This window comes from Amycolatopsis bullii (assembly GCF_014654205.1).
Taxonomy (GTDB): domain Bacteria; phylum Actinomycetota; class Actinomycetes; order Mycobacteriales; family Pseudonocardiaceae; genus Amycolatopsis; species Amycolatopsis plumensis.
Window position 1 is genome coordinate 1 of sequence record NZ_BNAW01000018.1, and the last position, 57671, is coordinate 57671.

Sequence of the window (57671 nt, forward strand, 5' to 3'; positions counted from 1 at the left end):
GCCACCCCGCCGTGGACCCCGTTCGGACCGCCGATCCCGGCGTGCTGCGCGCCGAACGCGGCGCCGTGGCCGCCGAAGCCCGCGGCGCCGGAGGCGAAGATCGCGTCGCCCGCGCCGGGCAGCGCGTCGACCGAGCCCGTGCTGCCGACGCTGTTCACCGCGTTGAACGACACGGAGTTGTGTGACGCGGTCGGCTTCATGCCGAGCGACTCCGGGCCGAAGCTCGGGGTCGAGTTGTCGACCTCCTTCATCGCCTGGGTGTAGGCGTTGAAGAAGGCGACCTGCTGCGCCTTGACGTCGTCGGCCGCGTCGGACTGCGCCTTCTGGTCGGCGACCAGGGCCGCCGGGCCGCCCGCCAGTGCGGCCGCCATCGCCTGCTGCGGGTCGTACTTCTTGGGCGGCGGCATCTTCTTGACCTGCTCGGCCGCCGCGCACTGCTTGGCGAGGCGGTCGGACATCGTGTGCGCGGCGTCGGAAGCCTGCGAACCGGAGTTGGCGATGGCCACCAGCGCACCCTGCGCGCCGGCGGCACCCTTGCCGACCCACGCGTTGCCCAGCTCGGCGATCGCGTTGTACAGGTGCTCGGACGCCTGCTTCAGCTCGGCGCCGTGGTGCGCCCAGGTCTGCCCGGCCGCGGTCGCCGTCTCCGGGAAGTTGTTTTCGGTTGCGCCTTTGTACAGCTGGTCGCTTTCCTGCGCGTTCCAGTTCGGCGGGTTGGCGATCGCCCGGTCGCTGCCCATGTCGAAGCCGCCGGCGCTGCCGCGGGCGTTGTCGACGATGTTCTGCGAAGCCGAGTTGTCGCCGAGCGGGACCAGCGAGCCCGGGTCGGTCGCCGCCGGCTGGTCACTGTGGTTCGGAGCCATGACTACGAGTTCCCCTCTGGACTCAGGCGTTACGGAACGGGTCGGCCGCGGCCTGGTCGATCTCGTGGTAGCGGGCCATCGCCGTGACGATGCCCTCTTCGGCGGCGGAGTACTGCTCGAGCAGGTTCTGCAGCGCGGCGGCGTAGGAGTCGCCCCCGCCGTCCGCGCGCTGCACGAACTTCTCGGCGATCGCGTGGCCGACCGGGTTGTCGCCCAGCTTCGGCGGCTGGGCGAGCGCGCCCGCGCCGGCGAGCAGGGTCTCGACCGCGTCCTTGCCGGTGCGGATCTTGTTCAGCACGGCCTGCGCGGCGTCCGGGTCGATCCCGACCTGACCCGCCGCGGCCGCGGCCTTGAAGGCGTTCGCATCGGCAGCGCTGCTGTTCGCCATCTGCACTCTCTCCCGTTCCCCCGACCCGGTCACCGCGGGCACGATTGGTCTTCGCATAGGTTAACGCACGTGATCAGAGCCTATGACGCATTCCGCGAAGCCGGGGTTCCGCGAATCCGGTAGTTGCGGTGAACGGTCGGTGAACCCCGGCCGGTGCGCTACGCGGTGTAGACCTTCGGGTCCAGGGTGCCGATGTAGGGCAGGTCCCGGTACCGCTCGGCGTAGTCGAGGCCGTAGCCGACGACGAACTCGTTGGGGATGTCGAAGCCGATGTACTTCACCGGCACGTCCACCTTCACCGCTTCCGGCTTGCGCAGCAGCGAAACGACCTCGAGCGACGCGGGGTTGCGGCTGGCGAGGTTCTTCAGCAGCCACGACAGCGTCAGGCCGGAGTCGACGATGTCCTCGACGATCAGGACGTCCCGGCCCGCGATGTCGCGGTCGAGGTCCTTGAGGATCCGGACGACGCCGGACGACGAGGTCGCCGACCCGTAGGAGGACACGGCCATGAATTCCAGCTGCGTCGGCAGCGGCAGCGCACGGGCGAAGTCGGTCATGAACATGACCGCGCCCTTCAGGACGCCCACCAGCAGGAGTTCGCCCTGCCCGTTGGCCGGATAGTCGGCGGCGATCTGCTCCGACAGCTCCGTGATCTTGTCCTTGATCTGCTGCTCGGTGACGAGCACGGAGGCGATTTCGCCCTCGTACACGGGTCATTCTCCTCGTGTGGTGGGTTGGGAGGTGAGGCAGAGCCTGCCACGGCACCGGCTCGCCTCCAAGTTGCCGGGCAACCACACGCCGCCCTGTCCACGCCACCGGGCGACCAGCTCGTCGACCGCGCGCAGGTGCGCGTCGGTGAGCTCGCGCACACCCGATTGCAGCAACCACCTGCGGAGAACCCGCCGCCGCAGTGCCGCGGGCTCGGCCTCGAGCACCCCCACATCCAGCCCTTCGGAGCCGCCCGCGCGGGTGAAGATCAGGTCCGCCACTGTGTCCAGCGCCTCATTGTCTTCACGCAGTTGCGCCGCCGTGCGGGCGAGCGCGGCGGCGACTCCGCCGTTGAGGACGTCCTCCAGCAACGGCAGGACTTCGGTGCGCAGCCGGACGCGGGTGAAGCGCGGCTCGGCGTTGTGCGGGTCCTCCCACGGCTCGACGCCGAGCTCGGCGCACGCGGCCCGGGTGGTGGCGCGCGGGACGGCGAGCAGCGGCCGTCCCCACGGCGGGTCGTGCGGCCGCATCCCGGCGACGCTGCGCGGGCCGGAGCCGCGGCCGAGCCCGAGCAGGACCGTTTCGGCCTGGTCGTCGCGGGTGTGGCCGAGCAACACCAGATCGTGCCCGGCCAGCGTCCGGTAGCGGGCCTTGCGGGCGGCGGCTTCCGGGCCGCCCGGGCCGGTGACGTCGGCCCGGCGCACCTCGGCTTCGTCGACACCCAGCGCCCTCGCTGCTGCGGCGGCGTCACGGGCGATCTTCGCCGAGCCCTCCTGGAGCCCGTGGTCGACGACCAGCGCGCGGACGGCGTGCCCGCGGCGGTGCCCGACGTGCGCGGCGGCCTCGGCCAGCGCGAGCGAGTCGGCACCGCCGGAGACCGCGACGCACAGCTCGGGCGGCGCGTCGGCCCCCTCCAGGAAGGCGCGGACAGCCCGGCGGACGGCCGCGACCGCCGGCCCGGTCATCCGTGCAGGCGCCGGACCCACGCCGCCGGATCGGCGATCTCGGCGCGCGACGGCAGGGTGTTCGGCGACCGCCAGACGGCGTTGAAGCCGTCCATCCCGACGGCGTCCACGACGTGCTTGGTGAACTTCGCGCCTTCTTCGTACTGACGGATCTTCGCGTCGACGCCGAGCAGCGCGCGCAGCAGCCGGTCGAACACGCCGCCGCCCTTGCGCCGGGCGGTGAACCGCGCGCGAATCTGGTCGACGCTGGGCACGACCTGCGGCCCGACGGCGTCCATCACGTAGTCGGCGTGCCCCTCCAGGAGCGTCGAGAGGGCCAGCAGCCGATCGAACACCGCGCGTTCCTTCGGCGACTGGAGCAGCTCGGCCAGGTTCAGCTTCGGGCCCTGCTTGATCGCCTCCGGCAGCCGCCCGAACAGGTCGGCCAGGCTGTCCGTGCCGCCGCCCGCGAGGCCGGAGACGAGCCGCTCGACCTCGTCGGCGAAGTAGTCGCGCAGCCACCGGACCGCGGTGAACTGGAGCCGGTGCGTGCACTCGTGCAGGCAGACCCAGAGCCGGAAGTCGTGGCCGGGCACGTCCATCGCCTGCTCCGCGGCGACGACGTTCGGCGCGACCAGCAGCAGCCGGCCTTCCTTGTCCGGGCCGCCGAAGGGGTCGTACTGGCCGAGCACGCGGCTGGCGAGGAAGGCGAGCACCAGCCCGGTCTGCACGCCGGCGCCGCCGGCCAGGATCGGCCCGAGCGGGCCGCCCTGCTGCGGCAGCGCCCGCCCGGTCAGTGCGTCCAGCCCGGCCGCGGCCGACCGGACCCAGCCGGGGCGGTCGACGACGTCGCCGGGCAGCAGCGGCAGGTCGAGCCCCAGGTTCGTCAGCTGCCGCACGTGCCCCTCGGCCTCGACGGTCAGCTCGCGCAGGTCGGTGACGGCCTCGTCGGCGCGTTCCCGCGGCACCTGCGGGCCGCCGCGCACCAGCAACGCGCCGGTCTGCGCGGCGATCGCCCAGTCGACCATGGGCCGGGTCTGCGTTTCCTGACTCACCCTTCCGACGCTACCTGGCCCAGGTCGGTTTCCGGCCACGATCTTCGTACGGTTCTACGAGCACCCGCACTTGCGCAGGCTGGTGGCGAGGGCATCGATCGCGTCCCGGCCCGGCTGCTGGTCGGAGCCGTTGGACATGAACGCGAACACCAGCACCCGCCCGTCTTGGTCCAGCACCAGCCCGGCGAGGGTGTTGACGCCGGTCAGCGTGCCCGTCTTCGCCCGCACCCAGCCGCGGCCGGCCTGCGACGCCGGCGTCTCGAACCGCTTGTCCGCGAGCGTGCCCGAGCCGCCGGCCACCGGGAGGCCGGCCAGCATCGGGCGCAGCTTGGCCGTGTTCGGGTTCTTGCCCTCCGGCGCCGCCGCGGCCGCCATCAGCTCGGTCAGCAGCTTGGCCGGGATCTTGTTCTCCGTCGAGATGCCGCTGCCGTCGGACAGCTTGACGCCCGCGGTGTCGAAACCGTGGTCCTTCAGCACCTTGATGGTCGCCGCGGCACCGCCCGCGAAGGTCGCCTCCTGGCCGGTCGCCAGCGCGACCTGCCGGGCGAGGGCCTCGGCGAGGACGTCGTCGGACAGCTCCATCGTGTCCGAGACCAGCTCGGTCAGCGGGGCCGACTTGACCTCGGCGAGGACCTTCGCGTCCTTCGGCGCGGTCGCCTGGCCGCCCGCCGACGCGCTGAGCTTCGACGCGATCGTGCCCGCCAGCGCACTGCCCGCGTTGGCCACCCGCTGGGAGTTGTTGTTCTTCGGGTCCATGCGTCCCGCGTCGGCCATCACCGAGCCGATCTGCGTGGCGAACGTCGACGGCGCGTCACCCGCGGCCCAGCCCGGCGCGGTCGTCGCGCCCTTGAACAGGCTGAGGTCGACCTGCACCTTCTTGACGTTCGGGTTGGCCTTCTTCACCTGCGCGACGAGGTCGTCGACGTGCGCGGCACCCGGGTAGAGCGGCGACTCGGTGCCCAGCGGCAGCGAGGTCAGGGTGACGTCACCGCCGCCGACCAGGATCACCGTGCCCGGGTCGGCGCCCTGGACGATCTTCGTCGACAGCCGGGTGTTCGGGTCCATCGCCAGCAGCGCGGCCGCCGAGGTCAGCACCTTCGTCGTCGAGGCGGGGGTCACCGCGGTCGAGGCGCTGTGGTCCCAGAGGGTCGTGCCGGTCACCGGGTCGACGACGCTGCCGTTGAGCTGCCCCAGCGCGCTGTTGCCCGCCGCGGCGGCCAACGCGGACTTGACGCCGTTCGCCGTCGGCCCCTGGCCCGACGTGCTGGGCCCCTGCAGCCGGCGCGTGGCCGCGACCGGCTCCGGGCTGTCGCCCTTCGGCGCGTTCGGCGCCCACGGCAGGCCGAGCCGGTTCGACACCTTCGGCATCGCGGCCGCGACCCCGCCGCCGGCCAGCAGCAGCACGACGACCGCGACGATGGCGATGATCTTGCCCTTGCGGCGCTTCTTCTTCGGCGGTTCCGCGCCGGCCGCGGGCTCGGCCGGGGGCGACGGCGGCTCCGCGGGCGGCTCGTTCCGCTGCTGGGGCTGCTGCTGGAAGACGCCGGGGAACTGGGTGGGCCGCTCGATCCCGACGGTCGCCTCGGCGTCGAACCGCTGCCCGTCCGGTTCGATCCGCTGCGGCCGGGCCAGCGACCCGGCGGACGCCGACGGCACCACCCCGCGCGGCGGCTCCGGCGGCAACGCGGGACGCCGGTCGCCCGGCTCGGCCGGCCGGTCACCGGTGCGGTCCTCGCGCAGCTCGATGCGCTGGCTCCAGGGCTGCTGCGGAGCCTCTGCTTCTTCGCGGCGCTGAGCGACGCCGCGGCTCAGCTGCTCTTCACGGCGCTGCTGCTCCTCGCGCCAGTGCTGCAGCTCTTCACGCCACTGCTGCTGCGGCTCCTCCGGCTTGGGCTCCTCCCGGGGCGGGACGTGGCGCTCGATCGGCACCACCGGCACCGGCCCGGACGGCTTCACCTCGATGTACTGGGTGCTCTCCGCGGCCTTCGGCGCGGGCTGCTCGACGTACTGGGTGCTTTCGCCGTCCGAAGCGGGCTCGGTGGGCTCGAGCTCGGACTGCTCGACCCGGATGTACTGGGTGCTCTGCTCCGCGGGCTTGGCCGCCTTCGGCTGCTCAGCGGGCGGCTGCGGGGGCGGCGCCTGCTTCGGCTCCCGGCTGCCGAGGCGGTCGGCGAGGTCCTGTTTCGCCGGGGCCGGCGGGGGCGGCGGCTCCTCCGCCGGGGCGTTGAGGCCGGGGATCGGCTCGGGCGGGACGTTCGGCGCGAACCACGATCCCTTCGGCGCCTCGGTGCCTGTGACCTTGGGCACGCCGGAGTTGTCCTGCGGAGCCGACGGCGGGTCCGGCAGCGCCATCGGAGTGGTCTCCCGCGCGCCGGACGACGAGCGGTCTTCGTCCGACGAAGGCCACATCGGCTGGTCGTTTTCCGGCACCCACCACTCCTTCTCACCTGCCCCGGGAGGGGCCAAGCTCACATGCCGCGTGGCCGACATCGATGCGACCCCGCCCCACGGCGTAGTCCACACTAGGAGACGTCAAGACAGTCATGAAGGTTGCCGCCCACGACGTGCGGGGCCCGGATCTCAAAGAAGCAGCGAGGACGGCGTGGAGTTCGACGTCACGATCGAAATCCCCAAAGGGGAGCGCAACAAGTACGAGGTCGACCACAAGACCGGCCGCATCAAGCTGGACCGGACCCTGTTCACGGCCACGCAGTACCCGGCCGACTACGGGTTCATCGACGACACCCTCGGCCAGGACGGCGACCCGCTCGACGTGCTCGTCCTCGTCCAGGAGCCGACGTTCCCGGGCTGCCTGATCCGCTGCCGAGCGATCGGCATGTTCCGGATGACCGACGAGAAGGGCCCGGACGACAAGGTCCTCGCGGTCCCGACGAACGACCCGCGCCTGGAGCACCTGCGGGACATCCATCACCTGAACGAGTTCCACAAGCTGGAGATCCAGCACTTCTTCGAGGTCTACAAGGACCTCGAGCCCGGTAAGAGCGTCGAAGGCTCGTCCTGGGTCGGCCGCACCGAGGCCGAGAGCGAAATCGCCCGCTCGTACGAGCGCGAGACGGACCGCCTGGCCAAGGAAGAGGCCAACGGGACCGGTCACTGAGACCGCACGTGAAAAGGCCCCCTCGGGAGTTCCCGAGGGGGCCTTTTCCCGTGGTCAGTGCGCCAGGGCGAGCGCCGGGGTGTCCGCCTCGGCTTCGGCGCGCTGCTCCATCGCCGACTTGTCCGAGAGCGGCTTCTCCTTGAGGAACCACACCAGGACGAAGCCGACGGTCAGCACGATCCCGCCGACCAGGAACACCGTGCTCATCGACTCGGCGAACCCCTGCAGGATCGGCCGGGCCAGCGTCGGGTCGAGCGTCGACAGGAACGACGTGTCGTTGACGTCGAGGCCGCCCTGCATCTGCTTCGCGAACTCCGGGTGCTGCGCCAGCGCCGTCGTGTAGGCCGGCGTGGTCATCGCCGAGCGGATGGCGTTCGCGATCCGGTCGCCGACCGTGCCGAACAGGATCGACAGGAACACCGCGGTACCCGCCGTGCCGCCGATCTGCCGGAAGAACGTCGCCGCCGAGGTGGCGACGCCGATGTCCTGCGGGCGGACGTCGTTGGTCGCGGCCAGCACCAGCGTCTGCATCGAGGCGCCGAGGCCGAGGCCGATCACGAAGGCGATCACCATGACCAGGGCGAGCGAGGTGTCGACAGTGATCGTCGACAGCGCGAACAGCGCCGCCGCCATCAGGCCGATCCCGGCCACCGCGAACATCTTGTACCGCCCGGTCCGCGAAATCACCGCGCCGCTGCCCATGCTGGCGATCATGATGCCGAGCGTCAGCGGGAGCATCTGCAGGCCGGCCTGGGTCGGCGTCGCGCCCTTGACGATCTGCAGGTAGAGCGGCAGCGACATCATCGCGCCGAACATCCCGGCGCCCTGCACGACGGTGACGATCGTCGACATCCGGAACACCGGCCGGTTGAACAGGCGCAGCGGCAGCAGGGCGGCGTCGCCCATCCGGCGTTCGATCCACACGAAGGCGGTGACGCCCAGCGCGCCGACGACGTACATGGCGATCGAAGCGGCGGAGCCCCAGCCCCACTCGCGGCCCTGCTCGGCGACGATCAGCAGCGGCACCAGTCCGGTGGCCAGCGCCACGGCACCCCAGTAGTCGACCTTCTGGTCCACCCGGGTGTGCGGGAGGTTCAGCACCTTGGTGACGACGGCCAGCGCGGCGAGCGCGATCGGGACGTTGACCAGGAAGACCCAGCGCCAGCCGGTGATGCCGGCGAAGGTGTCGATGCCGGCGAAGAACCCGCCGACGACCGGGCCGGCGACGCTCGAGATGCCGAAGACGGCCATGAAGTAGCCCTGGTACTTGCTGCGCTCCCGCGGCGCGGTGATGTCGGTGATGATCGCCAGCGCGAGGGACATCAGGCCACCGGCACCGAGGCCCTGGAAGGCGCGGAAGGCGGCGAGCTCGTACATCGACGTCGCCATGCCGCTGGCCAGCGAGCCGACCAGGAACAGCGAGATCGCCGTCAGGTACATGGGCTTGCGGCCGTAGAGGTCGGACAGCTTGCCGTACAGCGGCGTCGAGAGCGTGGCGGTGATGAGGTAGGCCGTGGTGGCCCAGGCCTGCAGGGACAGGCCGTGGAGCTCGTCGGCGATGGTGCGCATCGAGCTCGACACGATGGTCTGGTCGAGCGCGGCGAGGAACATGCCGAGCATCAGCCCGGACAGCACGGTCAGGATCTGGCGGTGAGTCAGTTTGCCGTTCGTAGCGGCTGCTCCTTCCGCCGTGGTGGTGTCGCTCATGGTGGTCTCCCTCGGAAGGTCTCCGGCGTAGTTGCTTGTACCGCTCAACTACTTGCTTGAGCCAAGTATTCCCCGAGGAGCTTGTATCGTGCAATCAAATTTCCTGTGACCCCGGTCTCGCGGCTCGCTTGACGGCCTTCGCGACTACGGTGACCTCGGCGGACGGCACATCGAGGCTGGTCACGAAGGCGTAGAGGTCCTCCAGGTCGCGGCACCAGACGGCGGCCATCAGGTTCGTCACGCCGGTCGTGGCCAGGGTCCCGTGGACCATCGGGTGCCGGGCGAGGGCGCGGCCGACCTCGTCGAGCCGTCCCGGCGGCACGGTCATCCAGACGTTCGCGTCGATCTCGAGGCCCAGCGCGCGGGCGTCGACGTTCGCGTAGGTCCGGATCCGCCCGGCCGCGGCGAGCCGGTCGAGCCGGCGGCGGACGGTCGACTCCGGGGCTTCGGCCGCCAGCTCGCCGGGACCGAGCCGGGCGTCGACGGACAGTCGCGCGAGCAGCCGCCGGTCGAGTTCGTCGAGCGTGACGTCCTCGCCGGGAGGCGGCGGGCTCAGTGCCGCGGCTTCGGTGCCGGTGAGCAAACCGGTGCGCCACTGCGTCGCGTCGGAGAAGACGTGCAGGATCGAGTGCGCGCGCAGCTCGGTGACCGCGGACGTCGAGGGCAACGCGTCGTGCACCAGCCGCCCGCCGAGCCCGCCGAGCGCGACGGCGCTGATCTCCTCCCCGCCGGCCAGGATGTCGACGAAGAGGACGTCATCGCGCTTGGCCAGGGCGTCGGCGATCACCGGCGTCCGGCCACGAAGCACCTTCACGCGCAGGAGCATCGCGCCCCGCAGGCCGTGCCGGGGATCGGGAACGCAGACGACACTCAGCCGCCCATCGGCACGCAGGCGCGCGATCACGCGGGTGACTGTCCTCGGCGAGAGGCCGAGGACTTCGGCGATCCGGCCGGGCCCGGCCCGGCCGTCGACCTGCAGGGCCGAGACCACCCGCTGTTCGATTTCGGTCAAAAGCTGCATTTGCCCAGTCCGCTTCCGCTCACTTTGCCGAGCTGGAGTTCCCGCTTCGACCGACCAGCTTAATCCTGTGCGCATGCTTGAATCCGTGATCGACATCGTGGAAACCCTGGCCGTCCGCGTCCGCGCGCCGGAACGGCCACCCGCCTCCCTCGAAGAACTCGGCGAGATCTTCTCGGCCATCGACGCCCCCTTGGCCGCGGAGCTCCGGGCCGCGCTGACCGAGCTGCGACCCGCGGCCTGGGCAGGCGAGTTCGACGACCTCCCCGCGGGGGAGGTCTGGGTCGTCGATGCCCTCGACGGCGCCGTCCAGCTCCTCCAGGGCCTGCCGCAGTACTGCCTCACCGTCACCTTGGTGCGCGACGGCGAACCCGTACTCGCCGTGCTGCACTCGCCATGGCTGGAGGAGACCTACGCGGTGCAGAAAGGCCGAGGCGCCACCCGGAACGGAACGCCGATCGAGCCGTCACGGAAGACGTCGCTCGAAGCAGCCGTCGCCGCGACCAGCCAGCCGCCGTTCGTCACGAAGCAGCCGGGTGTCGCCGAAGCGGCCGGCAGCTCACTGACCGCCGTGCTCGGACAGGTCGCCGCCGTGCGGAACCTCGGGCCGACCTCCTGGCAGGTCGCCGATGTCGCTGCCGGGCGGCTCGACTTCTTCTGGCAGTACGGCACCGACGCCACCAACCTCGCCGGCGCCGCCCTGGTCGCCCGTGAAGCCGGCGCGGTCGTCACCACCGCCGACGGCGCCCCGTGGACGCCGTCGGCCGGCAGTTTCCTCGCCGCCGCGCCGGCTCTGCACGCGCTGGTGCTGGACGCGCTGGATCAGGCGGAGTAACCCGGGATCGGGAAGGGAGCCAGGAACTCGCGGATCTCCGCGGCGATCGTGTCCAGCGCGGCCTCGTCGGACGCCGCCGCCGCGGTGATCGTGCGGTCGATCCACGCCGCCACCTCGACCTGGTGCTCGGGACGGAGGCCGCGGGTGGTGATCGCGGACGTGCCGAGCCGGATGCCGGACGGGTCGAACGGCTTGCGCGGGTCGAACGGCACCGTGTTGTAGTTCAGCTCGATGCCCGCGCGGTCGAGGGCCTGCGCGGCCGGCTTGCCCGCGACGCCCTTGTTCGTCAGGTCGATCAGCAGCAGGTGGTTGTCGGTGCCGCCGGAGACGAGGTCGTAGCCGCAGGCGAGCAGCGCGTCGGCCAGCGCGCGGGCGTTCGCGACGATCCGGTGCGCGTACTCGCTGAACGACGGCTGCTGCGCCTCCCCGAGCGCGACGGCGATCGCGGCGGTCGTGTGGTTGTGCGGCCCACCCTGCAGACCGGGGAACACGGCCTTGTCGACGGCCTTCGCGTGGTCGGCGTCGGACAGGATCATCGCGCCGCGCGGGCCGCGCAGGGTCTTGTGCGTGGTCGTCGTGATCACCTGCGCGTGCCCGACCGGCGACGGGTGCGCGCCGCCCGCGACCAGGCCGGCGATGTGCGCGATGTCGGCGACGAGGACCGCATCCACCTCGGCGGCGATCTCGGCGAACGCCGGGAAGTCGATCGTGCGCGGGATGGCCGTGCCGCCGGCGAAGATCAGCTTCGGCCGGTGCTGGCGGGCCAGGTCGCGTACCTGGTCGAGGTCGACGCGGCCGGTTTCCTTGGCGACGCCGTAGCGCACCGGGGTGAACCACTTGCCGGTGGCGGAGACGCTCCAGCCGTGCGTGAGGTGGCCGCCGTCGGGCAGCGCCATGCCGAGCACGGTGTCGCCCGGCTGCGCGAAAGCCAGGTACACGGCCAGGTTCGCGGGAGACCCGGAGTACGGCTGGACGTTGGCGTGGTCGGCGCCGAACACGGCCTTCGCCCGCTCGATGGCGAGCTGCTCGACCTGGTCGATGAACTGCTGGCCCTCGTAGTACCGCTTGCCCGCGTAGCCCTCGGAGTACTTGTTGGTGAGCACGGTGCCGGTGGCTTCGAGCACGGCCTGCGAGACGTAGTTCTCCGACGCGATCAGGCGGATCTTGTCGTGCTGCCGCTTGGCTTCTTCCTCGACGAGCCCGGCGATCGCGGGGTCCGTGGCGGCGAGCGCGTTCAGTGCTGGCTGGTGTGTCATGGCGTACTCCGGCTCTGGAGTGGCCTTCACCCAGGCGCGCGGTGCCGGCCTCGTCGTCGCTTCCCGGTGGTGCTCCACCTCTGATGGCGCCAGTCGCTGCTGCGCGATAAAGCCTAGTCCACTCCGCTCGGCCCACGGCGGTGTTCGGCGCACCACTTGCGGGTGCACCCGGACGTGCGGTCGCAGAACGGCCGCGCGCACGTGGCGCAGCGCTTCACCCGCCGCCAGCCGCCGACCGTGACGAGTTCCGCCAGTCCCGCGGCGCCCGCCGCCAGCTCGCCCGTCTCCGCGTGGGGCGTCACGTAGACGATCCGCCACGCCGCGCCCGTGTCGACGAGCCGCGGCCGCGCCCCGGCCTCCGCCAGCACGGCGTTGAGGCGGCGCGCGGCCGCGTGCTCGTCGGGCAGCCGTGCGACGATCTCGCACAGCTGCGGATTTCCCTTGCGCAGCAACCGTTCCGCGACCCCGAGCTCGGGGTCGAGCGCGCGGAACGGCGGCACGACCGCGTGCTTGCGCACCTTCAGTCCACGACCACGACGCCCATGGACCGGGCCGTGCCCGCGATCGTGCGCATCGCCACCTCGACGTCGGCGGTGTTGAGGTCCGGCAGCTTGCGCTCGGCGATCTCGCGCAGCTGCCGCGTCGTCAGCTTCCCCGCGACCTCGTGCCCGGGCCGGGCGGAACCCTTGTCGCCCAACGCCTTCTTGATGAGGAACGACGTCGGGGGCGTCTTGAGCCGGAGCGCGAACGAGCGGTCCTCGAACACCGAGACGACCACCGGCACGATGTCGCCGCGCTGGGCCGCCGTCGCCGCGTCGTAGGCCTTCTTGATCTCGACGAGGTTGACCCCGGTCTGGCCCAGCATCTTGCCGAGGTCGACGACCGGGGCGTTGCCCGCGGTGAGTTCCAGGGTGACCTGGTGGGTGAGTTTCTTCTTCGGAGCCATGCCCCGAAGCTAGAGTCTCCAGTTACTGGAGGGTCAAACCGGTTTCGTGCCGGCCCGGTGCCGCCGCGCCAGCTCCTGGTAGATCGCCGCGTTGTGCTCGACCCACATCCGCGCCGAGTCGGTCAGCGGGACGAACTTCTTCGCCGGGCTGCCCATCGCGATCACCTCTTCCGGCACCTCGGTCGCCGGCGTGACCGTGGCCCCGGCGGCGACCAGCGCCCGCGCGCCGATCTTGGCCTTGTCGAGCACGGTCGAGCCGTTGCCGATCAGCGCCTGCTCCCCGATCGTGCAGTCGTGCACCAGGCACTGGTGGCCCACGGTGACGTTCTTGCCGACCTCGCAGACGCCGTCGTTGACGTGGATCACCGAGTTGTCCTGGATGTTGGCGCCCTCGCGGATGACGATCCGGCCGAAGTCGGCCCGGATCACCGCGCCGAACCAGATCGAGGCGTCCTTCTCGACGACGACGTCGCCGATGAGGGTGGCGGTGGGCGCGATCCAGGCGTCCGGGTGGACCTGCGGGCTGAGCCCTTCGAACGAGAACAGAGGCATGCCCGCACCCTAAACCGCGCAGGCCCCCTTCCCCGGTCCAGCGGGGAAGGGGGCCGTTCGCGAGCCGCGGCGGAGCTGTCACATCCGAGGCTTCGCCTCGGGCCGGGGGCTCCGCCACCCGGAACCCCCGAAGAGCGACAGGGGGTCAGCCCGTGATCGCGGCGTTGATCAGGATGTCGACGGCCTGGTCGTTGCGGGTGGTCTGCGGGACGATCTGGGTGTCCCGCGGGTAGAAGCCGGGGCTGCTGCCCTTCGGGTACATCTCGAAGGTGAAGCTCCAGATCTTGTGCGTCGCCCACATCCAGTCGTTGACGCTGCCGTCGGTGATGTAGAGGTCGCTGGACTGCTCCGGCGTGTAGCCGTTGGTCGCGGCCATCTGCTTGCCGAGCGTCTGGAACTTCTGCGCCTCGGCCGCGGTCAGGCCCGGCGCGGTGTCGGCGTAGGTGTAGCCGAACGGCCAGAGCACCAGCTCGGAGTAGGTGTGGAAGTCGATGTGCGTCTTGATCTGCTGGACGCCGCCGACCACGCGCGAGTTGACCCAGTTCGAGACGGCCCGGGTCTCGGGCGCGGAGAAGGCCGCCGTGCCGCGGTAGGTCTCGCTCGACGTCGAGCCCGACGAGCCGCCGCAGCAGCCCCACTTGTAGCCCCAGTTGCGGTTGGTGTCGGTGCCGGGGCCCTGGCGGTTCTTGCGCCAGCTGTGGAACGTGCCACCGGAGATGTCGTACTCGGAGCCGTCCGGGTTGACGCTGGGGATCACCCAGATCTCGGTGCTGTCGACCAGCCGCTTGATCGCGCTGTTGGTGGCGTACCCGCTGGTCAGCCGGTCGACGATGTGCAGGCACATCTCGGTGGTGAGGTGCTCGCGTGCGTGCTGGTTGCAGGTGAAGAGGACTTCGGGCTCGTTCTCGTCGGTGGCGGCGTTGTCGCTGATCTTGATCAGGGAAAGCGCCCGGCCTTCGTACGACGTGCCGGCGCTGCCGAGCTTCGTGAGCGACGGGTAGTTCGCGACCGCCTTCTGCAGCTCGGTCTGCGTTTCCGCGTAGGTGTGGTAGCCGGTGTAGCCGGCCGGGAAGTCCGCGGCGGCGGCCGCGCCCGGCGACCGGTTGACCGTGCCGAGCGCCTTCACGCCGAAGCCCTGGGCGCGCAGCTGGGCCGCTTCGCCGGGGTTGGCGATGACGGTGGTCGTCGCGCCTTCGGCGTCGAGGATGTCCGCACCGGTCCGCGCGATCTCCGTGCGCTGCTGGGCGGTGGCGGCGCCGGTCACCTCGTACACCTGGGGGCTGTCGGGCTGGGCGGCACCGGCCTGGCCGCCGGTGGTGAGCACCAAGAGGACGGCCGCGGCCGCTGCCATGCACGTTCGTGTGCGCATCACGTCTCCTGCTCTCGGGGGTTCCTCGACCTTGGCCGGAGCCGGACGGAGGGCGCAATCCGGAGCAGTACGGATCTATTGGCGGTTTCTACCCGTAGTTCGCGAAGCAGAGCGCCTCGATGTCGGCACGCAGCGTGGCGAACGGCCGCGGGCGCACCCGCTGCTGGACGACCGTGCCCAGCAGGTACGACAGCAGCGCCCGGGCCCGGGCCCGCGGGTCGTCGACGTCGAGCGGGGCGAGGAGCTCGGCGAGCAGTTCGGTGAGCGAGGTGAGCATGACGTCGATGGCCTGCGGGTGCTGCGCGCGCCCGGCGGCGATCCAGTACTCGAACCAGAGGAAGGCGGCGTTCGGGTTCGCCGCGAAGACGCTCAGGTACTCCTCGAGGACGGCGAAGAGCCGCTCGCGGGGTTCGTCGTGCTTCGCGGCGACCTCGCGCAGGCCCGCGGCGAAGGCGGTGATGTGCGCGGCCATCGCCCGGTCGATGAGGACGTCGATGTCGGCGAAGTAGTAGTGGATCGCGCTCTTGGTGAGCGGACCGGCGTCGGCGATGGCCCGGACGGTGCACCCGGCGAGCCCGTCGCGGGCGAGGACGACGCGAGCGGCCTCGACGATCTGTTCCTGCTTGGCCAGCTGGTTCGGCGAGAGCCGCTCGCTGCGGCCGGGGACTGCGCTCACGGTGATTCTCGTTACCTTCTTCCTGGACGCCCGACCCGAAATCCTATGGGCAGGCGTCCTGTCGGCGGCTTTCGGGTGAAAAACCGGATTGGCCACCCCGCTCCGCGCAGCGGACAATGCCCGGCATGGTGATCTCAGGGGACAAGGGGCTCAGCCCGGCTGCGCGCAGCCAGCTGGAGAAGGAAATCGCGAACTTGCGCGCGCAGCGGGAAGCCCTCGCGCCGCAACCCGGCGAGCAGGAACGCACCGGGGACGCGGCGGACCAGGCGGACGTGATCGACCGTGCGGAGGCCGCGGCCCGCCTGGACCGCCAGATCGCCGACCTGGCGGCCAAGATGGAGCACGGCGGCTACGGCAACAGCCAGCTCCCGGACGGCACGGTGGTCTCCCTCCGCTTCCCCGACGGAGACGAAGAGACGTTCCAGGTGGTGACGGTCCCGGGCGAGGACGCGGACGCGATCACCTCGGACAGCCCCTTGGGCCTGGCCCTGGTCGGCGCCAAGGCGGGCGACGAGATCACCTACCGGACCCCCCGCGGCGACGCCAAGGCCACGGTGGTGAAGCTGACTCCGCCGAAGTAGGCAGGTTGTTCGTCCGGAGGGCCCTCGACCCTCCGGACGGGTGATCTTACCCTCGGCAGGCACCCACGTGAGCCGTTGCCAGCACGAGGAGATCTCGCCGGCGTTGCGTACCAGAGCTTGGCCCGCGGGCTCGCCGAGCGCGGTTGACTCGGAAACCAGCCACGACGGGGGCCGGGGCAGAGCCCCGGGCGGGGCGTGGGGCGGAGCCCCACAAGATACGCGAGACAAGGAAAAGGCCCGCGCTCTCCGCGAGCACGGGCCTTCCACCTTGTCGAGCCGCCTAGGGGAATCGAACCCCTGACCTATTCATTACGAGTGAATCGCTCTGGCCGACTGAGCTAAGGCGGCGTGTCTTCGGCTGTCCGCCGGTGACGATAGCAAGTGTAGCGGAGGCTTGGCGCGTCACTTTCCCGGGGGACCGTCGTTAAGGCCGTATGACGCCGGTCTCGGTTGCCGGCCGATCCACTTGGAGGCTCTGGCACATGCGGCGAAGACTGCCCCGTTCGGCGGCCCTGCCCGCGGCTGCGGCGTTGCTCCTGCTCAGCGCGGCGCCGGCGACGGCCGACTCGACCTATCCGACTACACCGATTCCGCAGCCGGCGCATCCGGGGCAGGCGCCCATCTCCGCGCCAATCGGGCCGCAGCCGCTGGGGAAGGCCGTCGGGGATGCCGGGACCGCTCTGGGGATCATCCGGCTGCTGCCCAACGCCGTGCCGACGAACACGATCCTCCCCGGGTTCGGGCAGACGCTGCCGAAGCAGTCCGCGCTCGAGGCCGGGATGGGCCTGTCGAGCGCGTCGGCGAACTCGGATGCCTACCTGAGCTACGAGAAGGCGATCGCGCAGGCGTCGCCGTTCGGGTTGTCGGTGGGCGGGAACGCGCCGCAGACGCCCGGCAGTGTCGTGCAGACGGCGTTGCCGGACAACCCGCAGCCGATCAGCGGGGGGCTCAACGCGCCGCCGAATCCGCTGCTCAACGTGGGCCTGCTGAACGGGAGCGCGCACGCGCGGTGGAGTGACACGCTCGGCCCGTGCGTCGACACGATCGCCGACGCGAGCACGTCGGTGGCCAGCCTGTCGCTGCTGAACGTCGTGCCGTCGATGCCGAACCTGGGGCTGGACGCGCTGAAGCCGAAGCTCGACCCGAACACGCTGGCCAGCGGGTTCGACCTGAGCAAGGGCCTGCAGAGCCTCGGTGGCCTGCTGCAGGGCGGCGGCCAGACCGCCGCGGACGGCACCGGCTCGCTGCTGAGCCTGCCGAACACGCTGTCGTCGCGCTCGCAGGTGAAGCTGGTCGACATCCCGGGGTCGAAGAACAAGGCCGTGCAGTCGACGTCGACGCTGCAGGCCGCGGACATCGAGATCCTCAAGGGCACGCCGCTGGCGTTGAGCATCAAGGTCGTCAGCCAGCCGACGCTCAAGGTGACCTCGACCGGCGACGCGAAGACGTCCAAGGTCGAGTACACGGCTCCGGTGCTGAGCATCGAGGCCGGCGGCAAGGTGCTGTACACGCTCGACGCGGCGCACCCCACCAAGGACGTCCCGATCGGGCTGCCGCTGAAGCCGCTGAGCGACCAGTTCGGCAAGCTGAAGGATCTGCCGGTGGTCGGCGGCCTCTTGGCGCCGCTCGACGGTCCGGTCCAGCAGGTCGGCAACACCGCGGGCACCGTGCTCGACCTCGGGGTGCTGCGGCTGAGCATCGCCGGGCTGGACCAGAAGTCGGCGAACATGACCACGCCGTTCGAGGGCTTCCAGCTGGGCGCGTCGGCGCGGATGTTCGACCTGCAGCTGCTGCCGACGACCAAGCTCAAGAGCCTGCTGCCGGACGACCAGGCGAAGAACCTGCCCTCGTCGCTGGCCCAGCTTTCGCTCGGCGAGCAGGTCGCCCGCGCGTACGCGCCGACCGACGGCGTGGTCTGCGGGACCACGACGACACCGCCGCCCGCGGGCGGCGAGGCGCCGAAGGGGCCGGTGAAGAACCTGGCTTACACCGGTGGCGCGTACGACACGGTGCCGCTGTTCTGGACGGGCACCGCGATGCTGCTGCTCGGCGTGGTCATGGTGGCCGCGATGCCGGGCGGACGGCGGCGTCCGCTGGCCGTGGCCGTCGAGGAGAAGCCCTTCAAGCCCTCGCCGCGTCCGCGCGAGTGATCCGAGGGGTGTGAAGGAACCCGCCAGGTGCGCCTGGCGGGTTCCTTTGCGTTCGGCGGTCCGGCGGCTCAGCCTTGGCGAAGCGTCGTGACCATCGCCTCGACGGCGATGCGCGGCTTCACGTTCAGCTCGATCGCCTCGCGGCATTCCAGCACCGCTTCGAGGCGCCGCAGCGTCGACTCCGGCGTCCACGACGACGCCGCTTCACGGATCTGGTCGATGTGGTCCGGGTGGTTGAGGGTCACGCCGGAGCGGGTCCCCATCACCAGGACGTCGCGGTAGAAGCCGACCAGGTCGACCAGCGCCAGGTCGAGCGTGTCGCGCTGGGTGCGGGTCGCGCGGGACTTCTGCTTCTTCTCCAGCTGCTTGACCGCGGCTTCGGCGGCTCGCTTGGCGCCCGCGACGCCCTTGCCGACGCCGTCGCCGCCCATCGCGGTCCGCAGCTCGTTGCGTTCGTCCTCGTCGCGGGACTTGCTCGCCTCGCCCGCGTCGGCCTCGGCCGCGCTGATCAGCTGGTCGGCGCAGGTGAAGACATCGCTCATCCGGCGGAGGCCGAGGGGGATCCGCAGCACGGTGGCCCGGCGTTGCCGCGCGGCCTCGTCGGTGGCGAGCCGACGCGCGCGGCCGACGTGGCCGCCGCACACGGAAGCGGCCCACTGCGCGCGTTCGGCGTCGACGCCGTCGCGGCGCATCAGCACGTCCGCGATCGCCTCCGGCGGCGGCGTCCGGAGCGTGACCAGGCGGCAGCGCGAGCGGATCGTCACCGAGACGTCTTCGGGGTGGTCCGACGGCGCGCAGAGCAGGAACACCGTGCGGTCCGGTGGCTCCTCGACGGCCTTGAGCAGGGCGTTCGAGGCGCCTTCGGTGAGCCTGTCCGCGTCTTCGATGACGACGACCTGCCAGTTGCCGGTCGTCGGACGCCGCGCCGCAGCCTGCACCAGCGCGCGCATCTCGGCGACGGAGATCGACAGCCCTTCCGGGACCACGAGCCGGACGTCGGCGTGCGTGCCCGCCATCGTCGTGTGGCAGCCGGGACAGGCGTCGCAGCCGGTGCCGGTGCTGCACTGCAGCGCCGCGGCGAACGTCCGCGCGGCCACCGAGCGGCCGGAGCCGGGCGGGCCGGTGAGCAGCCAGGCGTGCGTCATCGCGCCGGGCGGCGCCGGCTCGCCGGCGACGATCTTCGCGGCGGCCGCGGCGGCCGAGCTCAGCGTCTCGACCGCGGGCTCCTGGCCGACCAGCTGGTTCCAAACACCGATGCGTTCGGTCGTCGTCACTTCGCCTCCACGCGAGGCTCTTCCGGGGTCTCGACGGGCAGTGTTTCCAGCGGGAGCGTCACGGGCTTCTCCGTCGTCGGTGCCAGCGCGGCCAGCCGCCCGACGAACACGGCGCGCAGCGCGGTGCGGATGCGCTCGGCGACCTCGGCGTCCGTGCCGTCGGCGTCGATCACGACGTACCGGTCCGGGTCCGCCGCGGCCATCTCGGTCAGCAGGTGCTGGACGCGCCACTGGTCGTTCATCGCGGTCGACTTGTCGCGCGGTGCCCCGTTCGGAGCGGCGTCCAGCAGGATCGTCAGGTCCGGGCGCAGGCGGCCGGTCGCCCAGTCGGCGAGGCCCTCGAGCTCGTCGCTGTCGAGCCCCGCGACGGCGGACAGGTGCGCCAGCGGCGAGTCGACGAACCGCTCCATCACGACCACCGAACCGGCGTCCAGCGCGGGCTGGACGTGCCGCTCGACGATGTCCGCCCGCACCGCGGCGGCGGCCAGCGCCTGGGCCCGCGCCCCGGTGAGCGAGGCGCCGGAGACGAGCGCAGCGAGCCGGTGGTCGTCGAGCGCGGGATCCGCGGCGACCACGACCGGCCGGGTGCCGCCACGCATCCAGTCGGCGAGGTTGACGGCCTGGATGGCGGTGTTGATCGCGGTGGTGCCCTCGACGGCGATGAGGTAGCCGTTGACGCGGCGCGGCGTGCGGCGCAGCGCGTTGCGCAGGTCGGCGAGGATCGGCTCGGTGCGCTTGTCGTCCATCTGCCGGTACGCGAACAGGCCCGCAACCAGCGCGATCGCGGCGCCGCCGAGCATCACTGGGCGCGTGCCGTCGATGGTGAGGGGGTTGCCCCAGACCGTGATCGTGTGCCGCTGCACCGCGCCGACGAGCAGCGGGACGGTGACCGTGGTGCCGAACAGCACCAGCTTCATCATCAGCTGGTAGATCGCGTTGATCCGGCCGCGGATGGCGTCCTCGACGCGCGAGCCGATGATGGTCACACCGGTGAGGAACGCGGTGCCGGCGCAGATGCCGACCAGCACCACGGCGATCAGCGAGATGGTCAGGTGCGGGGACAGCGCCACGAAACCGAGCGAGATCGCGGCCGCGACGATCGAGAGGCCGAACAGCCGGTCGTGGGGGAGCCGGCGGGCGAGCTTGGGCGCGAAGACCATGCCGGTGGCGAGGCCGAGGAAGACAGCGAGGACGAGCAGGCTGAACGCGGAGTCACCGGCCAGCAGGCTCGAGGAGTACGGCTTGGCCGAGCCGATCACGGCGCCACCGGCGACGAACGCACCAAACGCGCCCACCAGCAGCCCGCGCACGAGCGGCGTGCTGCGAATGAACCGGAAGCCGTCGGCGATCATCGCGCCGACGCCGAGCTTCTCTTCGTCGGCCTGCTTGACCTTCTGCTCCGGCGTCGCGTGGACGTTGCGCAGGGAGAGTTCGGGGATCCGCGTGGCGATGAGGATGGCGCTGGCCAGGTAGAGCAGGCCGGTGATGACGACGACCAGCTTCGCGATGTTGAGGCTCGGATCGCCGGGGAACAGGTGGAACGTCGTGTTGACGCCGGTGATGACGGCGTTCGCGCCGGCCGCGGTGATGACGGCGAGGCCGTAGGTCATCACCATGCCGAGCTGGTTGGCCGTCTCGACCTGGTCCGGGCGGCGGAGCAGGTTCGGGACCGCCGCCTCTTTCGAGGGGATCCACATGCTCGACGCGCAGCCGACGAGGAAGTTGCCGGCCAGCAGCCACCAGGGCGCGCTGACGATCGCGATGGACAGCAGGAACCCGCACCGCAGCAGGTCGGCGACGACCATGACCTTGCGGCGGTCGAACCGGTCCGCGAGCAGCCCGCCGACCGGGGCGAACAGCAGCCCCGGTGCCAGGCCGGTCAGGACGACGCCGACGAAGGCGAAGTTCTGCGCGAAGTAGTTGTCCGTCAGCTTCGTGGCCAGGCCGGTGAGGGCCAGGATGTTCAGCCAGTCGGCCACGCTGCACAGGTACGTGACGCCCCAGAGGCGCCGGAAAGGTTTGATCGCCAGTACCCGCCGGACCCGGTTGATCGTGGACGCCTCGGCGCCCGACGACGCACCCGGGCCGGCCCCGGGTACCGATCGCACGCCCTCGCTGATACGCCCACCCCACTAGTCACCGCGGTGCCGGGAGGGACCCGACCGTGAAGCCAGGGTAGCCCGATCGGCGTCTGGTGCGGGGGACGGCCCCGTGGTGCGGGGCAGGCGACGGCGCTAGTCGAAGAGCCCCGTCACGCTGCTGACCAGGCTCGACACCATCTCGACGGCGACGAACCCGAACACGATCAGCAGGACGACGGCCAGCATGACCCCCGCCGCACTCGACGACGGCCGGTTGAACGCCGGCATCGACATCGGCGGCACCTTGGGCAGCCTGCGCCGCTTGACGGGCACGAGCTCGACGTCCTCGCCGGCGTCTTCGGCGAGCGGATCCTGCCGGACGGGCCGCATGATCTGCGGTGGCCGGGTGGGCCAGGTGCGCCGCCGGTTCCGCTGCCGTGGGAGCAGGCCCAGCGGCTGGCCCTGGTTCAGGGTGCCGGCCGGCGGGACGGCCTCGGGGGCCTTCGCTTTCTCCTCGCGGAGCGTCTCCTCGACCATCCGGCGCACGGCTTCTTCGTCGGGCTTGACCGGCCCGGCGACGGGAATGGCGATGGGCTCCTGGCCATTCGGAACCGCGGTGCGTGGCTCGGGCGACGCGGTGACCAGCCCGGAGACCGGATCCGCGAACATCTCGCCGGGTGCTTCGGACAGAGTGCCGTCGCGCTGAGTGAGCTCGGGGGCATTGAAGAAGGGAGCCTCACCGTTCGCGCTCATGGTGACCACCTCACTACTGAATGTCCTCGCCTTTCCAGGGTAGCGGCGCTGGCGGATAACGCATCCGCCCAATGGCTCTGTCTCCAGTGGATGGTCCGTCACGGAGCGCAAGCCCGCACCCGAACCTCCTGCAGTGTCCAGTCAGACGGTCACTGGGTCGACCGCCGTTGGTGACAGATGGTAGTGAGTCCGGTCACACCGCGGGTCTGGGGTGGGTGGCCAGGGGCTGGCCTTGGGGTGGCCAGTTTGGGGTGGGGCTCGGGCGCGGATGGGGTGGGTTGGGGTTCGGGGCGGGCACGGTTCTGGCGGCGCGCGGTTCGCGCTGCGCGGCCGCGGGTCGCTGTGCTGCATCCGGCGGCTCGGACAGGCACGGCAACCCGCGGGTGCGACCCGCGGCTGTGATCCGCAGCGGGTAGTGGGCGTGCGCGGCCGGGGTGGCGAGGGCGAACGGGCCGGGCGGGAACGCCCGCCACACCGCCGCGGGCTGCGGGCTGCGGGCTCCGGGCTCCGGGCTCCGGGCTCCGGGCTCCGGGCTCCGGGCTGATCGTCCTCGTTCTCCTCCCCCGCCCCGCCCCCGCCCCCTCCCCTCCTGGCCTATCGCCAGCGCTTTCGGATCAAGGCATCTCCTCCTGTCCGAGGTCGATCATCTTGCGGCACCAGTCACGGAGCATGCCGCGGCTGAAGGGGCTCAGGACCAGCTGGCGGCGGCCCTCGCCGCGGTCGAGTGCCGCCAGGGCGAAGCGGCCCAGGTCCGTGTCGACCAGGACGAAGCCGTGGTCCGGGAACTCTGCGCAGAGCCCTCCGAAGGCCAGCATGTCCAGGACCGCCGTTCCGGACCTGGGGCGGGCCAGGAGCTCGCGCATTGCTCCCACGTCGTCGTCCTGGCCGTCGTGGACCAGGCCGTCGTCGTCGACCGAGACCCAGATCGCCCTTGCCGAGGCGCCGAAGGGGACCTCCGGCAGCTCGGCCACCAGCATCTCCGGCAGCTCCTCGAAGTCGGCCAGGTGAATCGCCGTGCGGCCGGGGAGAGAGCCCATCATGAACGCCCGCTCGCCGTCGGCGTAGCAGCGGATGTCCGCCTTCTCCGGGCCTTCGTCGAAGACGCCGCACAGTGCCGCGCGGACCGAACCGCGCAGCATCAGCGAGACCACCTCGAAGCCGATCTCGTTCAGCTCGCCGTTTTCGCCGAACGGGGTGCCGTCGATCCAGGCGGCCCACGCCACGTGCCGCTCGACCTCGGCCACCAGGTCCGCCGGGTCGTCGGACACCGGGCCGTGGACCAGGATGTCGTGGTCGCTGACGTCCGGGTTGTACAGCCTGTCGACCGGCTCGCGGTCCGGCATCGCCGCCAGCACCGGGCCCGCGGCCAGCTCGAGCAGCTCGCGGGCCGCCGTGCGCTCAGCCATGCCGCCGCCTCTCGCCCGAACCGGGGCGGGTCTCGGCACCCGGGCCAGCCCGGCCCGCCGAGTCACCCGAACCAGCCGAGCCGCGCGAGCCACCCGAGCTGGCCGGACCGCCTGCGCCAGCCGAGCCACCCGAGCGGTCCCGGCGGACCGAGCCAGCCGGGCCAGCCGAACCGGCCACGCCCGTCGGACCGCCCGGGCCAGCCGAGCGGCCTCGGGCGACCGAGCCAGCCGGAACGACCGGACCACCCGAGCCAGCCGAGCCGCGCGAGCCGCCCGAGCTGGCGGGACCGCCCGGGCCAGCCGAGTCACCCGGGCGGCCTCGGCCGACCGAGCCAGCCGGACCAGCCGAAACACGCGCGTCCGCCGGACCGCCCGGGCCAGCCGAGCCACCCGAATCGACCGGACCACCCGAACCGGCCGCCCCAGCCGGACCGGCCGGACCGTCCGGGGCGGCCGGGGCGGCCGGGGCGGTGTCGGCTGAGGGGCGGGGCTCTGGAACTCCGCTGTTCAGCTCGGCGGCCGCGAGGATCGCCTCGCGCACCGTCAGGTCCTTCGAGGCCGCCGCGACCACCCTGTCCACTCCCTCGCCGGCCGTCTTGTGCACCGCAGCTTGCTCAGGCATGGCTCTGCACCGCCTCGACGATCCACTGCTCGGCCGTGCTCCGGGAGGCCGGGCCCCAGGTGACCGTCCAGCTGCCGTTCCGGGCCACGGCGGCGCTGAACTGGTACCGGCCGAGGTCGTTGTCCACCAGCCCGAACGCGCCGTGCGGGTACTCGGCCAGGATCGCGTTGCGCACCGCGAGGTCGACCAGCACCGTGCCCAGGCGCGGCCGGGCCGCGCACTCCCGGATCAGCTCGACCGCCCGCTCGCACCGGCGCGGGATCAGCCCGCGCTCGTCGGTCTCGATGCACAGGTGCTCGCCCGGCCCCGGTGGCCGGTCGGGCAGCCCGTCGAACACCCAGCCCGGCAGCTCGCTGAGGAAGCCCGACCGCAGCCGCGCGCGGTTGCCCAGCTTGTGCAGGACCGTGGTGTAGTCCTCGTCGCCGAAGAACCGCACCTCCCACGGCTTGGCCCGGGCCGGGAAGACCCCGGTGACCACGCCGCGGATGAAGCCACCGCGCAGGGCCCGGTACAGCCCGACGGCCTCCGCGGTGACCTCGCCATCCGGCGCGAGGCCGATCGCGGCCATCCCGGCGACGAACCGCGTGTACTGCTCCACCTCGTCCGCGAGGCTCGACGCGGGCGACGGCCGGCGGCCCGGCAGCGGGCCGGTGTCCGCCAGCACCGGCGGGATCTCGAACTCGGGGTCGTAGAACTCCATCACCGAGGGCCGCTCCGGCACCTCGGCCGACAGCGGGGCGATGACCTCGTCGATGACGTCGAAGACGGCGACTGCGTTGCTCACCCCTCGATTGAACACCCTGGCACCGACAATTTCTCGCACAGGTGTTCGAGAGGGTCACCTCGTGCGCCGAGCGGTCAGCCATGGTCCGGCACCCGCCCTTCGACGAACTCCGCGAGCCGCTCCACGGTGCCGGGCAGCCACCAGAGCCGGCGGTGGCCGCCCCGCGGTCTGCTCAGGGCGGCCAGGTGCCGTCCGCGGTCGTCGTCGACGAAGGCCAGCATCTCCCAGCGCGACGGGCAGCCGTCACGGGCGATGTCGAACTGGACGGTTCCGCGGCGGGTCCGCCGCAGGTCGTCCATCAGGTCCAGGACGAGACACTCCTGCTCGGGCTCGAGCACGCCGCGCTCGTCGGCGTCGAGGTACAGCCCCTCACCCGGCACCGGCGGCAGCGGAGGCAGGCGGGTCAACGCCAGCCGGAGCAGCTCCGCGACGCCGCCCGGCGAAGGCCCGGACAGGCTCAAGCCGTCGCCGGCGATGCCGAACTCGGTCCGGTCGTCGTAGAACGCCGAGGTCCACGGCTCGTCGGACATCGCGACGGCCACGCCGCAGACGCCGCCGGTGCCGATGAAGCCGGTCAGCGACTCCATCAGGTCCATGGCGGTGGAACTGCCGGCGGCCGTCGCCCGGACCGGCTTCAGGATCTTCGTGGTCAATGCGTGCACAGTGCGTGGTGTCGTGGTCACGCGTCCATGGAACCCGGCACCACCGACAATTTCCCGAACATGCGTTCGAGGTGTCACCTGAAGGTGTGACGCCGAAGGCCTCCCCACCAGTCGGCGGGGAGGCCTTCAAACGCGGTCTTACTTGGCCTTCGTGGCCGTCGAGCTGCGCTTGGCCGCGGTCGTCTTCGCGGCCGCCGCCTTCTTGGTCGTGCCCGCCTTGACCGTCTTCGCCGTCGTCGACGCCGGCTTGCGCGCCGGCGCCTTCCGCTTCGGCGCCGGCCCCTTGGCCCGCTTCTCCGCCAGCAGCTCGGCCGCCCGCTCCGCGGTCAGCGACTCGATTTCGTCGCCCTTCCGCAGCGTCGCGTTGTACTCGCCGTCGGTCACGTACGGGCCGAACCGGCCGTCCTTGACCACCATCGGCTTGCCCGACACCGGGTCGTCGCCGAGCTCCTTGAGCGGGGGCTTCGCCGTGGCGGACCGCCCACGCTGCTTCGGCTCCGAGTAGATCTTCAGCGCCTCTTCGAGCGTGATCGAGAAGAGCTGGTCCTCGGTCGAGAGCGAACGCGAGTCCGTGCCCTTCTTGAGGTACGGCCCGTAGCGCCCGTTCTGCGCGGTGATCTCGTCACCGGACTCCGGATCCTTGCCGACCACGCGCGGCAGCGAGAGCAGCTTCAGCGCGTCGTCCAGCGTGATGGTCTCGATGTCCATCGACTTGAACAGCGAGCCCGTCCGCGGCTTCGGCGCCTTCGCCTTCAGCGCCTTCTTCTGCGCGGCCGTGGCGTCCTCGGGGATCTCGATCTCCGGCAGCACCTCGGTCACGTACGGCCCGAAGCGGCCTTCCTTCGCGACAATCTCGTGGCCGCTCACCGGGTCGGTGCCCAGCGTGCGGCCCTCCTGCGGGGTCGCGAACAGCTTCTCCGCGATCTCCTGCGTGAGCTCGTCCGGCGGCAGGTCCTCCGGCAGGTTCGCGCGCTGGGAGTTCCCGTCGACCTCCCGCTCCAGGTACGGCCCGTAGCGGCCGACGCGGACCACGACGGTGTGCCCGTTCTCGTCGCTGAACAGCGGGATCGAGTTGATCTCGCGCGCGTCGATGTCCTCGACGCTGCCCTCGACCAGCTTCTTCAGGCCGCCGAGGCGGCCGATCGAGCCGTCGACACCCATGTCGCCGCCGAAGTAGAACTTCGACAGCCACTGCGCGCGCTGCTCGTCACCGGCCGCGATGCGGTCGAGCTCGTCCTCCATGCCGGCGGTGAAGTCGTAGTCGACCAGCCGCTCGAAGTGCCGTTCCATCAGGCCGATCACGGCGAACGCGACCCACGACGGGACGAGCGCGGAGCCCTTCTTCCAGACATACCCGCGGTCCTGGATGGTCTTGATGATCGACGCGTACGTCGACGGGCGGCCGATGCCCAGCTCTTCCAGCTTGCTGACCAGGCTCGGCTCCGAGTACCGGGCCGGCGGCGACGTCGTGTGCCCGTCCGGGCTCAGCTCGGCCGCGGTGAGCGCCTGGTCCTTCTCCAGCACCGGCAGGCGGCTCTGCTTGTCGTCGGCCTCGCCACCGGTCTCGGTGTCGACCGCCTCGACGTACGCCTTGAGGAAGCCAGCGAAGGTGATCGTGCGGCCCGAAGCGGCGAAGGTGCACTCCTCGCCCGAGGTCGCGTTGCCGACGATCCGCACGGACATCGTGGTGCCCTTGGCGTCCGCCATCTGCGAGGCGATCGTGCGCTGCCAGATCATCTCGTAGAGCCGGAACTCGTCGGTGTCCAGCTCGCCCGCGACCTGGCCCGGCGTGCGGAAGACCTCGCCCGACGGCCGGATCGCCTCGTGGGCCTCCTGCGCGTTCTTCACCTTGCGCGTGTACTGGCGCGGCGTCGGCGAGACGTACTCCTTGCCGTACAGCTGCGTGGCCTGGCTGCGCGCGGCCGAGATCGCCGACTCCGACAGCGTCGTGGAGTCGGTACGCATATAAGTGATGTAGCCGTTCTCGTACAGCTTCTGCGCGATCCGCATGGTGCGCTCCGAGGTGAACCGCATCTTGCGGCCCGCCTCCTGCTGCAGCGTCGACGTCATGAAGGGCGCGTACGGCTTCCGCGTGTACGGCTTCTCCTCGACGCTCGCGACCTTGAAGTCACGCTGCTTCAGCGCCTCGGCCAGGCGCCGCGCGTCGGCCTCCGCGAGCACGCGAATCTCGGTGTTGGACGCCTTGAGCTGCCCGTCCGAACCGAAGTCGCGGCCGGTGGCCAGGCGCGCGCCGTCGACGGCCACGAGCCGCGCCGGGAAGTTCCGCGGCGAGGCCTCCTCACCGGCGTCCATCGTCGCCGAGATGTCCCAGTAGGACGCCGAGGTGAAGCGCATCCGCTCGCGTTCGCGCTCGACCACGATCCGGGTCGCCACCGACTGCACGCGGCCCGCCGAAAGTTTCGGCATGACCTTCTTCCACAGCACCGGCGAGACCTCGTAGCCGTAGAGGCGGTCGAGGATGCGGCGGGTCTCCTGGGCGTCGACGAGGTCGGCGTCGAGCTCACGGGTCGAGTCGGCGGCCGCGCGGATGGCCTGCTCGGTGACCTCGTGGAAGACCATCCGGCGGACCGGGACCTTCGGCTTCAGCGTCTCGAGGAGGTGCCACGCGATGGCCTCGCCCTCGCGGTCGGGGTCCGTGGCGAGGTAGAGCTCGTCGACGTCCTTCAGCAGGCCCTTCAGCTCGGTGACCTTGGACTTCTTGTCCGGGGTGACCACGTAGAGGGCCTTGAAGCCGTTGTCGACGTCGACGCCGAGGCGCGCCCAGGACTCGCCCTTGTACTGGGCGGGCACGTCGGCGGCACCACGCGGCAGGTCGCGGATGTGCCCGACGGAGGATTCGACGACATAACCGCCGCCCAGGTAGGGGGCGATCTTGCGGGCCTTCGTCGGCGACTCGACGATGACCAGCCGCCGGTGCCCGGCGCCGTTGCCCGCCGCGGCTCCGTTCTTCTTGGTCCGTGCTCCTGCCACGCTGTCCTGCTCTCCGCTCATCTCGTCCCGCCGCCGCGGGACTGCACCACGTCCCTGCCGGGGCCCGTGTCTCGACCTGCCAGTGTGCACGCTGTTCCCGGCCGGACGGCGCGGAGGTGGCCCAACACGCCGCCGGTCCTGTGCCCAGCGCATCGCCGCTGACCTCGACGATGTTTCCCCAACGTACCTGTCACGTGATTTCGGCCACGTCGTGCGCAGCCTAGCGCGTGACCGTCCGGATACCCTCCGTTCGACGGTGGTGGGCGCGGGGATGTCACCGCTTCACTGGTTTCCCCGTCCAGCCGAAAGGACCCGCCATGACCCGACGCCTGCTCGGCGCGCTGTTCACCGCCGCGACCGCCACAGTATTGCTGGGGGCCACTCCGGCGAACGCGGCCGCCGCGAACTTCGCCGGCACCGTGGCCCTGTCCAACTGCTCGGGCTCGGTGGTCAAGCCGGCCGCGACACCCGACACCGCGCCCGCGCTCGTCATGTCCAACGGGCACTGCCTCGAAACCGGTTTCCCCGCGCCGGGCCAGGTGATCACCAACCGCGCCTCCAGCCGGACGTTCACGCTGCTGACCGCCAGCGGCAGCAACAAGGCCACGCTCCGGGCCAAGAAGATCGTCTACGGCACGATGACCGACACCGACGTTTCGCTGTACCAGCTCACCACCACCTACGCGCAGATCAAGGCGAACTACGGGATCTCGCCGTTGGAACTGTCGAACGCCCACCCGTCGGCCGGTGCCGCGATCGACGTCGTTTCCGGTTACTGGAAGCGCATCTATTCCTGCACCATCGACGGGTTCGTCTACCGGCTGAAGGAGGGCAGCTGGACCTGGAAGGACTCGATCCGCTACACGTCCGCCTGCCAGACCATCGGCGGCACCTCCGGTTCGCCGATCGTCTCCGGCGGCAAGGTCGTCGGCGTGAACAACACCGGCAACGAGGACGGCGAGCGCTGCACGGACAACAACCCGTGCGAGGTCGACCAGGCCGGCAACGTCACCGTGCACTACAAGACGAACTACGGCCAGGAGACCTACGGCATTCCCGCGTGCCTGACCGCGGCCAACGAAATCGCCCTCACCCAGGCCGGCTGCACCCTGCCCCGGCCCTGACGCCACGCTCGCACCCGGTCAGGCCGTGCTCGTCACGGCCTCCGGGTGCGGTTGCGGTTCCGCGCCGGGCCACGCCGCTTCGGCGCCCGGCGGCGGCTCCCCGATCAGCTCCAGCAGTGCCTCCAACCGGCGTTTCCCGGTGACCTTCACGGCCGGGACCTCGGCCTTCGGGCCGGTCAGCTTCGCCGCGACACCCAACGGCGTCAGCGCTTCGACGAGCCGCTCGTGCATGCCCGGCGCGAGCGGATCCACGCCCAGCAGGTAACCCTGTGTGCCGGGACGGCCGCCGGCCAGCGCCCACATCCGCAGCATCGCGCCGCTCAGCCGGAAGCCGTCCGGCACCGCCTTGCCCGAGTCGTCCTCGACCGGGCCCGCGCAGCCCGCACGCAGCCACCGCACCGCCAGCGGCAGCAAGTCGACCCGGAACGACGTGCGCACCTGCGGACGGCCGCAGTCGGCCTTCGACACCTGGGCGTCCGCACCGCGGCAGCGGAACTCGCGCGCCAGGATGTGTGCCCGCCACGGCTCCTCGACGACCACCGACAGCCGGGCGGCGGTGCGCCCGAAGCCGGTGATCTGGCCGTGGCAGCACAACAGGCCGGCCAGGTCGCCCAGGCCCGGCCCGCTGGCCTCGGCGGAGAACAGCGAGATCGTCCGATCCACCGCGCCATACTAGAACACAAGTTCGATCAGCGGCAGGTCTCGCGGGGATCTTCAGCCGGCAGGCTGATCCAGCCGGCGGCAGGCCGGAGCGCGCTGTTCCGCCGCCGCCAAGGCTGGGACGTCCTTGATGCCCTTCAGGTAGTCGAGCGCGTCGATGCGGTCGAGCGTCGCCCTGGCCTGGCCGAGGGCGTCCTTCGTCGCCGCCGCGTTCCCGCGGGCCGCCTCGATGCGCCGGCGCGCGTTCTCGGCCTCGGCCCGGATCCCGGCGAACTGCGCGATGACGTCCTTGCGGCCGGTGTCGGCCGAGGGCGACGGCGGCGCGCCGAGCGCCTTCAGCCCGGCCAGGCTCTGGTCGAGCCCGCCGACCACTGAAGAAAGGAGGTCACTGGAGGTCCGGGACGCCTTCTGCGGCGTGCTGGGGTCGACGGCGGGGAGCGCCGCGAGCGCACGGACCAGGTGCGTCACCGCGTCGCAGTAACCGGCCGCCCAGCTCACCGCGGGATCGGCCGGGGGAACGACGGTCGACGCCGTCAGGTCGCGGTCGCGCGGCGGGGCCTGCTCGGCGGCCGGCTGCCCGCACCCGGCGAGACAGATGGCGATCGTCGTGGTGAGAGCGGCGAAAACGGTCGACCGCTGCCGCACTCGCGTACCTCCTGCCCGACGGCGTCCCGGCAGGCCCGACGGTACCGACTCGGTGGTGCTTCGCAAGTCGCCGGGCCTTTCTGGGACGGCCTGCCCGGGCACGCCCCGGGCCCGGCACGCGTTGCCGCGCACCGGGCCCGGGGCCACCCTGGAACTCAGGCCTTGATTTCGGCCGGGGTGTCGGAAATGACCGTCCCCCGCCGCTTCGAGACCACGATCGCCGCCACGATCACCGCGACCGCGACGAGCGAGATGATGATGCGGACGGCCGCGTTCTCGTCGGGACCGATCGAGAACTGCACGACGGCGGGCGCGATCAGCACGGAGACCAGGTTCATCACCTTGATCAGCGGGTTGATCGCCGGGCCGGCGGTGTCCTTGAACGGGTCACCCACGGTGTCACCGATGATGGTGGCCTCGTGCGAAGCCGAGCCCTTGCCACCGTGGTTGCCGTCTTCGACCAGCTTCTTCGCGTTGTCCCACGCGCCACCGGAGTTGGCGAGGAAGATCGCCATCAGGGTGCCGCAGGCGATCGCGCCGGCCAGGTAGCCGGCGAGTGCGCCGGTGCCCAGGCCGAAACCGACCGCGATCGGGGCGAAGACCGCCAGCAGACCCGGCGTCGTCAGCTCGCGCAGCGAGTCGCGCGTGACGATGTCGACGACCTTGCCGTACTCGGGGCGGGTGGTGCCCTCCATGATCCCCGGGATGTCGCGGAACTGCCGGCGCACCTCGAAGACGACCGCGCCGGCGGCGCGGGAGACCGCGTTCACCGCGAGGCCGGAGAAGAGGAACACCACGGCCGCACCGATGATCACGCCGACGAGCGTGTTCGGGCTGACGATCTGGTTGACGAACGACTTCGCCGTGTCGAGACCGGTGACCACGCCGGTGCCCATGCCCGACAGCGTCTTCGTGATCGCATCCGAGTAGGACCCGAACAGCGCCGTCGCCGCGAGGACCGCCGTGGCGATCGCGATGCCCTTGGTGATCGCCTTGGTGGTGTTGCCGACCGCGTCGAGCTCGGTGAGGATCTGCGCGGCCTTCTCGTCGACGTCACCGGACATCTCGGCGATGCCCTGCGCGTTGTCCGAAACCGGGCCGAAGGTGTCCATCGCGACGATGACGCCGACGGTGGTCAGCAGGCCGGTGCCGGCCAGGGCCACGGCGAACAGCGCGATGCCGCCGCCCAGCAGGTACGCGCCGAACACGGCCGCGCCGATCACGAGCGCGGTGTACACAGCGGACTCGAACCCGACCGAGATACCGGACAGGATCACCGTCGCCGGGCCGGTTTCCGACGTGCGGCCGACGTCCTTGACCGGCTTGTACTCGGTGCCGGTGTAGTAGCCGGTCAGCTTCAGGATGACCGCGGCGAGCACGATGCCGATGATCACCGCGATGGTCGCGATGACCGCCGGGTTGCCGCTGCCCTCGAAGCCCGGGCCGAAGTCGGAGAAGCTGCTCGGCAGGTACACGAACGCCGCGATGGCCGACAGCACCGCGGAAATGACCGCAGAGATGTAGAAGGAGCGGTTGATCGTGACCAGGCCGCCCTCGCCGGCGCGCGCCTTCGTGATGTAGACACCGATGACCGCGGTGATGACCCCGATGGCCGGGACGATCAGCGGGAAGATCAGGCCGTGCACGCCGAAGGCGGTGCTGCCCAGGATCAGCGCGGCGACCAGCATCACGGCGTAGGACTCGAAGAGGTCCGCGGCCATGCCGGCGCAGTCACCGACGTTGTCGCCCACGTTGTCCGCGATGGTCGCGGCGTTGCGGGGGTCGTCCTCCGGAATGCCCTGCTCGACCTTGCCGACCAGGTCCGCGCCGACGTCGGCGGCCTTGGTGAAGATACCGCCGCCGACACGCATGAACATCGCGATCAGGGCGGCGCCGAAGCCGAAGCCCTCGAGCACCTTGGGCGCCTGGCCGGTGTAGACCAGCACGACGACCGCGGCACCGAAGAGGCCGAGGCCGACGGTGATCATGCCGACCACGCCGCCGGTGCGGAACGCGACGCGCATCGCCTTCTCGCGGCCGCCTTCCTCCCGTGACGCGGCCGCGACGCGCAGGTTCGCCTGCGTCGCCAGCCACATGCCGAGGTAGCCGATCGCGAACGAGAAACCCGCACCGACCAGGAAGAAGATCGAACGGCCGATCTTCTCGTTCCAGTCGTCCGCGGGAAGGATGAAGAGCAGGAGGAACACGATCACGCCGAAGATGGCGAGGGTGTTCCGCTGCCGCTTGAGGTACGCGGCCGCGCCTTCCTGCACCGCCTTGGCGATGTCCTGCATCTTGGCGGTGCCCTGGCCTGCGGCCAGCACCTCCTTGAGCAGGACGTAGCCGATGACGAGTGCGGCAAGCGCGACCACGGCGACTACACCGACAATCGTGTAGCCACCTCCGGAGAGCGAGATATTCCCGCCGCCCTCCGCGAGGAACTGCCGTGACATTCGTCCTCCATGAGACGTCGCCGTGCGCCAGCGTCGACGGCAAGCCGAGGGTTCGACACGGCCGACGCTGGCATGGACCCTGTACCGAGCGACACGCTAGCCGGGCAGCAATGCACGTCTCACATGACGCTCGCCACAGAGGGTGTGGATTGCGGGAGTGTATTGGTATCGCAACCAGCGTCTTCACGCCGTCCCGGGGACGGTACATTCCGTTACCTTGTGAGCCTCCTCACTTGATCGATCACCCTTTCGCCGATCCGTTGGCGCAGCTGGGGATGGGCGGAACTGTCGGACCCCTGTGCCAAGCTCGGCGGGTGGACGAATCACGTGGGCAGCGGCTGCTGAGGCGGGTGACCGCCGGCATCCCGTCGCGCGAGCACCCGGTCACGCACGTCGCGGACCTGCCGGGCCGCGCCGCGCACTACGCAGAGTGGCCGTCATGGGTGGATCCGGCCGTTGTCGCTGCGCTGCGTGACTGCGGTGTCTCCGCTCCCTGGGCGCATCAGGCGGAGGCCGCGTCGCACGCGTACGAGGGCCGGCACGTCGTGATTTCGACCGGGACGGCCTCGGGCAAGTCGCTCGCCTACCAGCTGCCGGTGCTGTCGCGGCTGGCCGCGGGCGAGAAGACGAACGCGCTGTACCTGTCGCCGACGAAGGCGCTGGGCGCGGACCAGCTGCGTTCGGTGTCCTCTTTGGACGTGCCGGGGGTGCGGGCGGCGTCGTTCGACGGGGACACGCCGATGGCCGAGCGCGACTGGGTCCGCGCCCACGCGAACTGGGTGTTCACCAACCCGGACATGCTGCACCGCGGGATCCTCTCGGCGCACGGCCGGTGGGCCACGTTCTTCCGGCGGCTCAGCTGCGTGGTCGTCGACGAGTGCCACAGCTACCGCGGCGTCTTCGGCTCGCACGTCGCTCTGCTGCTTCGCCGCCTTCGGCGGGTGGCTGAGCACTACGGCGCTTCGCCGGTCTTCGTGCTCGCTTCGGCGACGACGGCTTCGCCTGCTTCGTTCGCTTCGCGGTTGACGGGCGTGTCGTGTGTCGCCGTGACGGAAGACGCGTCGCCGCGCGGGGCCCGCACGGTCGCGTTGTGGGAGCCGCCGCTGCTGGACGAGCTGACCGGGGAGAACGGCGCGCCGGTCCGGCGTTCGGCCGGGGCGGAGACGTCGCGGATCCTCGCCGACCTGGTGCTGGAGGGCGCGCGATCGCTGGCCTTCATCCGGTCGCGGCGGGGTGCGGAACTGGCGGCTCTGGGCGCGCGCCGGATTCTGTCCGAAGTGGACCCTTCCTTGGTGGAGACCGTTGCGGCGTATAGATCCGGCTACCTGCCGGAGGAGCGTCGCGCGCTGGAGGCGGCGCTGCTGTCGGGCCGGCTGCTGGGGGTCGCGACGACGAACGCCCTGGAGCTCGGCGTCGACATCGCGGGCTTGGACGCGGTGGTGCTGGCGGGCTACCCGGGCACGCTCGCGTCGTTCTGGCAGCAGGCCGGCCGGGCGGGCCGGTCCGGCGATTCGGCGCTGGTGGTGTTCGTCGCGCGGGACGATCCGCTCGACACCTACCTGGTGCACCACCCCGCGGCGCTGCTTTCCCGGCCGGTGGAGACGGCGGTGCTCGACCCGGCGAACCCGTACGTGCTGGCGCCGCAGCTCGCGTGCGCCGTGGCCGAGTTGCCGTTGACCCTGCCCGAGCTGGAGGTGTTCGGCGGCGCGGCGGCTCAGGAGGTGCTGGCCGAGCTGGCGGAGCAGAAGCTGGTGCGGCGCCGGTCGAGTGGCTGGTACTGGACGTCGCGGGACCGGCCGCACGCCGAAGTCGGCATCCGCGGCACGGGCGGGGAGCAGATCGCGGTGGTCGAGTCGGATTCCGGCCGGATGCTCGGCACGGTCGACCCGGGTTCGGCCTGCTTCGCCGTGCACCCCGGCGCGGTTTATCTGCACCAGGGGGCGTCGTACGTCGTCGACGAGCTGGATCTGGAAACCGGGCTGGCGCTGGTGCACGCGGAAAACCCGGACTGGACGACGACACCGCGCGAAGTCGTGGACATCTCGGTGCTGAGCACCCAGGAGAAGCACGACTACGGCGGGGTGAGCGTCTGCCTCGGCGAGGTGGCCGTGACGTCGCAGGTGGTCGGCTACCTGCGACGGCGGCCGTCCGGGGAGGTCATCGACCACACGCCGCTCGACCTGCCGGAGCAGAGCCTGCGTACGCGGGCGGTCTGGTACACGGTGTCGTCTTCGCTGCTCGGTTCCGCCGGCTCGGATGGTTCCGATGGCTCGGGTGGTTCCGATGGCGAGGTGGGGACCGGGGGCCATCGGGTGGGGACCGAATCTGCGGGGCCGGTGGGGACCGGGGAGGAGACCCAGGCGGACGGTCGGGGGCCCGTTCGCGAGGGTGGCAGGACACCGGGGGGTGCCGGATTGGTTCCGGCACGGGTCCCCGGTGCCCTGCATGCCGCCGAGCACGCGGCGATCGGCCTGCTACCGCTGTTCGCTACGTGCGACCGGTGGGACATCGGCGGGGTGAGTACCGCGTGGCACGAAGACACCGGGGAGGCGACGGTGTTCGTGCATGACGGGCATCCCGGGGGTGCGGGATTTGCCGAACGCGGTTATGCCGCGATTGTCCCGTGGCTGGCCGCAACGCGGGAGGCGATCGTCTCCTGCGAGTGCCCGACGGGGTGCCCGTCCTGCGTCCAGTCGCCGAAGTGCGGGAACGGCAACGAGCCGCTGGACAAGGCGGGGGCAGTGGCTGTGCTGGGAACCGTGCTCGGGGCGTTGCGTCAACACGGCACCTAGAACGGCCACTTGGTGGTTCATGGAGTTGTGTCCTGCTCCGCCTCGGCCGGGCTGGGACCGGCCGGTGGCGGTGGTTCTGGTTCAGGCCGCGCTGGTCTGGACCAGCTGCGGGGCTTCGGCGCCGGCCAGTGCGCGGACGAGCACGTCGTGCACCTCGGTGGCGTCCGGCAGCTGCCAGCCGCAGACCTCGGGCTTGACGCGCCAGTGCACGACACCGTGCTGGAACGGCGACGGCGGCAGCGGGATGTAGCTGCCCTTGCCGTGCCACTGGATCCCGGCGCGCGACGCCAGCTCGGCCGGCACGCGGTCGGCGACGGTGGTGAGGAAGAGCCAGCGGCCGTTCGGCAGCGCGATGATGGGCGCGGGGTGGCCGAGGGCGCGGAGGAGGCGGCAGGCGCGCTTGCCGAGTTCGTCGTCGACCTCGATGGCGTCGAGCACGGTGCCGGTGGCGACGAGCAGGCTGTGGGTGCGGTCGGAGAACCAGGTGGCGACCTCGTGGGCGTGGGTGCCGAGCTGCTCGCGCCAGCCGTCAATGGCCGGAACCGGACGGCGCCAGGTGAGGTCTTCGCCCTCGGTGAGCGGAGCGGGGTCGACGCCCGGGAGCACTGGCCAGCCGCGCCAAGCGAGGCCGATCGCCTCCGCCCGCAGTTCGATGCGGAAGGCACCGCGCCAGCTGTCCGGCCAATTCGCGTCCAACATTGTCTTTCCTGCCTTAGGTTCCGGTTCTCCGCGACCCGCTAAACCCTGCCGTGGTGTCGCACATCTCACTTAACGGCAAGTTGCACATTGCTCGGAACCCCCACGCGACAACCGGTGGTTACGAGGCGATGAACGCCCAGTGATCCGTACGGCCCGACCGAACCCCGCGCGCGGATGGACGGCGAACGGCGACCGCACACCGGACCGTTCGTCGTGGGAAACCGCGGGATCCGCGGGGTTCCGGCCGCCTGTCCGAGGGGGCGAGCGCACCGGTTCGGCCCAGGTGAGCAGCCGATTCGACCGCTCGCCGTGCACCGACGACCGCTGCCCGTGACAATCAGCCGCTCATCGTCCGGCCGCGCGGATCAGCCGGTCACCGCCCCATACCGACCGGTCGGCGTCCGCCGGGCGCGACAGGTGGGTGGCCTGAGGCGCACCAGCGACGGCGGTGGGTGGCGTTCTGTCGCAAGTCCGCGACAGGGTCGGCGGCTGCGGACAGGCTGGATCCGCTACGGCCGCACCAGCGCTCCAGGCTTCGATGCCGCGGGAGGGGGGGCGCGCTGTCGCAACCGCGCGACAGTGTCGCGAGCTGCGGACAAGGCCGGGATACGCCACGAGCGCCGCCGAGAGGCGGCAATCGCACCGCACTCCGGACGCGGGTGGTGGCGCGCTGTCGCCACCGCGCGACACCGTCGCGTGCCGCGGACAGACCGAGGGGCCGCTACAAGAGGCAGCACCCACACCCGCATGTCCGCTCCGGGCACCGCGGATAGGGCTCGCGCTGTCGCCCACCGCCGCGTGCCGCGGACGGACCGAGGGCCCGCCACCGAGGCAGGACCCGCACCGGCACGTCCGCTCCGGCCACCGGGGGTGGCGCGCTGTCGCAACCGCGCGACAGTGTCGCGAGCTGCGGACAACGCCGGGATCCGCCACGAGCGCCGCCGAGAGCCGGCGATCGCACCGCACTCTCGCCGCGGATGGTGGCGGCCTGTCGCCACCGCGCGACACCGTCGCGTGCCGCGGACAGACCGAGGGCCCGCCACCAAGAGGCAGCACCCACACCCGCATGTCCGCTCCAGCCGCCGGGGTGGCGCGCTGTCGCAAACGCGCGACACCGTCGGGTGCTGCGGATAAGGCGGTCGGCCGCCACGGCCGCCGTCAGGAGGGGGCGTCTCCGCTCCAGCGGCCGCGGGCGGTGGTGCAGTGTCGCGAACGTGCGACACCGTCAATGTCGTGCGGACCGTGCGGGTCCGCCCGGAGGCGGGCGCGATGGTTCACCCGCCGGCTCCGAGTGGGCGGATGGGTGTGCCGCCGAGGCCGCTCGGTGACAGGGCCGTGGGTGGGTGGGATGGCTCGTCCGCCGGTCCGGCGCGGGCGTGGGCGGATGGGCTCGGCAAGCCCGCTAGGGCCGGGCCGGGCGCCTCCACTTCGACCAGCGCGTCGAGCTGTTGCCAGCGGCAGGTCCGGAGCCGCACTCCCATGCTGTCGGCCACCCACCTGGCGCGTTCGCACGCCCGGGCCGGGCCTTCGCTCGCGTGGGAGGCTGCGGCCAGCGCACCCAGGTCGGCCGCTGACTCGGCCTGATGGCGCGCCATCACCGTCGCTCCCAGCCACAGCGCGAACGTGGCCACGGCCGCCAGGGCCGCCACTGCCATTGCCGTCCAGATCGTGGCCGCTCCCCTGTCCGAGGCGGCCCGCGTTTCAGCCTGGGGCATGCGTCACCTCCGCGCCCGGCTCGGCCACCGCGTAGGCCGTTGCGCCGAGATGGATGGCCGGGAGGAGGCCGGCCGCCGGGTGGGCCGTCACCTTGGCCGTGATCCTGTCGCCGATTTGCTCGAACGTCAGGTTCGCGCCCGGCGGGGCTATCTCGTGGGCCGCGGCCGCTGCCTCCTGCGGCTGGCCTCGGGCCAGCAGCCGCGCTGCTTCGCGGGCCGCGTCCGTGCAGCGCAACTGGCTCGTCAGCAGCGTGAGGCCCGCGAGCAGCAGGACCGTCACCACCGCCAGGCCGGCCAGTCCGAGCGCTGCCTCGACCGTCACCGAGCCTTCGTCCTTGTGTCTCATGACGGCACCGACAAGGCCTTCATGATCAGGTTCGTCAGCCACGAGACGACCGAGTCTCCGGTGAGCAAGGAGTAGAGGACAGCCGCGAAGGCCGCGACGGCGACCGTGACGATCGCGTACTCGACCGTCGTGGAACCGTCGTCCGAGCGGGGCCGGCGGCGGAACGCGCGCATGGGGGTATCCCTTCGATGGGGGTTCGTGGTCAGAAGAGCGGGCCGAGCCGCCCGGCGAGGCCGAGGACGACCGGAAGCACGCCCAGGCAGAAGAAGGCCGGTAAGAAACACAGACCGACCGGCAGGGCGAGCGCCACCCCGGCTCGCTCGGCGCGCTCCTCGGCTTCGGTGGCCAGTTCGTCGCGGAGACGTCCGGCAAGGTCGCCGGCCGCCGTGGCGAACGCTGTGCCGGAACGGGACGTCCGGATCGCCGCGACGGCCAGTTCGTCGAGACCCGGGACAGCACGCACCGGCGCCCAGGCCTCGTCCGGCCGGGAGCCGAGAGCGAGCAGCCGGGCCGTCGAGGTCAGCGCCGTCCTCACTGCCGCGGGCGCGACGCCGGCCACGGCCTCCAGTGCCGAGGGCACCGGCAGCCCTGCGCGCAGGCAGGCGGCCAGGAGGTCGAGCGTTCCCGCCAGCCGCAGCTTGGCGGCGATGTCGCCGGCCGGTGGTCGCGGGCGGCGGGTGCGGCGGATCGCCCACCACCCGGTCGCGGTCACGATCGTGCCCGCCACCGCCCCGGCGATCCCGCCGACCAGCACCGCCGTGGAGATGCCGCCCACCGCCGCCGCGATGTGGGGTACCGCGCGGCGCCCCCTGCGGACGGGCTTCGGGCCGGTCAGCTGCGTGAAACGCCGCGCGATGGCTTCGTCCGGCCAGCTCAGCAGGGCCCCGGCGAAGAGCAGGAGCGCGATCGCGGTCACCGGATCCGCACCTGTCCGGTCAAGGCGCGGCACCAGGCCGTGCCCGCCCAGAGCAGGAGGCACCCGGCGACCAGCAGCACCTGGCCCGGTGTGCTGCCAGTCAGTACCGACAGCGGCGCCGCGCCCATGGCCTGCCCGAGCAGCACGCAGAGGACGGGCAGCCCGGTGAGCACCGCGGCGCTCGCCCGCGGCCCGGCCAGCTTGGCACGCATGCGGCGGCCGAACACGAGACCGGCTTCGGCGTCGCGGCGGGCTGCGTCGAGGACGTCGGCCGTCGGGAGGCCGTGGCGCTGGCCGAGCGTCCAGGCCGCGGCCAGTTGGGGCAGGGCCGGGGCGCGTAACTCCGTGTCGAGCCGCGCCGCCGTCGCCAGGGCGCGGAGGTCGTCCGCCACCGCCGGGACCACGTCCGCGGCGGCTTCGGCGGCCGTGACCGGGTGGGCACCGGATCGGAGCTCGGCCACCATCGTCCGCAGCGCGATCGCGGTGTGTGCCGCCATCGTCAGGTCCGCGGTGGCTCGGCGGTGGGCTCGCCACTCCTGGCTCCACGCCAGTGTCAGCACGCCGGCGGCGATCGCGCCGCCGGCTCCCGCGAGCAGTCCGGCGATGGCGGCCGGGAGCAGCCAGCGGACGACGCGCCACACCTCGGGCACCCGAACGGTGGCCGCTGGCTCGAGCGCGATCTGGAGCCGGTTCGGCGGCGCGGGCCAGCACGCCAGCGCCGCCCCCACGCACAGCGGGAGCCACGGAGTGATCATCGCCGCCTCCTTCGGTGACGCGGGAAAGCGTTCAGCAGCAGGGAAATCCGCACCAACAGGAGGCTCAGCACGCGATCGCCCCCGACGTTGCGAACAGGTGCCGGTCGACCGTCCACCGGCCCGCGCGCCACACCGGCACGACCCGGGCCCGGCCGTGTTCCGGGCGGAGCACGCCGACTTCGGCGAGGCGACGGCGGCCGCCGGGTTCGCGCCGCATGTGCAGCACCACGCGGATCGCGGCGACGAGCTGGCTGTGCACGGCATCGCGGCCGAGGCCGCCGAGCGCGGCCAGTGCTTCGATGCGGGCGGGCACCTCGGCCGGGGAGTTGGCGTGGACGGTGCAGGCGCCGCCGTCGTGGCCGGTGTTGAGCGCGGTGAGCAGTGCGCCGACCTCGGCGCCGCGGACCTCACCGACCACCAGCCGGTCGGGACGCATGCGCAGCGCCTGGCGCACGAGCTCGGGCAGGCCGACCGCGCCCGCACCCTCCACATTAGGCGGTCGGGCGACAAGGCCGACGAACTGCGGGTGCGCGGGCTGCAGCTCACCGGCGTCCTCGACGCAGACGATCCGTTCGCCCGGGTCGACGGCGCCCAGCAGCGCGGCCAGGAGGGTGGTCTTGCCCGCGCCCGTGCCGCCGGTGACGAGGAACGCCATCCGCTTCGATACGACGGCGCGGAGGAGGTTGGCGCCGGCCTCGTCGAACGCGCCGAGTTCGCCGAGGGTGGCGAGGTCGTGCGTCGCCGGGCGCAGGACGCGCAGGGACAGGCAGGTGCCGCCGGCCGCGATCGGCGGAAGGACGGCGTGCACACGGATGCGGCCGTGGGGGCCGGCGGCGGGGAGCCAGCCGTCGACGTAGGGCTGGGCGTCGTCGAGGCGGCGCCCGGCTGCGAGAGCGAGGCGCTGAGCCAGGCGGCGGACGGATTCTTCGTCCTTGAAGCGGATGCCGGTGCGGGTGAGGCCTTGCGGGCCATCCGTCCAAACTTCGTGCGGGCCGGTGACGAGCACGTCGGTGGTGGCGGGATCGTCGAGGAGCGGGGCCAGCGGGCCGGCGCCGACGAACTCGTCGCGGGCTTGGCGGGCGGCGTCGAGCACGGCCTCGTGGCCGAGGGCGCCGCCTGCTTCGGCGCGGACTGCGGTCGCGACGGCGACCGGGTCGGCCTGGCGGCGGTCGCCGGCCAGGCGGTTGCGGACGCGGTCCACGAAGTCGGTGGTCATGAGTTCGCCCGTCGTGCTCGGTGGGTGGGTTTCGAGGTGGCCGGTCGGGGATCGCGGGATGCGGTGACTCGGGTTCCTGGCTGGGAATACGGTGGCGCGAGGTCGCGAGGTGCGGCCGGTGGGCTGCCGCGAAGTGCAGTCACGCGAGTGCCTTGCGACGGACAGCGGCCCGGCGTTGGCGGGGGCTGCGCCGTCAGAGCGGATGCCGCGGGCGTCTTCGGCTGGGCGGGCAGCAGCCTCGAGATCGTTGCCGGGGACCGGGTCAGGAGGCTCAACACCGTGGGCAGCAGCAGGTCCGACACTCTGGTCGGGGCGCCGCTTGTGCGGAGGTCGGCGGCCGTGGGGGTCATTGGGCGGCCGCCTCTGCTTCGCTGCGGGCTATCGAGAGGATCTTGCCCGCCGCCGTGGTGAGGGGGCCCTTTCGGTTCGTCGGGAACTCGGCGCGTTCCAGTGCCTGCCAAACGCCGCGCTCCGGGGGCATCGAGGCCAGCACGGGCGGGCCGATGAGGGCAGCCCCACCTGCGACCGGGTCCTTCGAGTGTCCACAGATGACCAGACCGATGCGCGCGGTCAGTTCCTGCAGCCGGCACAGCACCTTCTTCGCCGCCAGGCATGCTCGGTACTCCAGCGGCACCATCAGCACCACCAGGTCGGCCCGTAACACCGCCTCCTCGGACGCCTCACCGAGGGCGCGCGGGAGGTCGCACACCACCGTGCGGCCCGTGCGGCGACCGGAGGACAGGATCGCCGACAACGACCCGGCATCGGGGCCTCCACCTTCGGGCCCGGACGCGAGCACCGGGAGACTACCGCCGCGGTGCCTTCGCTGCGGGAGATCGGCGACCAGTGACGACACCGATGCCCGGCCGCTCAGCCGCACGGCCGGCCAGCGTGCTCCGGCCGTCTTTTCCAAGCCGAGCAACACGTCCAGGCCGCCGCTGAGCGGATCGCAGTCGAGCAGCAGGGCGCCGCCTGGTTCGCAGTCGGCCGCCAGCGCCAGCGTCGCCGCAAACACGGACGCGCCCGCGCCGCCCCGGCCGCCGACCACGCCGAGCACCAGACCGGGTTGCTCGGCCGGTGTCTCGACGACGTCGGCGAACGCTCCGGCGAGCTCGGACTCCTCTTCGGGCAACGAGATCACGCGGTCGACGCCGCCGCGGTACGCGTGCTCCCACGTCGCCTGTCCCGGACCGCCCTTGCAGACCAGGACGATCCCGCGGCGGCGGGGCAGCACCGGTGAGTGCCGCACGGCTTCTTCGTCGAGGACCACCAGTGGCGCGCGGGCCCAGTGCCCGCTCGCCGCCGTCAGGTCCGGGGCGCGGTCGAGTTCGCAACCCGCGACCGCGGCCACGCGCAGCACCTCGTCGAGCACGGTTTCGTCCGCGGCGATCACCAGCGGTCGTTCCCCCGTCATGCGTTCCTCCCCCGTCGTCGGTGCGGGCCGTGGGTGGCCCGGGTTCCACCGTCGCGGGCGGGGACGGGGTGGCACAACGGGTCGGACGGCCGGCTGTGGACAACCGGGGTGTTGTGGACAACTGCCGCCCGCGGACCCTCTCGCGGACCGGTTCTGCCGGTGGGCCATGGCAGGATCACGGCCGCGCGCCACGCATCTGCAGCCGAAATGGGGCACGAATATCCGCACGCCAAGATTCCCTGCCCGTCGCGAACCATGATTCGTGACGCACCGGAAAATTGCCGAAGGTTAACGGAAGGCAAGAAATCCGCGCCCGCCATGAGAAGGCAGGAATCCGACCACGGTAAAGACAACCGGAAAGGCAAACAGAAGGTAAGAGGGCGGCCCCCGCCAGGGGGGAGGGACGGGGGCCGCCGTGGGTTCAGCCCCGGGGGGTCGGACTGAACCGGCCCGGTTGGACACCGGGCTCCCTCACTGTAACTCCGCCCGGCGCCGGTTCGCGCGCCGGACCAGGCACACAGTTCGGTAACGGCACAGCGCGCCCGAAGTGCCTGCCTGTCATGGATTTTCCGTCCGGCGCGACGCGCGCGTGGTGGATCAACGGGACGCGCGGCGATCAAGCTCCTATCCTGGGCTGGTGGCCGAACCGAGCAGCGCGCCGTCGCGCATCCGGAAGCCGGGCCCGGAGCACGCGGTGGCCGCGTTCTTCGACCTGGACAAGACGATCATTGCTTCGTCGAGCGCGCTGGCGTTCAGCAAGCCGCTCCTCAAAGAAGGATTGATCAACCGTCGCGCCGCGTTGCGAAGCGCATACGCGCAGCTGGTGTTCTCGCTCGCGGGCGCCGACGAGAACAAAACCGAACGGCTGCGCGCCGAAGTTTCCGCGTTGTGCGCCGGCTGGGACGTCGCCCAGGTTTCGGCGATCGTCCGCGAGACCCTGCACGACGTCGTCGACCCGCTCGTGTACGCCGAGGCGGCCGAGCTGATCGCGCGGCACCGCGAGGACGGGCACGACGTGATCGTGTTGTCGGCGACCGGCGAAGAAGTCGTCGCGCCGGTGGCGGAGATGCTCGGGGCGACCCGGAGCGTCGCCACGCGGATGCAGATCGTCGACGGCCGCTACTCCGGCGAAGTCGACTTCTATTGCTATGGCGCAAACAAGGCCGTGGCCGCGAAGCAGCTCGCCGCGACCCACGGCTACGACCTCGCCGAGTGCTTCGCCTACACCGACTCGAGCACCGACATCCCGCTGCTCGAGGTCGTCGGGCACCCACACGCGGTCAACCCGGACAAGCTCCTGCGGCGGGAGGCCCTCGAGCGCGGCTGGCCGATCCTCGCCTTCGACCGGCCGATGTCGCTGCGCACCCGTATCCCGACCCGATCGGCCGGGATGGTGGCACTCGGCGTCGGCGCGGTGGCCGCCGGGGCGACCTGGTACGGCCTCAACCGTCGCCGTCGGTCCCGCTGACCGGACAGCCGCCACCCACACGGCCGTACGGCCTCCACTTTGCCAGGCCCAGCCCCGAATTGTCCGTCGCGGAGGGTGCCGGTGTCACCCGATCCAGCCTCTGTACCGGTGCACCCGTCCGCGCACTTGAAGTGACCGGGCTCACGGCGTAGAAAGTAGGTGCGGACGTTCGGTCGGCCAGGGAACAGGTAGAAGAGAAGCCTGTTCCACCCCGGCAAACCTCCGTGCGCGGACTCCGGGTACCCACGCGCAGCGCGCCGCGGGAGGCTCGTCGTCTAGGGACTGCGTAGTGGGACGCCACACGCCGAGTCCATGTAGGTACGACCAGAGTTGCACGCTTGGTCGCCCGAGAAGTTCGCGCTTGCAGGCGGCGCCCGTGGCTTCGGCCACGGGCGCCGCCTCGTCTATTCCGGGGGTACGTTCCGGGCATCTCGCGTGACTGGCGGGGAATCTCGCGTGACTGGCGGGGCATCACACGTGATTGAAGGGGCATCACGCGTACCTGGAGGGTCGGCCTGCGTGCCTGGAGAGTCGGCTTGCGTACCTGGAGGGTCGGCTTGGCTACCGATCCGGGTACGACTGGGCCGTTCGTGCGGTCGGTCGATGGACAGCGCCGGATTCGGTGAGTAGCTTCCCGATATTGGCGCCTCCGGGTGGACTTCTGACGTCCCGACCGGCGCCCGCTACTTCTGGGAGGCTGGTCGTGACGACCCGAAATCGGAGGTTCCATGCGCTCGCCCTGCCCGTCGCGGGGGTGCTCGCCTTCACTGGTGTGGGTGTCGCGTCCGCGGCGAGCGCACCGCGCGTGAGCGCCGAAGCGCAGGCCGAGGCCGCCGCCACGCAGGCGCTGCGGGGGCTGACGCTCGAGCAGAAGGTCGGGCAGCTGTTCGTGACCTGGGTGAACGGGAAGACCGCCGACGAGGTCAACCCGAAGAACCAGGCCGACTTCGGCGTCGACACCCCGGCGCAGGTCGTCGCGAAGTACCACCTCGGCGGGGTCATCTACTTCGACAACGCCACGCGCGACAACTTCGACAACCCCGTGCAGGTCGCGAAGCTGTCCAACGGCCTCCAGAAGGCCGCCATCACCAGCGGGGCGCACATCCCGCTGCAGATCGCCGCCGACCAGGAGGGCGGCACCGTCACCCGGATGGGCGCGCCGGCCACCGAGTTCCCGAACGCCATGGCCATCTCCGCCGGGCGGGACACGAACCGCGCGACGCAGGCCGCGACCATCCTCGGCCGGGAGCTGCGTGCCGTCGGGATCAACCAGGACTTCGCGCCCGATTCCGACGTCAACTCCAACCCCGTCAACCCGGTCATCGGGGTCCGGTCCTTCTCCGGCCAGCCGGGCCTGGCCAGCGACTTCGTCACCGCCGAGCTGAAGGGCTTCGCGAAGTCCGTCGCGGCGACGGCCAAGCACTTCCCCGGGCACGGCGCCGCACCGACCGACAGCCACACCGGGCTGCCGCGGATCGACAGCACCGAGGCGTACTGGCGGACCAACGACGTGCCGCCGTTCAAGGCCGCGATCGCGGCCGGCGTCGACTCGATCATGAGCGCGCACATCCAGTTCCCGAGCCTCGACCCGTCGCTCGAACCCGCGACGCTGTCGAAGCCGATCATCACCGACCGCCTGCGCACCGAACTGGGCTACAACGGCGTCGTGATCACCGACTCCCTCGAGATGGAGGGCGTGCGCAAGCTGCACAGCGACGCCGAGATCCCGGTGCTCGCGCTCAAGGCGGGCGTCGACCAGCTGCTCATGCCGGTGCACCTCGAGCTCGCCATCAACTCGGTCCTCGCCGCGGTCAGGTCCGGTGACATCCCGATGCGGCGGATCGACCAGAGCGTGCTGCGCGTGCTGAAGCTGAAGTTCAAGCGCGGCATCCTGTTCTCGCCGTTCGTGAACCCGGACAAGGTCATGAAGACTGTCGGCATCCCGGCCAGCCTCAAGACCGCGCAGGACATCGCCGACCGCGGCATCACGGCCATCGCGAACGACGCCGGTCTCCTGCCCCTGAAGCAGAAGCCCGCGACGGCGCTCGTCACCGGCTGGGGCGTCTCCACGACGGCGAACCTCGCCCAGAAGCTGACCGCGCACGGCACGGCCGCGACGGCCTTCCAGACCGGCCAGACCCCGACGGACGCCCAGGTCGCGCAGGCCGTCGCCCAGGCACAGAACGCCGACCTCGTCGTCGTCCTGACCAACAACATCGCCACCTACCCCCTGCAGACCAAGCTGCTCGACGCACTGCAGGCCACCGGGAAGCCGGTCGTCGCGGTCGCCGCGCAGATCCCGTACGACGCCGGGTACCCGAGCGCCGTGCAGACGTGGCTGGCCACCTACGGCTACATCGGGCCGACCCTCGAAGCGCTGGCCAAGGTGGTCCTCGGCGAGACGAAGCCGGTCGGGAAGCTGCCGGTCGACATCCCGGCGGGGGCCGACGTGCACACCGTGAAGTACCCCTTCGGCCACGGGCTGACGTGGTGAACCTCAACCGGCGGCACTTCCTCGGCGCGAGCGCGCTCGCCGTCCCGATGCTGGCGGGCGGCTCGGCCGTCGCCGGAGCGCAACCGGACGCAGCACACCCGAGCCGCGTCCTGACCGGCGCCGAACAGCTGGCCGCGCAGGGCTGGGGACCGCTGAAGGGCCGCAAGCTCGGCGTGCTCTCGAACCCGACCGGCGTGCTGCTGAACGGCGACCACATCGTCGACTCGATGGTCGCGGCCGGCGTGAAACCGGTGGCGGCCTTCGGCCCGGAACACGGCTTCCGCGGCAGCGCGCAGGCCGGCGGTTCCGAAGGCGACTACACCGACCCACGCACCGGCATACCGGTCTACGACGCGTACGGCGTCGACGCGACGAAGCTCGCTTCGCTGTTCACCAAGGCCGGCGTCGACACGGTGGTGTTCGACATCGCCGACGTCGGCGCCCGGTTCTACACCTACATCTGGTCGCTCTACACGGCGATGGTGGCCGCGGCGCAGGTCCACGCCACCCTCGTCGTGCTGGACCGGCCGAACCCGCTCGGCGGCCGGGCGGCCGGGCCGGTGCTCAACCCCAAGTTCGCCTCGGGCATCGGGCGGCAGCCGATCGCCCAGCAGCACGGCATGACCGTCGGCGAGCTCGCCCGCTTCTTCGCCGGAGAGTTCCTGCCGGCCGAAAAGGTGAAGCTCGACGTCGTCCAGGTCCGCGGCTGGCGGCGTGACACGCTCTTCGCGCAGACCGGGCTGAACTGGGTGCTGCCGAGCCCGAACATGCCGACGCCGGACACCGCGCTCGTCTACCCGGGCACCGGGATGTTCGAAGGCACGGTGTTCTCCGAGGGCCGCGGCACCACCCGGCCGTTCGAGATCATCGGCGCGCCCGGGCTCGACTGGCGCTGGCGCGAGAAACTGGAAGACGAGCAGCTGCCCGGAGCGAAGTTCCGCGAGACGTACTTCGTCCCCACGTTCAGCAAGTTCGTCAACCAGACGTGCGGAGGCGTGCAGCTGAGCGTCGAGGACCCGCGGGCCTTCGACGCGATCCGGACGGCCGTCGCCATGCTCGTGACGGCGAAGGCCGTGCACCCGGACGTGTTCGCGTGGCGCCCCGACAACTACATCGACAAGCTGTCCGGGTCCGACCGGCTCCGGACCATGGTCGACGCCGGCGCGGGCGTCGACGAGGTCACCGGCGCCTGGCGGGCCGAGCTGGCCGCATTCGACCGGAGACGCCGCCACTACCTGCTCTACCGCTGAGGGGGAGACTCGTGCGTGCTAGGAAGGTGCTCGTCGCGGCCACCGGAGTACTGGTCGCACTGACCACACTGACCTCGGGAGCCGGCGCCATCACCAGCCACGACCCGGTGACCGGCCGCTTCGACCGGCCGCAGCAGGGGTTCGCCCCGCCGTGGACGACGCTGCGCGACGGACGGCCCCGGGACGTCGATCTCGACCCGGCGCCGATCAAGGCGGCCGAGGACTTCCTGGCGAGCTGGACGAGGCCGGACTCCTCCGGGCACCCGCACTTCTCCGGGGCGGTCGGCCTGCTCGCGCACGACGGCGTGGTCGTCGACCGGTACGCGGTGGGCGGCGCGCTGCGGTACGCCGACGCCCAGGGCACCGAACTGCCGCCCGCCCAGCAGGTCCCGATGAAGAACGACACGATCTTCGACATGGCTTCGATCTCGAAGCTGTTCACCTCGATCGCCGTCCTGCAGCTGGTCGAACGCGGGCAGTTCACCATCGACACCCCGGTCAGCCGCTTCTTCCCGGAGTTCGCCACCGGCGACAAGGCCGCCATCACGGTCAAGATGCTGCTCACGCACACCTCCGGCTTCGACGCCGACCCGATCCCGTCGCTCTGGGCTGGCTACCCCGACATCCCGTCGCGCCGCCAGGCCGTGCTCGACAGCCCGCTGAAGAACAAGCCGGGGACGACGTACCTCTACTCCGACATCAACCTGCTGACGCTCGGGTTCATCGTCGAGAAGCTGACCGGGCAGTCCCTGGACAAGGTCGTCCACGACCGGATCACCGCGCCGCTCGGCATGATCGACACCGGCTACAACCCGCCCGCCGCGAAGCTGAACCGGATCGCCGCGACGGAGTTCGAGGCGAACCCGCCGCGCGGAATGGTGCGCGGCAGCGTGCACGACGAGAACGCGTGGTCGCTCGGCGGCGTCGCCGGACACGCGGGCGTGTTCAGCACCGCCGGCGACATGGCTGTCCTCGCCCAGGCGATCCTCAACGGCGGCAGCTACCGCGGGCACCGGATCCTGCGGCCGGAGACCGTCCGGCGGATGCTGACGAACTACAACCAGCAGTTCCCGGACGACTCGCACGGCCTCGGCTTCGAGCTCGACCAGCCCTGGTACATGGGTGCGCTGGCGTCGCCGGTCACCGCCGGGCACACCGGGTACACCGGAACGACGCTGGTCATCGACCCGGAATCCCGGTCGTTCGCGATCCTGCTGACCAACCGGGTGCACCCGTCCCGGAACTGGGGCTCGATCAACACCGCCCGCCAGGTCTGGGCGACGTCGCTGGCCAGGGCCATGGCGGTGCGGCCGGTCGCCGGAAAGGACGCCTGGGCGAGCACGCTGGGTAACGCCAGCGTTGCTACGCTCAGTACTCGCGCATTTACTACGCACAGCGATCAAGCGCGGGTGTCGTTCGCTGCTTTCGTGGACACCGAGGGCAGCGGTGATCCACTTCAGCTGCAGGCCAGCACCGACGGCGTGAACTGGCAACCGATCGCCCTTTCGGTTTCGGGACCGGGGGCACCCTCCGGAACCGTGACGTCGCTCTCCGGACACGGGCACCGTGCCTGGTGGCGGGCGGTCGGCACACTGCCGCAAGGCGCGTCGGTGAGCCTCCGCTGGCGTTACAGCACCGACCCGAGTTACACGGGACGGGGCGTTTCGGTCGACGGTGTGAAAGTCACCGAGAGCGGCCGATCACTCCTCGACGGTGAACGAGACCCCGCTGTTTTCGTTGCAGAGGGTTGGCAGTTGACCTCTCGGTGACCGGCCGGTCGCCGAATGTCCACCGCAAGCCGGATTTTACCGTCCGCTTGCCGCTTGCACCGCGACACTAAGTTGCCAAGTCGTTAGCTTGACCTCGTTAACAAGGTCGACCTGGTTGGCGACTTTCTGGTCAGTGATTAATCGCAAATCCAGATCCGCAGACACGGACGGGTTGCGATCCGACCGAAGGGTGTGGGTAGCCTTGTCGCAGATGCCAACGGTTAGTAACTTTCCGACGGTGAGTGATACCGAATCCGTAGCCGGCACGGCACTGTCCGAGCCCGTATCGGTCCAGACGGCCGTGCGGGACGCGGACTCCAGCCCGCTGGTGCGGATCCGGTCGCTGCTCCCCGGCCTGGCCCGCGCCGAACAGCGCGTGGCCAAGGTGGTGCTGGAAGACCCCGCATCCGTTGCGCGGCGCAGCATCACCGAGGTGGCCCTGGCCGCCAACACGAGCGAGACCACGGTGACCCGGTTCTGCAAGGCCGTCGGCGTCGGCGGGTACCCGCAGCTGCGCATCGCGCTGGCCGCGGACACCGCGCGCACCGAGGCGCGCACCACGCGCAACCTCGGCGGAGAGATCGGCCCGGAGGACGACCTGGCCGCGGTGATCGGCAAGGTCAGCTTCGCCGACGCCCGCGCCGTCGAGGAGACGGCCGACCAGCTCGAGGTCGCCACCCTCGAGCGGGTGATCGAGGTCGTCGCGAACGCCGGCCGCGTGGACGTCTACGGCGTCGGCGCCAGCGCGTTCGTCGCCGCCGACCTGCAGCAGAAGCTGCACCGCATCGGCCGCGTGTGCTTCGCGTGGTCGGACACGCACATCATGCTCACCTCGGCCGCGGTGCTGAGCCCCGGTGACGTCGCGATCGGCATCTCGCACACCGGCGCGACCACCGACACCGTCGAGGCGCTGCGGGTGGCGCGCGAGCACGGCGCGAGCACCATCGCCGTGACGAACTTCCCGCGCTCCCCGATCACCGAGGTCGCCGATCACGTTTTGACGACCGCGGCCCGGGAAACCACGTTCCGTTCGGGAGCGACGGCGAGCCGGATCGCCCAGCTCACCGTCATCGACTGCCTGTTCATCGGGGTCGCGCAGCGGCACATGGACGCGTCGGTCAGCGCGCTGGACGCGACCAGGGACGCAGTCGGATCGCACCGCTTGGGGGTCAGGCCGGACGGTCGTCGCCGTCCGCGGGAAACCGGCAAGTAATGACCGGAGAAAATGTGAGGCGCATGATGACCGTCCCCGTGCAGGCGGTGCACGTCGATTCGCCGACCGAGACCCGCAATCCCCGCACCAAGGACATCGACCTGATGTCCACCGCGGGGATCCTGGGCGCGATCAACGCCGAGGACCGCACGGTCCCCGGTGCCGTGGCCGCGGTGCTGCCCCAGGTGGCGCGCGCGGTGGACCACGCGGTGGACGCCCTGCGGGCCGGGGGCCGGGTGCACTACGTCGGCGCGGGCACGTCCGGGCGGCTGGCCACCCTGGACGCGGCCGAGCTGGTGCCGACGTTCAACGTGCCGGGCGACTGGTTCATCGCGCACCACGCCGGCGGCGAGCGCGCGCTGCGCCAGGCCGTCGAAAACGCGGAGGACGACTCGGCGGCGGGCGCCGCCGAGATGGCCGCGATGGTGCAACCGGGTGACTTCGTGCTGGGGCTGACGGCGTCGGGCAGGACGCCGTACGTGCTGGGTGCGCTGGCCGCGGCTTCGCGCCAGGGCGCCCGGACCGGCCTGGTCTCGGGCAACGCCAAGGCCGCGAAGCCGGCCGGGGTGGACGTGCTCATCGCCGTCGACACCGGTCCGGAGGCGATCGCCGGCTCGACGCGGATGAAGGCGGGCACGGCGCAGAAGATGATCCTGACGTCGTTCTCCACCGCGACGATGATCAAGCTGGGCCGGACCTACTCCAACCTGATGGTCAGCATGCGGGCGACGAACGCGAAGCTGCGCGGCCGGACCATCCGGATCCTGCAGGAAGCCACCGGCATGACGATGGCGGACTGCTCGGACGCGCTCACCGAGGCCGGGGGCGACCTCAAGGTGGCGCTGGTGCACTTGCTGTCCGGCGAGGACGTCAAGAGCGCCGCGAAGGCGTTGCACACGACCGGCGGGCACGTGCGCAAGGCGCTGGACACTCTCAGGGTGCGAGCTAGCTAGATCTTCATCTGTTCACCTGTCTAACCTCTCAGATGAGCGGGAAGGCTGGTGGGCGATGGCGGGCACGGACGAGGACTCGCGACGCGGGCTGTCGCGTCGCGAGTGGGTGTCGATCGGCGGGATGGCGGGGTTCGTCCTGCTGCTGAACGTCGTGGGCTGGGGCGTGCTCACGGCGTTCGTCGCGCCGCACCACTACGCGCTGGGCACCTCGGGCGTGTTCGGGATCGGCCTGGGTGTCACGGCGTTCACGCTGGGCATGCGGCACGCGTTCGACGCCGACCACATCGCCGCGATCGACAACACGACCCGCAAGCTGATGGGCGACGGCCAGCGGCCGCTGTCGGTCGGGTTCTGGTTCTCCCTCGGCCACTCCACGATCGTCTTCGTGCTCTGCCTGCTGCTGTCACTGGGCGTCCGCGCGCTGGCCGGGCAGGTCGAGGACGACTCGTCGGCGCTGCACCAGGCCACCGGCGTGATCGGGACGTCGGTGTCCGGGGTGTTCCTGTACGTGATCGCGATCCTCAACCTGGTGGTGCTGGTCGGGATCCTGCGGGTCTTCCGGCAGATGCGCCGGGGTGAGTTCGACGAGGCCGCGCTGGAGCGGCAGCTGGACAACCGCGGCCTCATGAACCGGCTGCTGCGCGGGGCGACGAAGGCCGTGCGCAAGCCGTGGCACATCTACCCGGTCGGGCTGCTGTTCGGGCTGGGCTTCGACACCGCGACCGAGATCGGGCTGCTCGTGCTGGCCGCGGGCGCGGCGACGTTCGCGCTGCCCTGGTACGCGATCCTCGTGCTGCCGATCCTGTTCGCGGCCGGGATGAGCCTGTTCGACACCGTGGACGGCTGCTTCATGAACTTCGCCTACGGCTGGGCGTTCGCGAAGCCGGTGCGCAAGATCTTCTACAACCTCACGGTGACCGCGCTGTCGGTCGCGGTGGCGCTGCTCATCGGGACGATCGAGCTGGTGTCGATCCTCGCCGAGAAGCTGGACATCACGAGCGGGCCGCTGGCCGCGATCGCCTCGGTGGACCTGGACTACGTCGGCTTCGGGATCGTCGGGCTGTTCGTGCTGACCTGGGTCGTCGCGCTGGCGGTGTGGCGGTTCGGGCGGATCGAAGAGAAGTGGTCGGCGAAGCTGACCGGCTAAGAAGCCGCGTCGGAGATGCTCTTCGCTTCGCGCGCGCCCGCTTCGAACGCTTCGCAGCAGAAGAGCAGCCACGCGCGTACGCCCTCCGGCGTCCCGCTCGCGAATCCCTCCGCCGCCTCGAGGTAACGCGGGACCCGGCGGAAGAAGGCCACTTCGGGCACGCTCAACGACTTCGGATCGAGGCCGGTCGCGACCATCGTCAGGCGGGCGGCCGCGCGGGCGACCACGCCGTCCGCACTGCCGAACGGCTTGAGCGCCAGCAGTTCCCCGTGGACCACCGCGGTCAGGACCGGGCCCGGGACCGAGGTCGCTCCGGTCACCAGCTGGGCCAGCAGCTCCAGCCGGCCGCCGCCGGACTGGGGGCGGCCCAGCGCATCGAGGTCGTCGACGAGGTCCGCCGCGGCCAGGACGTGCAGGCGCGCCAACGCCTGCAGCGGTGCGCGGCGCCACGTCGGCAGCAGCGTCTCGAGGGTCTCCGCGACGCGCAGTGCGCCGGCCAGGACCGGGTCGGCGACCGCGCCGTCGACCGGGAGTTCCGGATTGGCGCCTTCGATCCCCGCGGACGCGCGGGCGGCGCGCACGGACGCTTCGGCCGCCGTCGCCGCGCCGCCGCGGAGGTTCGCCGGGAGGCGGTGGACCGCGAACACCGCGTCCTGTGCGGACTTCGCCGCCGCCGCGACGCCTTCGAGGTCGAGGAGCGGCTTCAAGGGGTCGCTCATGCGTCGAGCACCTGTCCTTCGCGGGTGACCACGGGCGGCAGCACCGACCACGGGAAGTTGATCCAGCGGTCGGTGTGCCGCCAGACGTACTCGCACTTCACCGTCGAGTGCGGCTTCTCGTAGACGACGGCCGAGCGGACCTCGGCGACGTGCTCGAGGCAGAAGTCGCGGACCAGCTTGAGCGTGGCGCCGGTGTCGGCGACGTCGTCGGCGATCAGCACCTTCTTGCTCGTCAGGTCGACGACGTTGGGCACCGGCGGCAGCATCACCGGCAGGTCGAGGCGCTGGTCGACGCCGGTGTAGAACTCGACGTTCATCACGTGCAGGTTCTTCACGTCGAGCGCGTAGCCGAGGGCGCCGGCGACGAACAGGCCGCCGCGGGCGATGGAGAGGATGAGGTCCGGCGCGAAGCCGTCTTCGGCGATGGTGTGAGCCAGTTCACGGCTCGCCGTGCCGAACAGCTCCCAGCTCAGCTCTTCCCGCTCCTCGGCCATCGAGCCCGCCCTTCCCGTCGTGGTCCGCCGAGCATAGGCAACGCGGAAGTGGACTCCTGAAATGATCAGAAATTGGCTCTCCTGAGCAGCCACTGGCCGAACTACCGTGATCGCGTGAGCGATTGGACCACGCAACCGACCCTCTCCGGCGAGCACGTCCGCCTGGAGCCGCTGTCCCCCGAGCACGCCAAGGGCCTCCTGGAGGCCGGCGCCGACCCGGGCATCTGGGCGTGGCTGAGCATCCGGCAGCCGGGGGATCTTCCCGCCGCCGAGCGGATGGTCGAGCAGGCGCTCGCCGACCCCGACCGCCGCCCCTTCGTGCAGCTCGACCCCGCCTCCGGCCGCGTCGCCGGGACGACGTCGTACTACCAGGTCGTCGAGAAGCACCGGATCCTGTCGATCGGGCACACGTGGATCGGCGCGGACTGGCAGCGCACCGGGCTGAACACCGAGTCGAAGCTGCTGCTGCTCACGCACGCGTTCGAAACCCTTGGCGCGCAACGGGTCGCGTGGGAGACCGACATCCGGAACCTCCGCTCGCAACGCGCCATCGAACGGCTTGGCGCGCTTCGCGAAGGCGTCCTGCGCGCGCACCGGATCCGGCCGGACGGGTCGTCGCGCGACACCGTCCTCTACTCGATGCTCGCGCCGGAATGGCCCGCCGCCAAGGCCCGGCTGAACGAACGCTTAGTCAGCGGGGCTCGCCGGGCACGGTGAACCGGCGGGTCACGTGGGTGCAACCTTTTACAAGGCGGACTAACGTCGCTAGCGTGCCGCTAGCCGTCGTTTCGGCGCACTACAGGAGGCCTTGCAACCATGACCGAGCAGTCCCCCGCCCTGGACAACCTGCTCACCGAGAGCCGCACCTTCCCGCCCAGCGACGAATTCGCTGGCCAGGCCAACGCGAAGGCCGATCTCTACGCCGAAGCGGACGCCGACCGCGAAGCGTTCTGGGCCAAGCAGGCCGAGCGGCTCACGTGGGACACGAAGTGGACCACGGTACTGGACTGGACCAATGCGCCCTTCGCGAAGTGGTTCGTCGGCGGCAAGCTGAACGTCGCCTACAACTGCGTCGACCGGCACGTCGAGTCCGGCCACGGCGACCAGGTCGCGATCCACTGGGTCGGCGAGCCGGGTGACACCCGGGACATCACCTACGCCGAGCTGAAGACCGAGGTTTCCAAGGCCGCCAACGCACTCGCGTCGCTGGGCGTCACCGCCGGCGACGTCGTGGCGATCCAGCTGCAGATGGTCCCCGAGGCCATCTTCGCGATGCTCGCGTGCGCGCGGATCGGCGCGCTGCACAACGTCGTCTTCGGCGGCTTCTCCCCGACGGCGCTGCGGGCGCGCGTCGACGACGCCGCCGCGAAGGTCGTGATCACCTCCGACGGCCAGTTCCGCCGCGGCAAGGCCGCGCCGATGAAGGCCAATGTCGACGAAGCGCTCGAAGGCGCCGAGACCGTCGAAAAGGTCGTCGTCGTGAAGCGCACGGGCGACCAGCTCGAGGGTGACGTCCCGTGGACCGACGGCCGCGACCTGTGGTGGCACGAGCTCGTCGACGGACAGTCCGAAGAGCACACTCCCGAGGCGTTCGACAGCGAGCACCCGCTGTTCATCCTCTACACGTCCGGGACGACCGGGAAGCCGAAGGGCATTCTCCACACGTCGGGCGGCTACCTGACGCAGACCGCGTACACGCACCACAACGTCTTCGACCACAAGGCCGGCGAAGACGTCTACTGGTGCACCGCGGACATCGGCTGGATCACCGGCCACAGCTACATCGTCTACGGCCCGCTCGCCAACCGCGTCACGCAGGTCGTCTACGAAGGCACGCCGAACACCCCGCACGAGGGCCGGCACTGGGAGATCATCCAGAAGTACAAGGTCTCCCTCTACTACACCGCGCCGACGCTGATCCGCACGTTCATGAAGTGGGGCGCGGAGATCCCGGAGAAGTACGACCTGTCGTCGCTGCGGGTGCTGGGTTCGGTCGGCGAGCCGATCAACCCCGAGGCGTGGATCTGGTACCGCGAGAACATCGGCGCGGGCCGGACCCCGATCGTCGACACGTGGTGGCAGACCGAGACCGGCGCGATCATGATCTCGCCGCTGCCCGGCGTCACCCCGACCAAGCCGGGCTCGGCGCAGAAGGCGCTGCCGGGCATCTCCGCGAAGGTCGTCGACGACACCGGTGCCGAGGTCGGGCCCGGCGGTGGCGGGTACCTGGTGCTCGACAAGCCGTGGCCGTCGATGCTGCGCGGGGTCTGGGGCGACGAGGAGCGCTTCAAGGACACCTACTGGTCGCGGTTCAAGGACCAGGGCTTCTACTTCGCCGGCGACGGCGCGAAGTACGACAACGACGGTGACGTCTGGCTGCTCGGCCGCGTCGACGACGTGATGAACGTGTCCGGCCACCGCATCTCGACGACCGAGGTCGAGTCGGCGCTGGTCTCGCACCCGACGGTGGCCGAGGCCGCGGTCGTCGGCGCGACCGACCCGACGACCGGCCAGGGCATCGTCGCGTTCGTCATCCTGCGCGGCAACGCCGACAGTGGCGCTGCCGGCGGCGAGGAGGCCATCCAGGCGCTGCGCAACCACGTCGCGAAGGAGATCGGGCCGATCGCGAAGCCGCGGCAGATCATGGTCGTGCCGGAGCTGCCGAAGACGCGTTCGGGCAAGATCATGCG

48 protein-coding genes, 1 tRNA gene and 1 pseudogene (1 of these 50 running past the window's edge) are annotated in these 57671 nt (G+C 71.3%); 15 read left to right on the plus strand and 35 right to left on the minus strand.

Annotation, left to right across the window (positions count from 1 at the left end; all coding sequences use genetic code 11):
- The 6 genes and pseudogenes from IE317_RS20925 to dacB all read right to left on the minus strand — a co-directional run.
- Nucleotides 1–863 (minus strand): annotated as a pseudogene (locus tag IE317_RS20925) (hypothetical protein); the annotation flags it as partial.
- A 22-nt stretch (nt 864–885) separates the two neighbouring features.
- Nucleotides 886–1251, minus strand: coding sequence for a hypothetical protein (locus IE317_RS20930; RefSeq protein ID WP_191312583.1), 366 nt, complete (start codon nt 1249–1251; stop codon nt 886–888).
- 158 nt (nt 1252–1409) lie between these two features.
- Nucleotides 1410–1961, minus strand: coding sequence for a hypoxanthine phosphoribosyltransferase (hpt, locus tag IE317_RS20935; protein ID WP_191312585.1), 552 nt, complete (start codon nt 1959–1961; stop codon nt 1410–1412).
- Between the two features lie 3 nt (nt 1962–1964).
- Nucleotides 1965–2924: a tRNA lysidine(34) synthetase TilS gene (tilS, locus tag IE317_RS20940; RefSeq protein WP_191312587.1), complete on the minus strand. Its 960-nt coding sequence runs from the start codon at nt 2922–2924 to the stop codon at nt 1965–1967.
- Complete coding sequence (locus IE317_RS20945) at nt 2921–3931, minus strand: zinc-dependent metalloprotease (protein ID WP_191312801.1); 1011 nt, start codon at nt 3929–3931, stop codon at nt 2921–2923. The genes tilS and IE317_RS20945 overlap by 4 nt, the downstream gene beginning before the upstream one ends.
- Nucleotides 3932–4012: 81 nt before the next feature.
- Nucleotides 4013–6388, minus strand: coding sequence for a D-alanyl-D-alanine carboxypeptidase/D-alanyl-D-alanine endopeptidase (gene dacB / locus IE317_RS20950; RefSeq protein ID WP_191312588.1), 2376 nt, complete (start codon nt 6386–6388; stop codon nt 4013–4015).
- A gap of 172 nt (nt 6389–6560) precedes the next feature.
- Between dacB and IE317_RS20955 the strand changes: the two genes are divergently transcribed.
- Nucleotides 6561–7076 (plus strand): inorganic diphosphatase, encoded by a 516-nt coding sequence (locus IE317_RS20955; RefSeq protein ID WP_191312590.1) that lies wholly within the window; start codon nt 6561–6563, stop codon nt 7074–7076.
- A 54-nt stretch (nt 7077–7130) separates the two neighbouring features.
- Here the strand turns inward: IE317_RS20955 and IE317_RS20960 are convergent, their stop codons facing one another.
- On the minus strand, nt 7131–8783 hold the full coding sequence (locus IE317_RS20960) for an MDR family MFS transporter (RefSeq protein ID WP_191312592.1): 1653 nt from the start codon (nt 8781–8783) through the stop codon (nt 7131–7133).
- A 94-nt stretch (nt 8784–8877) separates the two neighbouring features.
- Complete coding sequence (locus IE317_RS20965; RefSeq protein WP_191312594.1) at nt 8878–9804, minus strand: Lrp/AsnC family transcriptional regulator; 927 nt, start codon at nt 9802–9804, stop codon at nt 8878–8880.
- A gap of 73 nt (nt 9805–9877) precedes the next feature.
- Here IE317_RS20965 and IE317_RS20970 point away from each other — a divergent pair, with 73 nt between their 5' ends.
- Nucleotides 9878–10636 (plus strand): inositol monophosphatase family protein, encoded by a 759-nt coding sequence (locus IE317_RS20970; RefSeq protein WP_191312596.1) that lies wholly within the window; start codon nt 9878–9880, stop codon nt 10634–10636.
- On the opposite strand, the gene glyA is transcribed toward IE317_RS20970, so the two are convergent.
- The 6 genes from glyA to IE317_RS21000 form a co-directional block, all read right to left on the minus strand.
- A complete protein-coding gene (gene glyA / locus IE317_RS20975) occupies nt 10624–11892 on the minus strand; it encodes a serine hydroxymethyltransferase (RefSeq protein ID WP_191312598.1) in 1269 nt (422 codons plus the stop codon). The two genes, IE317_RS20970 and glyA, sit on opposite strands and share 13 nt — an antisense overlap.
- 113 nt (nt 11893–12005) lie before the next feature.
- On the minus strand, nt 12006–12410 hold the full coding sequence (locus IE317_RS20980) for a hypothetical protein (RefSeq protein ID WP_191312600.1): 405 nt from the start codon (nt 12408–12410) through the stop codon (nt 12006–12008).
- A gap of 2 nt (nt 12411–12412) precedes the next feature.
- Nucleotides 12413–12838, minus strand: a complete 426-nt coding sequence (locus IE317_RS20985; protein ID WP_191312602.1) for an uL11 family ribosomal protein — start codon at nt 12836–12838, stop codon at nt 12413–12415.
- A 33-nt stretch (nt 12839–12871) separates the two neighbouring features.
- Nucleotides 12872–13390, minus strand: a complete 519-nt coding sequence (locus IE317_RS20990; RefSeq protein ID WP_176174334.1) for a gamma carbonic anhydrase family protein — start codon at nt 13388–13390, stop codon at nt 12872–12874.
- 145 nt (nt 13391–13535) lie between these two features.
- Nucleotides 13536–14741: a M14 family metallopeptidase gene (locus IE317_RS20995; RefSeq protein WP_191312803.1), complete on the minus strand. Its 1206-nt coding sequence runs from the start codon at nt 14739–14741 to the stop codon at nt 13536–13538.
- Between the two features lie 106 nt (nt 14742–14847).
- On the minus strand, nt 14848–15435 hold the full coding sequence (locus IE317_RS21000) for a TetR/AcrR family transcriptional regulator (protein ID WP_013230483.1): 588 nt from the start codon (nt 15433–15435) through the stop codon (nt 14848–14850).
- 125 nt (nt 15436–15560) lie between these two features.
- Between IE317_RS21000 and IE317_RS21005 the strand changes: the two genes are divergently transcribed.
- On the plus strand, nt 15561–16016 hold the full coding sequence (locus tag IE317_RS21005) for a GreA/GreB family elongation factor (RefSeq protein WP_033261743.1): 456 nt from the start codon (nt 15561–15563) through the stop codon (nt 16014–16016).
- A 274-nt stretch (nt 16017–16290) separates the two neighbouring features.
- On the opposite strand, the gene IE317_RS21010 is transcribed toward IE317_RS21005, so the two are convergent.
- Nucleotides 16291–16364 (minus strand) — tRNA-Thr (locus IE317_RS21010).
- Between the two features lie 134 nt (nt 16365–16498).
- On the opposite strand from IE317_RS21010, the gene IE317_RS21015 reads away from it, so the two are divergent.
- Nucleotides 16499–18166: a hypothetical protein gene (locus tag IE317_RS21015; protein WP_191312604.1), complete on the plus strand. Its 1668-nt coding sequence runs from the start codon at nt 16499–16501 to the stop codon at nt 18164–18166.
- 68 nt (nt 18167–18234) lie between these two features.
- Here the strand turns inward: IE317_RS21015 and IE317_RS21020 are convergent, their stop codons facing one another.
- From IE317_RS21020 to topA, 7 genes are all read right to left on the minus strand, one after another.
- Nucleotides 18235–19440, minus strand: coding sequence for a DNA polymerase III subunit delta' (locus IE317_RS21020; protein WP_191312606.1), 1206 nt, complete (start codon nt 19438–19440; stop codon nt 18235–18237).
- The gene (locus IE317_RS21025) at nt 19437–21548 is read right to left on the minus strand and encodes a bifunctional MFS transporter/dTMP kinase (RefSeq protein WP_191312608.1); all 2112 of its coding nucleotides are present in this window, start codon (nt 21546–21548) and stop codon (nt 19437–19439) included. The genes IE317_RS21020 and IE317_RS21025 overlap by 4 nt, the downstream gene beginning before the upstream one ends.
- Before the next feature lie 126 nt (nt 21549–21674).
- Nucleotides 21675–22274 (minus strand): hypothetical protein, encoded by a 600-nt coding sequence (locus IE317_RS21030; protein ID WP_229902822.1) that lies wholly within the window; start codon nt 22272–22274, stop codon nt 21675–21677.
- Between the two features lie 614 nt (nt 22275–22888).
- Nucleotides 22889–23680: a hypothetical protein gene (locus IE317_RS21035; RefSeq protein ID WP_191312612.1), complete on the minus strand. Its 792-nt coding sequence runs from the start codon at nt 23678–23680 to the stop codon at nt 22889–22891.
- Between the two features lie 614 nt (nt 23681–24294).
- Complete coding sequence (locus tag IE317_RS21040) at nt 24295–25086, minus strand: ESX secretion-associated protein EspG (protein WP_191312614.1); 792 nt, start codon at nt 25084–25086, stop codon at nt 24295–24297.
- 74 nt (nt 25087–25160) lie between these two features.
- Nucleotides 25161–25748 carry a hypothetical protein gene (locus IE317_RS21045; RefSeq protein ID WP_191312805.1) on the minus strand — a complete coding sequence of 196 codons (588 nt, stop codon included), beginning with the start codon at nt 25746–25748 and terminating at the stop codon, nt 25161–25163.
- A 138-nt stretch (nt 25749–25886) separates the two neighbouring features.
- On the minus strand, nt 25887–28760 hold the full coding sequence (topA, locus tag IE317_RS21050) for a type I DNA topoisomerase (RefSeq protein ID WP_191312616.1): 2874 nt from the start codon (nt 28758–28760) through the stop codon (nt 25887–25889).
- A gap of 296 nt (nt 28761–29056) precedes the next feature.
- Between topA and IE317_RS21055 the strand changes: the two genes are divergently transcribed.
- On the plus strand, nt 29057–29863 hold the full coding sequence (locus IE317_RS21055; RefSeq protein WP_191312618.1) for a S1 family peptidase: 807 nt from the start codon (nt 29057–29059) through the stop codon (nt 29861–29863).
- Nucleotides 29864–29881: 18 nt separating this feature from the next.
- Here IE317_RS21055 and IE317_RS21060 read toward each other — a convergent pair whose 3' ends face one another.
- From IE317_RS21060 to IE317_RS21070, 3 genes are all read right to left on the minus strand, one after another.
- Nucleotides 29882–30526: a hypothetical protein gene (locus tag IE317_RS21060; protein ID WP_191312620.1), complete on the minus strand. Its 645-nt coding sequence runs from the start codon at nt 30524–30526 to the stop codon at nt 29882–29884.
- A 51-nt stretch (nt 30527–30577) separates the two neighbouring features.
- The gene (locus tag IE317_RS21065; RefSeq protein WP_191312622.1) at nt 30578–31168 is read right to left on the minus strand and encodes a hypothetical protein; all 591 of its coding nucleotides are present in this window, start codon (nt 31166–31168) and stop codon (nt 30578–30580) included.
- Between the two features lie 155 nt (nt 31169–31323).
- Entirely contained in the window at nt 31324–33621 is a 2298-nt protein-coding gene (locus IE317_RS21070; protein ID WP_191312624.1) for a sodium-translocating pyrophosphatase, read from the minus strand.
- Nucleotides 33622–33896: 275 nt separating this feature from the next.
- Between IE317_RS21070 and IE317_RS21075 the strand changes: the two genes are divergently transcribed.
- The gene (locus tag IE317_RS21075; RefSeq protein ID WP_229902823.1) at nt 33897–36413 is read left to right on the plus strand and encodes a DEAD/DEAH box helicase; all 2517 of its coding nucleotides are present in this window, start codon (nt 33897–33899) and stop codon (nt 36411–36413) included.
- An 81-nt stretch (nt 36414–36494) separates the two neighbouring features.
- Here IE317_RS21075 and IE317_RS21080 read toward each other — a convergent pair whose 3' ends face one another.
- The 8 genes from IE317_RS21080 to ssd form a co-directional block, all read right to left on the minus strand.
- The gene (locus IE317_RS21080) at nt 36495–37112 is read right to left on the minus strand and encodes a bifunctional DNA primase/polymerase (RefSeq protein WP_191312626.1); all 618 of its coding nucleotides are present in this window, start codon (nt 37110–37112) and stop codon (nt 36495–36497) included.
- A gap of 1274 nt (nt 37113–38386) precedes the next feature.
- Nucleotides 38387–38827 (minus strand): Rv3654c family TadE-like protein, encoded by a 441-nt coding sequence (locus tag IE317_RS21085; protein ID WP_191312628.1) that lies wholly within the window; start codon nt 38825–38827, stop codon nt 38387–38389.
- Nucleotides 38814–39149, minus strand: coding sequence for a TadE family type IV pilus minor pilin (locus tag IE317_RS21090; protein WP_191312809.1), 336 nt, complete (start codon nt 39147–39149; stop codon nt 38814–38816). Before IE317_RS21090 ends, IE317_RS21085 begins: the two co-directional genes overlap by 14 nt.
- Nucleotides 39150–39169: 20 nt before the next feature.
- The gene (locus IE317_RS21095) at nt 39170–39346 is read right to left on the minus strand and encodes a DUF4244 domain-containing protein (protein WP_191312630.1); all 177 of its coding nucleotides are present in this window, start codon (nt 39344–39346) and stop codon (nt 39170–39172) included.
- Between the two features lie 29 nt (nt 39347–39375).
- Entirely contained in the window at nt 39376–40089 is a 714-nt protein-coding gene (locus IE317_RS21100) for a type II secretion system F family protein (RefSeq protein WP_191312631.1), read from the minus strand.
- Nucleotides 40086–40844 carry a type II secretion system F family protein gene (locus IE317_RS21105; protein ID WP_191312633.1) on the minus strand — a complete coding sequence of 253 codons (759 nt, stop codon included), beginning with the start codon at nt 40842–40844 and terminating at the stop codon, nt 40086–40088. The genes IE317_RS21100 and IE317_RS21105 overlap by 4 nt, the downstream gene beginning before the upstream one ends.
- Nucleotides 40845–40908: 64 nt before the next feature.
- Complete coding sequence (locus IE317_RS21110; RefSeq protein ID WP_191312635.1) at nt 40909–42060, minus strand: TadA family conjugal transfer-associated ATPase; 1152 nt, start codon at nt 42058–42060, stop codon at nt 40909–40911.
- A gap of 346 nt (nt 42061–42406) precedes the next feature.
- Nucleotides 42407–43474: a septum site-determining protein Ssd gene (gene ssd / locus IE317_RS21115; RefSeq protein WP_191312637.1), complete on the minus strand. Its 1068-nt coding sequence runs from the start codon at nt 43472–43474 to the stop codon at nt 42407–42409.
- 637 nt (nt 43475–44111) lie between these two features.
- On the opposite strand from ssd, the gene IE317_RS21120 reads away from it, so the two are divergent.
- The 7 genes from IE317_RS21120 (at nt 44112) to IE317_RS21150 (ending at nt 53768) form a co-directional block, all read left to right on the plus strand.
- Nucleotides 44112–44942, plus strand: coding sequence for an HAD family hydrolase (locus IE317_RS21120; protein ID WP_103337791.1), 831 nt, complete (start codon nt 44112–44114; stop codon nt 44940–44942).
- Nucleotides 44943–45696: 754 nt separating this feature from the next.
- The gene (locus tag IE317_RS21125) at nt 45697–47436 is read left to right on the plus strand and encodes a glycoside hydrolase family 3 protein (RefSeq protein WP_191312811.1); all 1740 of its coding nucleotides are present in this window, start codon (nt 45697–45699) and stop codon (nt 47434–47436) included.
- Nucleotides 47433–48686 carry an exo-beta-N-acetylmuramidase NamZ family protein gene (locus IE317_RS21130; RefSeq protein ID WP_191312639.1) on the plus strand — a complete coding sequence of 418 codons (1254 nt, stop codon included), beginning with the start codon at nt 47433–47435 and terminating at the stop codon, nt 48684–48686. Before IE317_RS21125 ends, IE317_RS21130 begins: the two co-directional genes overlap by 4 nt.
- An 11-nt stretch (nt 48687–48697) precedes the next feature.
- Entirely contained in the window at nt 48698–50455 is a 1758-nt protein-coding gene (locus tag IE317_RS21135; protein ID WP_191312641.1) for a serine hydrolase domain-containing protein, read from the plus strand.
- A 238-nt stretch (nt 50456–50693) separates the two neighbouring features.
- On the plus strand, nt 50694–51668 hold the full coding sequence (locus tag IE317_RS21140; RefSeq protein ID WP_229902824.1) for a MurR/RpiR family transcriptional regulator: 975 nt from the start codon (nt 50694–50696) through the stop codon (nt 51666–51668).
- 23 nt (nt 51669–51691) lie between these two features.
- Entirely contained in the window at nt 51692–52621 is a 930-nt protein-coding gene (locus IE317_RS21145) for an N-acetylmuramic acid 6-phosphate etherase (protein WP_191312643.1), read from the plus strand.
- A gap of 55 nt (nt 52622–52676) precedes the next feature.
- Nucleotides 52677–53768 (plus strand): HoxN/HupN/NixA family nickel/cobalt transporter, encoded by a 1092-nt coding sequence (locus tag IE317_RS21150; protein ID WP_191312645.1) that lies wholly within the window; start codon nt 52677–52679, stop codon nt 53766–53768.
- Here the strand turns inward: IE317_RS21150 and IE317_RS21155 are convergent.
- Nucleotides 53765–54487, minus strand: coding sequence for an oxidoreductase (locus IE317_RS21155; protein WP_191312647.1), 723 nt, complete (start codon nt 54485–54487; stop codon nt 53765–53767). The genes IE317_RS21150 and IE317_RS21155 overlap by 4 nt on opposite strands.
- Complete coding sequence (locus tag IE317_RS21160) at nt 54484–54981, minus strand: phosphoribosyltransferase (RefSeq protein ID WP_191312649.1); 498 nt, start codon at nt 54979–54981, stop codon at nt 54484–54486. The genes IE317_RS21155 and IE317_RS21160 overlap by 4 nt, the downstream gene beginning before the upstream one ends.
- Before the next feature lie 114 nt (nt 54982–55095).
- On the opposite strand from IE317_RS21160, the gene IE317_RS21165 reads away from it, so the two are divergent.
- Together IE317_RS21165 and acs are read left to right on the plus strand one after the other, a co-directional pair.
- Nucleotides 55096–55698, plus strand: a complete 603-nt coding sequence (locus IE317_RS21165; protein WP_191312651.1) for a GNAT family N-acetyltransferase — start codon at nt 55096–55098, stop codon at nt 55696–55698.
- Nucleotides 55699–55797: 99 nt separating this feature from the next.
- Nucleotides 55798–57671, plus strand: partial view of an acetate--CoA ligase gene (acs, locus tag IE317_RS21170; RefSeq protein ID WP_191312654.1) — the 5' portion only. 118 nt of this gene lie beyond the right edge of the window; the window shows 1874 of its 1992 coding nt (coding positions 1–1874); the start codon lies at nt 55798–55800; its stop codon lies off the right edge, out of view.

Excerpts from the sequence above, each read along its gene's own strand:
- IE317_RS21075 (WP_229902823.1), top strand. The coding sequence starts at position 33,897 with ATGGGCGGAACTGTCGGACCCCTGTGCCAAGCTCGGCGGGTGGACGAA.
- IE317_RS20960 (WP_191312592.1), bottom strand. The coding sequence starts at position 8,783 with ATGAGCGACACCACCACGGCGGAAGGAGCAGCCGCTACGAACGGCAAA.
- IE317_RS21150 (WP_191312645.1), top strand. The coding sequence starts at position 52,677 with ATGGCGGGCACGGACGAGGACTCGCGACGCGGGCTGTCGCGTCGCGAG.
- IE317_RS21035 (WP_191312612.1), bottom strand. The coding sequence starts at position 23,680 with ATGGCTGAGCGCACGGCGGCCCGCGAGCTGCTCGAGCTGGCCGCGGGC.
- IE317_RS21055 (WP_191312618.1), top strand. The coding sequence starts at position 29,057 with ATGACCCGACGCCTGCTCGGCGCGCTGTTCACCGCCGCGACCGCCACA.
- IE317_RS20930 (WP_191312583.1), bottom strand. The coding sequence starts at position 1,251 with ATGGCGAACAGCAGCGCTGCCGATGCGAACGCCTTCAAGGCCGCGGCC.
- IE317_RS20995 (WP_191312803.1), bottom strand. The coding sequence starts at position 14,741 with ATGGCAGCGGCCGCGGCCGTCCTCTTGGTGCTCACCACCGGCGGCCAG.
- IE317_RS21110 (WP_191312635.1), bottom strand. The coding sequence starts at position 42,060 with ATGACCACCGACTTCGTGGACCGCGTCCGCAACCGCCTGGCCGGCGAC.
- IE317_RS21005 (WP_033261743.1), top strand. The coding sequence starts at position 15,561 with ATGGTGATCTCAGGGGACAAGGGGCTCAGCCCGGCTGCGCGCAGCCAG.
- IE317_RS21030 (WP_229902822.1), bottom strand. The coding sequence starts at position 22,274 with ATGAGCGCGAACGGTGAGGCTCCCTTCTTCAATGCCCCCGAGCTCACT.
- IE317_RS20990 (WP_176174334.1), bottom strand. The coding sequence starts at position 13,390 with ATGCCTCTGTTCTCGTTCGAAGGGCTCAGCCCGCAGGTCCACCCGGAC.
- ssd (WP_191312637.1), bottom strand. The coding sequence starts at position 43,474 with ATGACGGGGGAACGACCGCTGGTGATCGCCGCGGACGAAACCGTGCTC.
- IE317_RS21085 (WP_191312628.1), bottom strand. The coding sequence starts at position 38,827 with ATGCCCCAGGCTGAAACGCGGGCCGCCTCGGACAGGGGAGCGGCCACG.
- IE317_RS21160 (WP_191312649.1), bottom strand. The coding sequence starts at position 54,981 with ATGGCCGAGGAGCGGGAAGAGCTGAGCTGGGAGCTGTTCGGCACGGCG.
- IE317_RS20945 (WP_191312801.1), bottom strand. The coding sequence starts at position 3,931 with ATGGTCGACTGGGCGATCGCCGCGCAGACCGGCGCGTTGCTGGTGCGC.
- IE317_RS20985 (WP_191312602.1), bottom strand. The coding sequence starts at position 12,838 with ATGGCTCCGAAGAAGAAACTCACCCACCAGGTCACCCTGGAACTCACC.
- IE317_RS20965 (WP_191312594.1), bottom strand. The coding sequence starts at position 9,804 with ATGCAGCTTTTGACCGAAATCGAACAGCGGGTGGTCTCGGCCCTGCAG.
- topA (WP_191312616.1), bottom strand. The coding sequence starts at position 28,760 with ATGAGCGGAGAGCAGGACAGCGTGGCAGGAGCACGGACCAAGAAGAAC.
- IE317_RS21155 (WP_191312647.1), bottom strand. The coding sequence starts at position 54,487 with ATGAGCGACCCCTTGAAGCCGCTCCTCGACCTCGAAGGCGTCGCGGCG.
- IE317_RS21080 (WP_191312626.1), bottom strand. The coding sequence starts at position 37,112 with ATGTTGGACGCGAATTGGCCGGACAGCTGGCGCGGTGCCTTCCGCATC.
- tilS (WP_191312587.1), bottom strand. The coding sequence starts at position 2,924 with ATGACCGGGCCGGCGGTCGCGGCCGTCCGCCGGGCTGTCCGCGCCTTC.
- IE317_RS21095 (WP_191312630.1), bottom strand. The coding sequence starts at position 39,346 with ATGCGCGCGTTCCGCCGCCGGCCCCGCTCGGACGACGGTTCCACGACG.
- IE317_RS20970 (WP_191312596.1), top strand. The coding sequence starts at position 9,878 with ATGCTTGAATCCGTGATCGACATCGTGGAAACCCTGGCCGTCCGCGTC.
- IE317_RS21105 (WP_191312633.1), bottom strand. The coding sequence starts at position 40,844 with ATGATCACTCCGTGGCTCCCGCTGTGCGTGGGGGCGGCGCTGGCGTGC.
- IE317_RS21015 (WP_191312604.1), top strand. The coding sequence starts at position 16,499 with ATGCGGCGAAGACTGCCCCGTTCGGCGGCCCTGCCCGCGGCTGCGGCG.
- IE317_RS21070 (WP_191312624.1), bottom strand. The coding sequence starts at position 33,621 with ATGTCACGGCAGTTCCTCGCGGAGGGCGGCGGGAATATCTCGCTCTCC.
- glyA (WP_191312598.1), bottom strand. The coding sequence starts at position 11,892 with ATGACACACCAGCCAGCACTGAACGCGCTCGCCGCCACGGACCCCGCG.
- IE317_RS21145 (WP_191312643.1), top strand. The coding sequence starts at position 51,692 with ATGATGACCGTCCCCGTGCAGGCGGTGCACGTCGATTCGCCGACCGAG.